56 protein-coding genes and 1 other RNA gene (2 of these 57 running past the window's edge) are annotated in these 57,671 nt (G+C 33.1%); 33 read left to right on the forward strand and 24 right to left on the reverse strand.

Features of this window, described 5'->3' with window-relative positions:
- From AC2H4K_RS16105 to AC2H4K_RS16115, 3 genes are all read right to left on the reverse strand, one after another.
- Positions 1-175 carry the beginning of a D-2-hydroxyacid dehydrogenase gene (locus AC2H4K_RS16105; protein WP_281139514.1) on the reverse strand. It extends 776 nt beyond the left edge of the window, so the window shows 175 of its 951 coding nt (coding positions 1-175); its start codon is at positions 173-175; its stop codon lies off the left edge, out of view.
- A gap of 43 nt (positions 176-218) precedes the next feature.
- On the reverse strand, positions 219-1,280 hold the full coding sequence (serC, locus tag AC2H4K_RS16110; protein WP_281139513.1) for a 3-phosphoserine/phosphohydroxythreonine transaminase: 1,062 nt from the start codon (positions 1,278-1,280) through the stop codon (positions 219-221).
- A gap of 130 nt (positions 1,281-1,410) precedes the next feature.
- Positions 1,411-2,472 carry an acyl-CoA reductase gene (locus tag AC2H4K_RS16115; RefSeq protein ID WP_281139512.1) on the reverse strand — a complete coding sequence of 354 codons (1,062 nt, stop codon included), beginning with the start codon at positions 2,470-2,472 and terminating at the stop codon, positions 1,411-1,413.
- Between the two features lie 99 nt (positions 2,473-2,571).
- On the opposite strand from AC2H4K_RS16115, the gene AC2H4K_RS16120 reads away from it, so the two are divergent.
- From AC2H4K_RS16120 to AC2H4K_RS16130, 3 genes are all read left to right on the forward strand, one after another.
- Positions 2,572-2,925: a 4Fe-4S dicluster domain-containing protein gene (locus AC2H4K_RS16120; protein ID WP_281139511.1), complete on the forward strand. Its 354-nt coding sequence runs from the start codon at positions 2,572-2,574 to the stop codon at positions 2,923-2,925.
- A 563-nt stretch (positions 2,926-3,488) separates the two neighbouring features.
- Positions 3,489-4,556, forward strand: coding sequence for a ribosome small subunit-dependent GTPase A (rsgA, locus tag AC2H4K_RS16125; RefSeq protein ID WP_281139510.1), 1,068 nt, complete (start codon positions 3,489-3,491; stop codon positions 4,554-4,556).
- Positions 4,557-4,768: 212 nt separating this feature from the next.
- Positions 4,769-5,794 (forward strand): hypothetical protein, encoded by a 1,026-nt coding sequence (locus AC2H4K_RS16130; protein WP_281139509.1) that lies wholly within the window; start codon positions 4,769-4,771, stop codon positions 5,792-5,794.
- A gap of 177 nt (positions 5,795-5,971) precedes the next feature.
- Here AC2H4K_RS16130 and AC2H4K_RS16135 read toward each other — a convergent pair whose 3' ends face one another.
- Together AC2H4K_RS16135 and AC2H4K_RS16140 are read right to left on the reverse strand one after the other, a co-directional pair.
- On the reverse strand, positions 5,972-7,156 hold the full coding sequence (locus AC2H4K_RS16135; RefSeq protein WP_281139508.1) for a hypothetical protein: 1,185 nt from the start codon (positions 7,154-7,156) through the stop codon (positions 5,972-5,974).
- A 230-nt stretch (positions 7,157-7,386) separates the two neighbouring features.
- Entirely contained in the window at positions 7,387-8,568 is a 1,182-nt protein-coding gene (locus tag AC2H4K_RS16140; protein ID WP_493742608.1) for a hypothetical protein, read from the reverse strand.
- Positions 8,569-8,731: 163 nt separating this feature from the next.
- On the opposite strand from AC2H4K_RS16140, the gene AC2H4K_RS16145 reads away from it, so the two are divergent.
- A complete protein-coding gene (locus tag AC2H4K_RS16145; RefSeq protein WP_281139506.1) occupies positions 8,732-10,414 on the forward strand; it encodes a pseudouridine synthase in 1,683 nt (560 codons plus the stop codon).
- A gap of 122 nt (positions 10,415-10,536) precedes the next feature.
- On the opposite strand, the gene fahA is transcribed toward AC2H4K_RS16145, so the two are convergent.
- Complete coding sequence (gene fahA / locus AC2H4K_RS16150; RefSeq protein WP_281139505.1) at positions 10,537-11,829, reverse strand: fumarylacetoacetase; 1,293 nt, start codon at positions 11,827-11,829, stop codon at positions 10,537-10,539.
- A gap of 110 nt (positions 11,830-11,939) precedes the next feature.
- Here fahA and glyA point away from each other — a divergent pair, with 110 nt between their 5' ends.
- The gene (glyA, locus tag AC2H4K_RS16155; RefSeq protein WP_281139504.1) at positions 11,940-13,214 is read left to right on the forward strand and encodes a serine hydroxymethyltransferase; all 1,275 of its coding nucleotides are present in this window, start codon (positions 11,940-11,942) and stop codon (positions 13,212-13,214) included.
- 119 nt (positions 13,215-13,333) lie between these two features.
- Here the strand turns inward: glyA and AC2H4K_RS16160 are convergent, their stop codons facing one another.
- From AC2H4K_RS16160 to AC2H4K_RS16180, 5 genes are all read right to left on the reverse strand, one after another.
- The gene (locus AC2H4K_RS16160; RefSeq protein WP_281139503.1) at positions 13,334-13,900 is read right to left on the reverse strand and encodes a hypothetical protein; all 567 of its coding nucleotides are present in this window, start codon (positions 13,898-13,900) and stop codon (positions 13,334-13,336) included.
- A gap of 26 nt (positions 13,901-13,926) precedes the next feature.
- A complete protein-coding gene (locus tag AC2H4K_RS16165; protein WP_281139502.1) occupies positions 13,927-15,492 on the reverse strand; it encodes a right-handed parallel beta-helix repeat-containing protein in 1,566 nt (521 codons plus the stop codon).
- Between the two features lie 84 nt (positions 15,493-15,576).
- Positions 15,577-16,338, reverse strand: coding sequence for a BamP family beta-assembly machinery protein (locus AC2H4K_RS16170; protein ID WP_493742609.1), 762 nt, complete (start codon positions 16,336-16,338; stop codon positions 15,577-15,579).
- Between the two features lie 89 nt (positions 16,339-16,427).
- A complete protein-coding gene (locus AC2H4K_RS16175; RefSeq protein ID WP_493742610.1) occupies positions 16,428-16,814 on the reverse strand; it encodes an acyl-CoA thioesterase in 387 nt (128 codons plus the stop codon).
- A gap of 8 nt (positions 16,815-16,822) precedes the next feature.
- Complete coding sequence (locus AC2H4K_RS16180) at positions 16,823-17,851, reverse strand: glutaminyl-peptide cyclotransferase (RefSeq protein WP_493742611.1); 1,029 nt, start codon at positions 17,849-17,851, stop codon at positions 16,823-16,825.
- Between the two features lie 88 nt (positions 17,852-17,939).
- On the opposite strand from AC2H4K_RS16180, the gene ffs reads away from it, so the two are divergent.
- From ffs to fsa, 4 genes are all read left to right on the forward strand, one after another.
- Positions 17,940-18,038: signal recognition particle sRNA small type (ffs, locus tag AC2H4K_RS16185), an RNA gene on the forward strand.
- 90 nt (positions 18,039-18,128) lie between these two features.
- Entirely contained in the window at positions 18,129-18,932 is an 804-nt protein-coding gene (locus AC2H4K_RS16190) for an SDR family oxidoreductase (protein ID WP_493742612.1), read from the forward strand.
- 47 nt (positions 18,933-18,979) lie between these two features.
- Positions 18,980-19,375 carry a hypothetical protein gene (locus AC2H4K_RS16195; protein WP_493742613.1) on the forward strand — a complete coding sequence of 132 codons (396 nt, stop codon included), beginning with the start codon at positions 18,980-18,982 and terminating at the stop codon, positions 19,373-19,375.
- 86 nt (positions 19,376-19,461) lie between these two features.
- Positions 19,462-20,115, forward strand: a complete 654-nt coding sequence (fsa, locus tag AC2H4K_RS16200) for a fructose-6-phosphate aldolase (protein WP_493742614.1) — start codon at positions 19,462-19,464, stop codon at positions 20,113-20,115.
- Positions 20,116-20,147: 32 nt separating this feature from the next.
- On the opposite strand, the gene AC2H4K_RS16205 is transcribed toward fsa, so the two are convergent.
- Positions 20,148-21,608: a TlpA family protein disulfide reductase gene (locus AC2H4K_RS16205; RefSeq protein WP_493742615.1), complete on the reverse strand. Its 1,461-nt coding sequence runs from the start codon at positions 21,606-21,608 to the stop codon at positions 20,148-20,150.
- A gap of 169 nt (positions 21,609-21,777) precedes the next feature.
- Here AC2H4K_RS16205 and AC2H4K_RS16210 point away from each other — a divergent pair, with 169 nt between their 5' ends.
- Positions 21,778-23,403: an ABC-F family ATP-binding cassette domain-containing protein gene (locus tag AC2H4K_RS16210; protein WP_493742616.1), complete on the forward strand. Its 1,626-nt coding sequence runs from the start codon at positions 21,778-21,780 to the stop codon at positions 23,401-23,403.
- Between the two features lie 85 nt (positions 23,404-23,488).
- On the opposite strand, the gene AC2H4K_RS16215 is transcribed toward AC2H4K_RS16210, so the two are convergent.
- A complete protein-coding gene (locus AC2H4K_RS16215; RefSeq protein ID WP_281139492.1) occupies positions 23,489-23,737 on the reverse strand; it encodes a putative signal transducing protein in 249 nt (82 codons plus the stop codon).
- Between the two features lie 209 nt (positions 23,738-23,946).
- On the opposite strand from AC2H4K_RS16215, the gene katG reads away from it, so the two are divergent.
- Entirely contained in the window at positions 23,947-26,178 is a 2,232-nt protein-coding gene (gene katG / locus AC2H4K_RS16220) for a catalase/peroxidase HPI (protein WP_493742617.1), read from the forward strand.
- Between the two features lie 72 nt (positions 26,179-26,250).
- Entirely contained in the window at positions 26,251-26,718 is a 468-nt protein-coding gene (locus AC2H4K_RS16225) for an ankyrin repeat domain-containing protein (RefSeq protein ID WP_493742618.1), read from the forward strand.
- Positions 26,719-26,779: 61 nt separating this feature from the next.
- Here AC2H4K_RS16225 and AC2H4K_RS16230 read toward each other — a convergent pair whose 3' ends face one another.
- The 5 genes from AC2H4K_RS16230 to AC2H4K_RS16250 form a co-directional block, all read right to left on the reverse strand.
- Positions 26,780-27,037 carry a DUF6952 family protein gene (locus AC2H4K_RS16230; protein WP_281139489.1) on the reverse strand — a complete coding sequence of 86 codons (258 nt, stop codon included), beginning with the start codon at positions 27,035-27,037 and terminating at the stop codon, positions 26,780-26,782.
- A gap of 3 nt (positions 27,038-27,040) precedes the next feature.
- A complete protein-coding gene (locus AC2H4K_RS16235; protein WP_281139488.1) occupies positions 27,041-27,349 on the reverse strand; it encodes a thioredoxin family protein in 309 nt (102 codons plus the stop codon).
- 6 nt (positions 27,350-27,355) lie between these two features.
- A complete protein-coding gene (locus AC2H4K_RS16240; RefSeq protein ID WP_281139487.1) occupies positions 27,356-28,000 on the reverse strand; it encodes a peroxiredoxin in 645 nt (214 codons plus the stop codon).
- 210 nt (positions 28,001-28,210) lie between these two features.
- Positions 28,211-29,674 (reverse strand): Na+/H+ antiporter NhaC, encoded by a 1,464-nt coding sequence (gene nhaC, locus AC2H4K_RS16245; RefSeq protein ID WP_281139486.1) that lies wholly within the window; start codon positions 29,672-29,674, stop codon positions 28,211-28,213.
- A 76-nt stretch (positions 29,675-29,750) separates the two neighbouring features.
- Positions 29,751-30,950, reverse strand: coding sequence for an aminotransferase class I/II-fold pyridoxal phosphate-dependent enzyme (locus AC2H4K_RS16250; RefSeq protein WP_281139485.1), 1,200 nt, complete (start codon positions 30,948-30,950; stop codon positions 29,751-29,753).
- Positions 30,951-31,110: 160 nt separating this feature from the next.
- On the opposite strand from AC2H4K_RS16250, the gene AC2H4K_RS16255 reads away from it, so the two are divergent.
- From AC2H4K_RS16255 to AC2H4K_RS16275, 5 genes are all read left to right on the forward strand, one after another.
- Positions 31,111-31,569, forward strand: coding sequence for an Lrp/AsnC family transcriptional regulator (locus tag AC2H4K_RS16255; RefSeq protein WP_281139484.1), 459 nt, complete (start codon positions 31,111-31,113; stop codon positions 31,567-31,569).
- 67 nt (positions 31,570-31,636) lie between these two features.
- Positions 31,637-32,407 (forward strand): LuxR C-terminal-related transcriptional regulator, encoded by a 771-nt coding sequence (locus AC2H4K_RS16260; RefSeq protein WP_281139483.1) that lies wholly within the window; start codon positions 31,637-31,639, stop codon positions 32,405-32,407.
- Positions 32,408-32,633: 226 nt separating this feature from the next.
- Positions 32,634-34,034, forward strand: coding sequence for a dihydrolipoyl dehydrogenase (gene lpdA, locus AC2H4K_RS16265; RefSeq protein WP_281139482.1), 1,401 nt, complete (start codon positions 32,634-32,636; stop codon positions 34,032-34,034).
- A 167-nt stretch (positions 34,035-34,201) separates the two neighbouring features.
- Positions 34,202-35,137 (forward strand): WG repeat-containing protein, encoded by a 936-nt coding sequence (locus AC2H4K_RS16270; protein WP_493742619.1) that lies wholly within the window; start codon positions 34,202-34,204, stop codon positions 35,135-35,137.
- 92 nt (positions 35,138-35,229) lie between these two features.
- Positions 35,230-35,835, forward strand: coding sequence for a hypothetical protein (locus AC2H4K_RS16275; RefSeq protein ID WP_281139480.1), 606 nt, complete (start codon positions 35,230-35,232; stop codon positions 35,833-35,835).
- Between the two features lies 1 nt (position 35,836).
- On the opposite strand, the gene AC2H4K_RS16280 is transcribed toward AC2H4K_RS16275, so the two are convergent.
- From AC2H4K_RS16280 to AC2H4K_RS16290, 3 genes are all read right to left on the reverse strand, one after another.
- Positions 35,837-36,427 carry a hypothetical protein gene (locus tag AC2H4K_RS16280; RefSeq protein WP_281139479.1) on the reverse strand — a complete coding sequence of 197 codons (591 nt, stop codon included), beginning with the start codon at positions 36,425-36,427 and terminating at the stop codon, positions 35,837-35,839.
- A gap of 68 nt (positions 36,428-36,495) precedes the next feature.
- Complete coding sequence (locus AC2H4K_RS16285; protein ID WP_281139478.1) at positions 36,496-37,209, reverse strand: LytR/AlgR family response regulator transcription factor; 714 nt, start codon at positions 37,207-37,209, stop codon at positions 36,496-36,498.
- Positions 37,202-38,272, reverse strand: coding sequence for a sensor histidine kinase (locus tag AC2H4K_RS16290; RefSeq protein ID WP_493742620.1), 1,071 nt, complete (start codon positions 38,270-38,272; stop codon positions 37,202-37,204). The genes AC2H4K_RS16285 and AC2H4K_RS16290 overlap by 8 nt, the downstream gene beginning before the upstream one ends.
- Positions 38,273-38,464: 192 nt before the next feature.
- Here AC2H4K_RS16290 and AC2H4K_RS16295 point away from each other — a divergent pair, with 192 nt between their 5' ends.
- The 5 genes from AC2H4K_RS16295 to AC2H4K_RS16315 all read left to right on the forward strand — a co-directional run bounded on the left by AC2H4K_RS16295 (position 38,465) and on the right by AC2H4K_RS16315 (position 41,188).
- The gene (locus AC2H4K_RS16295; protein ID WP_493742621.1) at positions 38,465-38,857 is read left to right on the forward strand and encodes a MotA/TolQ/ExbB proton channel family protein; all 393 of its coding nucleotides are present in this window, start codon (positions 38,465-38,467) and stop codon (positions 38,855-38,857) included.
- Between the two features lie 95 nt (positions 38,858-38,952).
- On the forward strand, positions 38,953-39,354 hold the full coding sequence (locus AC2H4K_RS16300) for a DUF2721 domain-containing protein (protein WP_281139475.1): 402 nt from the start codon (positions 38,953-38,955) through the stop codon (positions 39,352-39,354).
- Positions 39,355-39,573: 219 nt separating this feature from the next.
- Positions 39,574-40,161, forward strand: a complete 588-nt coding sequence (locus AC2H4K_RS16305; RefSeq protein ID WP_493742622.1) for an RNA polymerase sigma factor — start codon at positions 39,574-39,576, stop codon at positions 40,159-40,161.
- Positions 40,145-40,318 (forward strand): hypothetical protein, encoded by a 174-nt coding sequence (locus AC2H4K_RS16310; protein WP_493742623.1) that lies wholly within the window; start codon positions 40,145-40,147, stop codon positions 40,316-40,318. The genes AC2H4K_RS16305 and AC2H4K_RS16310 overlap by 17 nt, the downstream gene beginning before the upstream one ends.
- Positions 40,319-40,354: 36 nt before the next feature.
- Positions 40,355-41,188 (forward strand): mechanosensitive ion channel family protein, encoded by an 834-nt coding sequence (locus AC2H4K_RS16315; protein WP_493742624.1) that lies wholly within the window; start codon positions 40,355-40,357, stop codon positions 41,186-41,188.
- Positions 41,189-41,295: 107 nt separating this feature from the next.
- Here AC2H4K_RS16315 and AC2H4K_RS16320 read toward each other — a convergent pair whose 3' ends face one another.
- Entirely contained in the window at positions 41,296-42,651 is a 1,356-nt protein-coding gene (locus AC2H4K_RS16320) for a DEAD/DEAH box helicase (RefSeq protein ID WP_493742625.1), read from the reverse strand.
- Between the two features lie 37 nt (positions 42,652-42,688).
- Positions 42,689-43,579: an aldose 1-epimerase family protein gene (locus tag AC2H4K_RS16325; RefSeq protein ID WP_281139470.1), complete on the reverse strand. Its 891-nt coding sequence runs from the start codon at positions 43,577-43,579 to the stop codon at positions 42,689-42,691.
- Positions 43,580-43,660: 81 nt separating this feature from the next.
- Here AC2H4K_RS16325 and AC2H4K_RS16330 point away from each other — a divergent pair, with 81 nt between their 5' ends.
- Both AC2H4K_RS16330 and AC2H4K_RS16335 read left to right on the forward strand, forming a co-directional pair.
- Positions 43,661-44,965, forward strand: a complete 1,305-nt coding sequence (locus tag AC2H4K_RS16330) for an anthranilate synthase component I family protein (RefSeq protein ID WP_281139469.1) — start codon at positions 43,661-43,663, stop codon at positions 44,963-44,965.
- A gap of 75 nt (positions 44,966-45,040) precedes the next feature.
- Positions 45,041-45,625 carry a hypothetical protein gene (locus AC2H4K_RS16335; protein WP_281139468.1) on the forward strand — a complete coding sequence of 195 codons (585 nt, stop codon included), beginning with the start codon at positions 45,041-45,043 and terminating at the stop codon, positions 45,623-45,625.
- 7 nt (positions 45,626-45,632) lie between these two features.
- Here the strand turns inward: AC2H4K_RS16335 and AC2H4K_RS16340 are convergent, their stop codons facing one another.
- Positions 45,633-46,322, reverse strand: coding sequence for a hypothetical protein (locus AC2H4K_RS16340; RefSeq protein WP_281139467.1), 690 nt, complete (start codon positions 46,320-46,322; stop codon positions 45,633-45,635).
- Between the two features lie 113 nt (positions 46,323-46,435).
- On the opposite strand from AC2H4K_RS16340, the gene tilS reads away from it, so the two are divergent.
- The 9 genes from tilS to AC2H4K_RS16385 all read left to right on the forward strand — a co-directional run.
- On the forward strand, positions 46,436-47,770 hold the full coding sequence (tilS, locus tag AC2H4K_RS16345) for a tRNA lysidine(34) synthetase TilS (RefSeq protein WP_281139466.1): 1,335 nt from the start codon (positions 46,436-46,438) through the stop codon (positions 47,768-47,770).
- A gap of 49 nt (positions 47,771-47,819) precedes the next feature.
- Positions 47,820-49,448, forward strand: coding sequence for an adenine deaminase (gene ade / locus AC2H4K_RS16350; protein ID WP_493742626.1), 1,629 nt, complete (start codon positions 47,820-47,822; stop codon positions 49,446-49,448).
- Between the two features lie 88 nt (positions 49,449-49,536).
- On the forward strand, positions 49,537-51,420 hold the full coding sequence (locus tag AC2H4K_RS16355; protein WP_493742627.1) for a CocE/NonD family hydrolase: 1,884 nt from the start codon (positions 49,537-49,539) through the stop codon (positions 51,418-51,420).
- 47 nt (positions 51,421-51,467) lie between these two features.
- Complete coding sequence (locus AC2H4K_RS16360) at positions 51,468-52,424, forward strand: YheT family hydrolase (protein ID WP_281139463.1); 957 nt, start codon at positions 51,468-51,470, stop codon at positions 52,422-52,424.
- Between the two features lie 165 nt (positions 52,425-52,589).
- Positions 52,590-54,128: a YifB family Mg chelatase-like AAA ATPase gene (locus AC2H4K_RS16365; protein WP_281139462.1), complete on the forward strand. Its 1,539-nt coding sequence runs from the start codon at positions 52,590-52,592 to the stop codon at positions 54,126-54,128.
- 62 nt (positions 54,129-54,190) lie between these two features.
- Positions 54,191-55,462, forward strand: coding sequence for an LVIVD repeat-containing protein (locus AC2H4K_RS16370; RefSeq protein WP_281139461.1), 1,272 nt, complete (start codon positions 54,191-54,193; stop codon positions 55,460-55,462).
- A gap of 118 nt (positions 55,463-55,580) precedes the next feature.
- Positions 55,581-56,138 (forward strand): RNA polymerase sigma factor, encoded by a 558-nt coding sequence (locus AC2H4K_RS16375; protein WP_281139460.1) that lies wholly within the window; start codon positions 55,581-55,583, stop codon positions 56,136-56,138.
- On the forward strand, positions 56,135-57,550 hold the full coding sequence (locus tag AC2H4K_RS16380) for a hypothetical protein (RefSeq protein ID WP_281139459.1): 1,416 nt from the start codon (positions 56,135-56,137) through the stop codon (positions 57,548-57,550). Before AC2H4K_RS16375 ends, AC2H4K_RS16380 begins: the two co-directional genes overlap by 4 nt.
- 83 nt (positions 57,551-57,633) lie before the next feature.
- Positions 57,634-57,671 carry the 5' end (the start) of a DUF2891 domain-containing protein gene (locus tag AC2H4K_RS16385; RefSeq protein WP_281139458.1) on the forward strand. Its footprint extends 1,075 nt past the window's final position, so the window shows 38 of its 1,113 coding nt (coding positions 1-38); the start codon lies at positions 57,634-57,636; its stop codon lies beyond the right edge, outside the window.

A 57,671-nucleotide genomic window follows, 5' to 3' on the forward strand; every position in this document is an offset into this window, starting at 1 on the left:
TTATATCTTTTCTAACTTTGGTTGCACTTCTTACTAAAAGAACTACAATGTTATTTTCATTGATGTAATTCTCTAATTGCTCTTGGGCTACTGTAGTTGTAATAACTTCGTAACCTGCAGCTTCTAAAGCTGTAATACCACTTTGAGAAATACCGTCGTTTGCTAATATTTTCATTATAATTTGTTTTGTCATTCAGGAAATAAATGACGATTGATAATTATGCTTTTCTTTCTAACTCACTCATCACCTCTACAAGTGCTTTAACACTGTCTAGAGTTAAGGCATTATACATTGATGCTCTATACCCACCAACACTTCTGTGTCCGTTGATACCGTTTATACCAGCTTCAACACACATAGCATCAAAAGTCTCTTTAAGGTTTTCGTTTTCTAATGTAAAAGTAGCGTTCATATTAGAACGATCTTCCTTCACAGCAAAACCTTTAAACAAAGGGTTAAGGTCTATTTCAGAATAGATTAAACGCGCTTTCTTTTCGTTTTCTTCTTCGATACCTTTAATACCACCTTTGCCTTTTAGCCACTGTAGTGTTAACATTGATACATAGACTGCAAATACAGGAGGTGTATTGAACATACTACCTTTACTGATATGAACTTTGTAATCCATCATTGATGGAATTTTTCGAGATACCTTTCCAAGAACATCTTCTTTAACCACTACAAGTGTTGTTCCTGCAGGACCCATATTTTTTTGTGCACCAGCATAGATAATGTCGAATTGTGTAAAGTCTAACTGACGCGAGAAAATATCACTACTCATATCGCATACCATCGGAATAGGAGAGTCTGGAAAACTCTTCATTTGTGTCCCGAAAATGGTATTGTTAGAAGTGCAATGGAAATAATCATAATCTTCTGGGATGTCGTATCCTTTTGGAATGTAATTATAGTTTGCACTTTTAGAGGATGCTACTTCGTAGATATCATCGTAGATTTTAGCTTCTTTTATAGCTTTATCAGCCCAAGTACCTGTGTTAAGATAACCAGCTCTTTTTTCTAAAAGGTTTAAAGCAACCATTAAGAATTGTGTACTAGCACCACCTTGTAAGAACAATGCTTTGTAGCCTTTTCCTTCTAAGCCTAACAACTCTAACGCTAAGGCTCTTGCATTTTCCATTACATCTACAAATGGTTTGCTACGATGCGATATCTCTAACAATGATAAGCCGTCATCAAAGTTTAAAACAGCCGCAGCTGCTTGTTCCATTACTGTTTTTGGCAATACACAAGGACCAGCACTAAAATTATGTTTTTTCATGAAGTATGTTTTTTTATCTCAATAACACTACTGAGAGCGTTAACTTTATATCTGTGAGTTTTTGTATGTAATAGCTACAAAGGTGGCAATTAATTGCAAAAAAGTTGTTACTAAAATGATAATTTTTGGTTTATGTTTTTAACAAGAAATCAACAGTATCTACATTATCTGCATAATCCCAAAGTTGTGGCTGTTGTGTTTGTCCAAATTTCACTTCAGAATCTAAAAATCCATCAGCGACAACACATTGAATCTTTTCAGTATCTGTACTTAATTTGTCTTTTAAATCTTCGGTGGAATCATAGTACTCATAGAATACAGTAGCAATAGGCGAGGAGTAGCTTTGATCTTCCTTAATCATTAAGAAACCGTTTTCTAACATATTGAACTCGCTCATAAGGTAAACTGCTTTATTATAGTCGTAGTTATTAGCGTATTTAGCTTCATGAATAACATGATGCCACTTGTAAACCGCTTTAAAGAAAGCTTCAAAATCATAATCTTTTGGAACAAATAACTTAGATACGTTTCTGCATCCCAAACCATAATAACGGAAGATATCGTCTGAAAGTGCTTCGAGTTGCTCGTGGGTTTCGTTACCTGTAAGTACAGCTACTGAGTTTCTGTTTTTTCTAATAATAGAAGGTTTGTTTTTAAAGTAGTACTCAAAATAACGTGATGTGTTGTCGCTACCTGTAGCTATGACAGCATCGAAGTTGTTTAGCTGTTCTTCTGTGAAGCTTATTTTACCTTTTAAACTTGGTTCTATGTACTCTAAATATTTTGCTAAAAGCGGTAGTAGGTGTTTGTCGTTAGAGGATTGCTTTACCAATACGTTATGGCCTGTAATAATTACACTTAAGAAATCATGAAAGCCTACGAGAGGAATATTTCCTGCCATTATTATGGCTACAGTTTTAGGTTCTTCAACATTAAAGTTATACTTGCTTAACCAATGATTAATATTGTTCTTTGTCAGTATTTTACACCATGACATAAAACTGTATTCTATATTGCTATCTGTAAACCAACCGTTATGCTCTTTTGCTAATTTTATTTGGTGTTTGAATGCATCGAAGAATAAATCGTTGTGTTGAATACCATCCTGTTTTTGTGGAGGAGTTGTGGTAAACTGATTTAGGAATTTTCCTAATTCTATGAAAGCTTTGTTAATGTAATCTTTGTTACTCATTATAATTTGTATAACCGCCTTTTTGGCTTTACTTTTGCAGCCTAATCTGTGTAAAGGCAGATGCAAATTTACGCAAACCCAAAAGAAAGAAAAATTACTATGGCAATTATAATAACAGACGAATGTATAAACTGTGGAGCTTGCGAACCAGAATGCCCTAATACTGCAATATATGAAGGAGCAGATGATTGGAGGTATGCTGATGGTACAAGTCTTAGTGGTAAAGTTGTACTACCAAATGGCAAGGAAGTAGATGCAGAAGAAACCCAAGAACCTATAAGTGACGAAGTGTACTATATTGCGCCAGACAAGTGTACGGAGTGTATGGGCTTTCATGAAGAGCCACAATGTGCTGCGGTATGTCCTGTAGATTGTTGTGTGCCAGATGATGACCATGTAGAAACAGAAGAAGAACTTCTAGGGAAACAACGCTTTATGCATCCTGAAGACTAATCAACTTGCTGGTTTTTAGTGTTTGGTTGGTTTAGACTACTAAATATTTAATAATTTATAATAATCCTGAGCTTAAAGCTTGGGATTTTTTTGTTTAAAAAGTTATGTTGAATTAATTAAAATGATTTATAAAATACATAGTCAAAAATTAATTATTGTTTTGATAATAAGGATTTTAAACTAAACTATGTGTTAGTTGACAAATAGTACAGATACAGACTAATTTATGTATTGTAGTATATTTGCCTAAATCTACAAACAGAATTACTGATTGAAATAATCGCTACACAAAAAACTCCCTCAATTTCAGATTTTTAAGGGATATTTTATAATTTTGTATTCTAATTACAATTTATGCCTATTACATCTGTAATATTATATTCGGATATTGTAAAATAGATAGTCAATTTTCTTTGACTATCACCATTCTTAACTTTAGGTAATACACTGAAGCATTTCTACTTATATACATTTTACAAATAAACACATTGATTGTGAATGCTGTTGTATTTATCGATTTATAAATACCGCAAGTGTTTACGGCAATTTAAAACATACTGAATATGACATTAGAACATTTCGGATATAACGACAACATAGAAAAATTAAGAATTCAACATCATCTTATGGACTTTGAAATAGGAAGAATTATTTCAGAGCACAAGGAAAGATATATAGTTGCAACTGAAAACGGGGATTTTGAAGCTGAAATTACAGGTAACTTAAGATATACGGCAAATACTCGTGAAGATTTTCCTGCTGTAGGAGACTGGGTTGCCATTTCTGAATATGATGACAATAAGGTGCTTATACATTCTATTATTCCCAGAAAAACTATTATTCAACGACAGGCAGTTGGTAAGCAAGGAGAGCGGCAAATTATAGCCACAAATATTGACTTTGCTTTTATAGTGCAAGCGGTTGACGGGGATTTTAATATCAATCGCATAGAACGTTACCTCACAATTTGCAATACATCTCATATACAGCCAATTATTCTTCTTAATAAGATTGATTTGATAAGCGCAACAATGTTAGATGATCTACTCTTAAAAGTTAAAGAAAGAGTAGCTAAAGTACCAATAATTGCTATAAGTAATACGTCGCAAAAAGGAATTGAGAACGTGACAACCTATATAGAAAAAGGCAAAACTTACTGCTTGTTGGGTTCCTCAGGAGTGGGAAAATCGAGTCTTTTAAACAATCTATCGGGTAAACAACAGATGAAAACAAATGCTGTTAGTACAAGTACGAATAAAGGACGACATATTACTACACACAGAGCATTAATAGCTCTTGAAAATGGAGGTGTTATTATTGATAACCCAGGAATGAGAGAAGTGGGTATTACAGATGCCGTTGAAGGATTAGAAAAGACGTTTGAAAAAATAGTCGCGCTATCCCAAAACTGCAGGTTTAAAAATTGTACCCATACCATAGAAATTGATTGTGCTGTTATGGAAGCCGTTGAAAGTGGAAAAGTAGATAAACTGTACTATGAGAATTATCTCAAAATGAAACGGGAAAACGAGCATTTTGAATTGACCGTTGCTGAAAAACGCAAAAAGGAAAAAGATTTTGGAAAAATGTATAAGCAATTTAAAAATTTTAAAAAATCTAATAAGTACTAAACAGTGCAAAATTTATAGCTAATTGTAATGATTCTTGGTAAGACATTGCTTTGCCAATTAGCGCATTGTGCTGGTGTTATTGCAATTAGCTTATATTTGGTTTAAAATATACGTGACTTTACGTATTGACTTATAGTTTATTAAAAGTTAAATTCGCCTTTTAACAGATATAGTTCATTGAAACGGGACTGTGTCTTGACGTTGGGCAACATATGAAAAAAACATTCATAACTTTATCGATAATTTGTATTTCAATTATTAGTTGCGCTGTATCAACAAACTCATCGGACAAGAAAAATGATTTATACAAATACGGATTTAATGGAAAAGTAAAATCTGTAAAATCCGAACTATTTAATCTGATTCCAGAAAAAGATACTTTTAAAATTGGAAACAAAGAAAATGGAATTGGAATTGACAAAAATTTGGTTTTGGAATTTAATCAGCTTGGAAACCTTACTTTATCTAAAGAGTTTCTAGCAAATGGAGATATTCGGAAAGAGACATCATACACTTATGATAAAAGAGACCGATTACTTAATTTAAGAGAAGTTGACCATTATGGAAAAGGTTCAGTTTTAGAATATGATTACAGTTACAATTCACGGGACAGTATAACCCAACTCGTAATAAAGGAAAATGACTTTAGGCGAACATATAAAATTGAACGTGACGAAGATAACCGACCTATTAAAAGAGAAATTATTCAAAATGACACAATTCAATCGACTTATAGCGCAAGATATGATAGTAACAATAACTTGATTTCCGAGAGCGAATTCGATTATGAAAATAAACCCATCAGGTTAGTCGAGAGAAGTTTTAATTCTCAAAACCTCAAAGAAAGAGAAATGATTACCGAATACAGTGATTGGGACACGATTGAAGAAGAAAACAAATACTTTTATAATAAAAACAATAAAAAAATTGTCGAACAATTTAATATCGAAAATGACTCGACCTTCGACGAAGCAAAATACAAATACCATAATAACGGAGAACTAATGGAGTCTACCACTGTAATTGGAGATGATGAATTCAATCTTGTCGAAAAAAATCAATATAATGAAAATGGGGATTTGACTGAAAAAATGGTTAAAACATCTGATGGCGAAACAAAAGATGTTTGGAGTTATGATTTTAAATACGATTCAGAAAATAATTGGATTGAGAAAATTGAATTTAAAAATGATAAACCCCTAAGGATTTTAAAACGTAAAATTGATTATTATAAATAAAATACGCTGCTTAACAATGACTATAAGTAATTGCTTGTTCTCGCCTACTTCTGAAAATCCTCGCGGATTTTCAGGTTGGTGTGTACTTGCTTGCTTAACCGTTAAACCACGTAACTACTCATAGCCGAGACCGATAAGCGTAATTAAAAAACCTCTCAATTCTGAGAGGTTTTTTATTTATTCTATAACATAAGAATTCATAATATTTTTGAGCTGTAGTTTTAGGTCTTCACCTGTGTCGTAAATCATCTGTTCTTCCGTTGGGAATGGTACCGCACGGTTGTTTAGAAAAGGCAGTAAATCGTTATCTAAAGCTCTACGGTCTCCCTGTGCATTGGCATAGATATGCTCAAAAATAAACTCGCTACTTACAGGGAAAGCATCTGCCAACTGCTTGGTGTTAAGATTGTAGTATTCTACATTACCAACTACTTGTGAGGTTTTTAATTGTCTAAACTCATAGAATTGGCATCTTACGGTTTTTAGATTATCAACTTCTATGGCATTACCAAGGCTGTCTTTAACCACATTACCACGATCGTCTAACAATTTCTTTTTACCATCTACAATTTGCTTTTCTTTAATGATTTGACGCTCTTTAACCTGTTCTGGAGACACGTTTATTTCTCTTAGGTTAACGCGCATATTGTAATCGTACCTTACAGCTCTGTCGGCATTATTGTGATATACCGTCCAAAGGTTATCGAGTCCATATGTACTAAAGTTTAGCAAGTCGTTTTCCAAGCGTTGCGGAATAACTTTTTGGGTGTCGTTTATCATTTCAACCAAAACAAAATCAGTGCCCTTTTGGTGTGCAACATCTATAAGTTGTCTTACATCTTTGTAATTAGGGTTGATTTCTTCAATTTGCTGTAACTGGTCGTAAGCAAAACGGTAATCAGATTTGTTGTTGGTATTTGTGTTTAATAAACCTACGGCATTGCTGTACAGTTGCTCAGAAGCATTGTCTTTAGCCGAAATTATAGCACTAGAATAATCCTTAAAGTTAAAGGCAACTTCTCTGTCATCTACATAAAGTGGTAATAGTGGTTTAATACGTTGTTGTCTGTTATCTAAAGCCACATATAGATCATATATTTTGATATGGTTTTCTGGGTTGTTGTCTTTTTGCAGAAAGCTTATGTTTTCTAAATCGCGTTGGTTGGCTTTCTTATACGCATCTTGAAGCATAACGATATATTCGGCTTTTCGCTTTTTGTTTTTGTTGGTGCGCAGTTTGCTAACAGCATCGTTAATGGCTTTATCATAATTACCAACACTTACAGCTTTTTCAATTTGTTTGCTGGTACTACAGGAAAGGACAAATAAAAGTGACAATGTAAAAAGTAATAGTCTCTTCATGGGTAAGCGGTTTAGTTTAGTGGTTTTTAGAAATTTAATGCAAAGTAGATATTTTGCTGATAAAACGCTAATAAATGCGGTGAAAGGCATTTATTATTTAGTGGTACTAGGATTTTATTGTTCTTATTTGTTGAATATAAGTGGAAATTTAAAATAAAAAACCTCTTTACTTAAGAACGTGTAAAGAGGTTTTTAACACTAACTAACTAACTAACTAACTAACTAACTAACTAACCATTCAATCTATAAGATTTTAAAATGTTTTTTAACTGCAACTTTAAATCTTCACCAGAATCGTAAACCATTTGTTCATCGGTAGGGAATCTTAATTGTTGCTGTCTTAAAAGGCGCTTATCATTATTGGTCAACGCTCTTGCATCTCCTCTGTAGCGTCCAAAGATATTTTCGAAAGTGAAACCACTATCTAATGTAAAGGTATCTACGATTTGGTTGTATTTAAGATCGGTATAAACCACATCAGCAACTACTTGTGCAGACTTGGTTTGTATTACTTCAAAGAAACGTGCTTTTACATTCACAATCTTATCCACTTTAATGTCATTACCAAGGCTATCTTTCATAACGTTACCTCTTCTGTCAGTAACATATTCCCAGCCATCAACAATATCTCTTTCTCTAAGTTGCTGTCTTTCATTTATACGCTCAGGCGACACATTAATTTGTTTGAGTTGTAATTCCATGGCGAAATCGTAAACCATAGAAGGCTCTATATTTGCGTGGTATTCTGTCCAGAATTGGTTTAAACCATAGGTGTTAAAATCTATCAATTCAGCTTCTAATTGTTGTGTTAACAACTGATTAGTGTGATTTACAATAGCAACGCTAACGTAATCGGTACCTTTTTGATGCGCTTCTTCAAGTAAGCTTCTCGTTTCCTCAAAATTAGGATTAATGCTTTCTATGTAATTGAAAATGTCATAAGCTTTTCTAGCATTGTATTTGTCATCAGAATCTAATAGTGTAATGCCTTGTCCGATTAAATAATCAGATGTTTTATATCTGTAATCAACAATTTGAGAACTATAATCGTTAAACTGAAACTCCAGATTTTTACCGTTGATTTGTAAAGGCAATACACGTTTTATAGCATTTTGTCTAGCTTCTAAATCCAAATAAAGATTATAGATTGTTTTATATTGCTCAGGGTTACCATCTTTTTCTAGATGCGTAATATCTTGCAAATCTTCCTCTAAAACTTTGTAGTAAGCATCTTGAAGCATTACAACATAATCTTGCTTACGCTTTTTATCCTTGTTGTTTTCAAGTTTTCTTAAAGCTTCAGAAATTGCCTCATCATAGTTACCATGACTTATGGCTTCTTCAATTTGTTTTTTTGCACTACACGATACAAGTACCGAAAACAGGACTGTAAATAGTAATAGTTTTTTCATGATTCTTAAGTTTAGAGGGTTACTATGAAATAGTATAACCAACTATAATGCCAAAAAATAAAACTATTTGATATTCAGTATTTTAATATGTATTAATTGAAAAGGGTTGAAATTAGATACATATGTTTGAAGATTTTGTTTCTTTGTAAACCCAAAAATTACAATGTTTAAGAAAGCGTCTCTTTTTCATCCCTTACAAGTAGAAACTTCGGTAGAGCTGCCAAAGCAATTTACCTTTCCGTTTTATTACGAACCACATGAACTTTCGGTAAAAGCTGCTGAAGAGGTTAAGTCTTATTTGAATTCTCAAACAGATTTTGAACACAATTTTGGCTTGGATACATCTAAAACAGGACTGAAAATTGGGAAGATGTTTGGTGTAATGATTGTAAAAAATGAAAAAGAAGAACTAGGTTACATCGTTGCTTTTTCCGGAAAATTGGCGGAAAGCAATTATTTAGATGGTTTTGTGCCACCAATTTATGATACCCTTAAAGCAGATGGGTTTTATAAAAAAGGGGAAGCCTATTTAAATGAACTCAACGCTAAAATTGAAGCACTAGAGCAGAGTGAAGCTTTTATAAAAGCAAAATTGAGATTAGAAGAGCTTAAACTACATTCTGAAAAGACCTTAGAGGATTTTAAACAAAAAGCCAAAAAAGAAAAGCAATTACGAAAGCAAAAACGTGTAGAGGCAGAGGCTAACTTATCAAAAGTAGAACAATCAGAATTGCTAGAAACGCTTAAAGAAGAAAGTATTCAAAGTAATTTAAAGTTGAAGTATTTAAAGCGTGATATACAATTAGCTATTGCAGATGCAGAAAATACGCTATCAAAACTTCAAGAACCTATTGAAGCTCTAAAAAAAGAACGCAAAACACTTTCAGCAAAGCTACAGCGACAAATACATGAAGAGTATCGCTTTTTAAATGCTTTGGGTGAAACAAAGGATTTAATAGATATTTTTAAAACTACCGATTTAGGACATCCGCCAGCTGCGGCAGGTGAGTGTGCTGCACCAAAGTTATTTCAGTTTGCTTTTGAAAATAGCTTAACACCAATTGCAATGGCTGAGTTTTGGTGGGGAAGTTCGCCAAAATCAGAAGTTAGAAAGCATGGACAGTTTTATCCGTCTTGTCGTGGGAAATGTGAACCCATTTTGGGTCATATGATGCAAGGCTTAGATGTGGAAGCAAATCCAATAGAACAAGCGCACACTTTTGAAGGAGAAATGGATATTGTTTATGAAGATGCGTATTTACTATTGGTAAATAAGCCACATGAATTTTTATCTGTACCAGGAAAAACAATTAAAGATTCTGTGCTTACAAGAATGCAAGACTATTTACCAAATGCTTCAGGAGCTTTGTTGGTGCATCGTTTAGACATGTCAACGTCAGGATTGCTATTAGTAGCTAAGAATGAAAAGACGTATAAAAAACTTCAAAGACAGTTCATTAACCGTACCATTAAAAAGCGATATGTGGCGCTCCTTGATGGCGAACTAAATACATTAACCGGAACTATAGATTTACCACTTCGTGTAGATCTGGATAATAGACCAAGACAGTTAGTGTGTTATGAGTATGGCAAACCAGCTAAAACCAGCTATGAAGTTTTAGACGTAAAAGACGGTAAAACTAGAATCCATTTTTATCCTATTACCGGAAGAACACATCAATTGAGAGTTCATGCCGCACATCATAAAGGGTTAAATCTATCTATTGTGGGAGATGATCTTTATGGACAATCTGCCGACAGACTTCATTTACATGCCGAAATGTTAAGCTTTGAACATCCCATTAAAAAAGAATGGGTAAGCTTTACGTGTAAGGCGCCTTTTTAGTTAAATAAATATAACAGATATGTCATTCTGAATTTATTTCAGAATCTAACATACTTATAGCTATAGATTAATCAGAATCTAAAAAATTCAGCTTGACAAAATGTAAAAGAAAGTGATTAGGTTTACTTCTTTTTCTTCGGGTTAAAAACAGGTAGTAATTGCGTTTTTACAGAACCAAAACCAATTCTAATATCGTCTTTTTCACAATGACCTCTCATGATTACCGTATCGTAATCATTGATGAACTTACGTTCTGAGCCATCTTTCATTTTTAAAGGTTTAGCACCTCTCCAAGACAGTTCTAACATAGAACCATAAGAATCTTCCGTTGGTCCAGAAATAGTTCCGCTACCCATCATATCACCAGAGTTTACAGGACAACCATTGACTGTATGATGCGCTAATTGTTGTGCCATATTCCAATACATATATTTGAAATTAGACTTACAAACTGTGGTTTCTTTAGAACCTTTTGGTTGAATACCAACTTCTAGGTTAATATCAAAACTCTTTTTTCCTTTAGATTGTAAGTAAGGTAACGGTTTTGGATCTTGCTTAGGACTTTCAGTTCTAAACGGTTCTAAAGCATCTAAAGTTACAATCCATGGTGACATAGAAGACGCAAAGTTTTTCCCAAGGAAAGGCCCAAGTGGCACATATTCCCACTTTTGAATATCTCTAGCCGACCAATCATTAAATAAAACAAGTCCAAAGATGTATTCTTCAGCTTCTTCAACAGGAATTGGTTCCCCTAAATCATTAGCATCAGTAGTAATAAAAGCCATTTCCAATTCAAAATCTACCAATTTTGATGGACCGAACACAGGAGTTTCAGCACCTTCAGGCATAGTTTGTCCTTGAGGACGATGTACAGGTATTCCAGAAGGAATGATAGAAGAACTTCTTCCATGATAGCCTACAGGTAAATGCAACCAATTTGGCATTAATGCATTGTCAGCACCTCTGAACATTGTACCTACATTTGTAGCGTGTTCTTTACTGGCGTAAAAATCCGTGTAATCACCAACTTGTATAGGTAATTGCATTTCAATTTCATCTAAACGGAATAGAATACGTTCTTTGTGAGGAATGTTATTTTTTAAGGTTTCGTTGGTTTCATCAAAAATCTGAGCGATTCTATTTCGAACCAATCTCCAAGTTTTTCTACCATCAGCAATAAAATCATTCAAAGTGTCTTGTAAGAAAATATCATCAGTAAGCGGAATACCTTCAAAATATCCAAGCTGATGTAAAGCACCAAGGTCTATAGCAGTATCGCCAATTCGGGTTCCGATGGTAATGATGTCATCTCTCGTTAAAAAAACACCGAAAGGTATGTTCTGTATAGGGAAATCTGAGTTTTTACCGACGTGTAACCAAGAGGTTCTATCTGGATTATTGGCTGATAATGGCATATAGTATTGTTGATTAAATGTTCATTAATTTATATTCAAACCTACATAAATTTTGATATTTAAACTAATGTATTCATTATTTTTGTATCGATTTAACAAAGACCTTATTTATGCAACGCGACGAACAAATTTTTGAACTTATACAAGCAGAGAAAGAACGCCAAACTGATGGCATAGAACTTATAGCTTCAGAGAATTTTGTCAGTAACCAAGTAATGGAAGCTGCAGGTTCTGTACTAACCAACAAATATGCTGAGGGTTATCCTGGTAAACGTTATTATGGAGGTTGTGAAGTAGTAGATGAGGTTGAGCAAATCGCAATAGACAGAGCTAAGACGCTTTTTGGTGCCGCTTATGCCAACGTACAACCACATTCTGGGAGTCAAGCTAACACAGCTGTTTTTCATGCTTGTTTAACACCAGGCGATACCATTTTAGGTTTCGATTTATCTCATGGTGGTCACCTTACACATGGTTCTCCTGTGAATTTTTCAGGTAAATTATACCGTCCTACATTTTATGGTGTAAAAAAAGACACAGGTTATATTGATTATGATATGTTGGCTGACCAAGCACAAAAAGAAAAACCAAAATTAATAATCGCTGGAGCTTCGGCATATTCTAGAGATATTGATTTTGCTAAATTTAGAGAAGTAGCCGATAGTGTAGGAGCTGTACTTTTAGCAGATATTTCGCATCCAGCAGGTTTAATTGCTAAGGGTATTTTAAACGACCCGATGCCACATTGCCACGTCGTAACTACAACTACACATAAAACGTTACGTGGACCAAGAGGTGGAATGATTATGATGGGTGAAAATATTGATAATCCATTCGGAATAAAATTAAAGAATGGTAACCTTCGTAAAATGTCAGGTCTTTTAGATTCTGGTGTGTTTCCAGGAAATCAGGGTGGTCCATTAGAGCATATCATTGCAGCTAAAGCTATAGCATTTGGTGAGGCATTGTCTGATGAGTTTTTGCATTATATGCTACAAGTGAAGAAAAATGCTGATGCTATGGCAAAGGCGTTTGTGGCAAAAGATTACAACCTTATTTCAGGAGGCACGGATAACCACATGATGCTTATAGATCTTAGAAATAAAAATATTACAGGTAAAGATGCTGAACAAGCTCTAGTAAAAGCAGATATTACGGTTAATAAGAATATGGTGCCGTTTGATACGGAATCTCCTTTTGTAACGTCAGGAATTAGAGTTGGTACACCAGCAATTACCACTCGTGGATTGAAAGAAGATGATATGGCTTATGTTGTAGATTTAATTGATGAAGTTATTAAAAACTACGAAAACGAGACTATATTAGAAGGTGTAGCTGAAAAGGTGAATGAATTAATGGGAGGAAAGCCATTGTTTAATGCGTAATAGTTTACTATCATTCTGAACTTGATTCAGAATCTAATAATGTAATGAGATGCTGAAACGGGTTCAGCATGACAAATAGGATAAAAAAAAGCCTTTCAAAATTATTGAAAGGCTTTTTACTATTTATCTTTTAATGGAATGGTAATACCAAGAGCAAAGGCACCAACTACTTGTTCAACTTGTGGTTGAATATAATAAGTAAAACCAATATCTACATTTGTTTCTTTTCCTAATTCTAATCCAAAAGCTACAGGTATATGATATTGTAAGCCACTTTTGTTTTTGGATATAAATGCCGTTTGTGTTTCGAATTTACCAATAGATAAACCAAAACCTGTCTCAATATAAGGTGCCACCCAGGGTATTGGTGCTCTTAGTCTGAATTTACCACCTAGAAGCCCTGCCTTTGTTATAGCAAACTCATCAGTTGGATTGCCATTTAAGTCTTCTCCCTTAGGGTTTGTTAGAATGAGGCCTACATAAGGCTTTAATTCAAACCATGATTTTATAGTAAGTACATACTCTCCTTGTAGAAAAAAACCAGAGTCTGCGGTATCATCAACACTTTCATAAGGAATACTCAAGCCATAACCAATTTGAGCGTTTATAGCTCTCTTTTTAACGAATTGAGCATTACATAATAGGGAAGAGGATAGGATAATTAGAAGAAGTAAAGTTTTTTTCATTTATAGATAATTGATTATTTTTAATTCTATTCTTCAAAATTTACGCTTTTGTAGGCTCCAGCATCAGGAGGTGAAACTCTTGTTTCTCCTAAAATATCTTCTGTAATTAAAAAAGCAGGACTACCAATACCATTAGCATCAGAATCAGCTCCAATGCGCATTAAATTTTCAAAAGGATCTTCAAAATCTGGATCTAGATTAAACCAGTTTCCTTCGTAATTAGTTATATCATCAAAGTCATAATTGCCTGAACCATCAAGATTACTATTATTAAAGCTAAGTAAGCAATTATTAAACTTGAAGGTAAACTCAGCACCTTCATTTTCTAATAAAAATTCAGGATTGTCATTGCCATACACAATACAATTATTGATGTTTGCTACAGTTGTATTGGTGTAAATGGTATTGTTTTCATCTACTGTGAAATCATTAATCAATAGTGCTGGGTATTGTCTAAAACTGTTATTCCAATAGTTCGCTATGGTGCAATGCGTTAAGTTATATACTCCACCAAAAGTGCCAGCAAAAGAGGATTGTCCACTGTTATTAATCACTACATTTTCTGCTGTAATAGAAGTCGCATTACCAAGAATACCAAAGCTACTTGTATTATAAACTTGAGAATTAGTAATGGTGAGTTTAGCATTAGGATCATTTTGTCCAAATTCAGAAAGCACACCTATAGTCGCATTTTTAATGGTCGCATGATTTATGGTATTGTTAATGCTACCATCAAAAAGCCATATCGTTCCCCATTGTCCTGGAATATCTTCATAAAGTGGCTCTAAACGATCACCTTCTAAAATCACTTCATTTTCAAGAAGGTCTTGATCTGTGCTTAAATCACCATTGATGTTTAAAGTTCCACCTTGCGTCACAATAATACCAGATTCCGCATGAAAATGTACACGTGCACCAGATTCCATCGTTAATGTTTGTCCATTGCCAACACCTGCATAACCATAAATAACATAAGGCTTTTCATTGGTAAAGGTGAGTTCTTCATCCTCGAGAAAACGTCCTTGCAAAGTGGTTTCATCAGGATTTCCATCTCCGTCTACATCAAAAGTTAAGGTCTCAATAATGTTTGTTTCCTCATCTTTGTTAGGATAAATAAAAACCGCATCTTTTACCAAAGTCACCAAATCTACATCTTGTTGGTTATTTCCAGAGTCGAATAAAATTCTATCTGTATATAAAAACTGAATATCCGAATTGGATAAAGCCTCAATATCTATTGTAGTTTCTATAAAAATATAAAGACTGTCATTGGCCAAAAGTTCTACATCTTCAAAAAACTTACCTTCTTGATCATCAGCTAAACCTGTTGTACCATCAATATTCATTCGATAATAAGAGCTAACTCCATTTTCTAATTGAATGGTCGGAATTACAATATCTTCATCGCTACGGTTGTATACTTTTAGGTTGTATGTGCTAGAACCAATATTGGTAAAAACCGTATCGAGATATACCGTATCTCTAGCAAATTCTAGGTTTCCTGTGCTTGGTGAAAATTCGAAATCATTTCTACATGAGCTCCAGAATATTAAAACTGAAAAGCAGATAAGAAAGGTAAGCAGTCGCTTCATAAAGTAAAACTATAATTAAGGCTTAAAAATATAACTTTTGAAGTTATGATTTATTATGAAGATCGATTAATTGTTTTTGGCTATTTAGTCTTTAATAACATTTTCTTCTCCGTATTGATCAAGAAGAATTAAAAACAATTGACTATTGAGCACCAACTGATCTAGAAGTTGCATTTTTTTGTTTTCGGCAAGTAACTCTGTACTTATTTGTTTTGCAGCACAAAAGTCGAGAAACAATTTTGTTTGGTTTTTTGGGATTTGAAGATTTTCTGTTAGTAAACGTTCATTAAAAAACGAACTTTTAGTGAATAAGGAATCCATTTGCTCATAAGAAATGGGCTGATATTCGGGCATTTTAGACTTTTTTCCTTTGAATAGTTTAGCTACTTGGCCAATTAGGTAAATAAAATCTACACCATAACTAGCACCAGCAGGTTGATATTTTTCAGGATGATTCTTTATATCTTCAGCAATTAGGTTTTTGAGCTCTATATTATAAGTTTCCTCTTCAAAAATGGGTTGCTCAGGTTCGGCTTTAATTTCAACTTCATCTAATTCACTCACAATTTTTTTTAATTCAAAAACGGCTACACCTTCAAAATGTATTGATTGAAGCACAACGATTTTTGGGTGATAAAACAAGGATTGAAATCTAATAGTATCATTTTCTTTGGCAATGATGGTAAAGTCTCCATCATCATCAGTAAGCGTAACACTTTTCTGAGAGAGATTATGGACTTTGATGTTTTTTACCGTAGAAACAGAGTCATAAACTTTTCCTCTTAATATTTGTCCATAAAGTGAAAATGATAGAATTGTAAAGCAGAAAAATAGAGTTAAGCGCATTTGTGATGGTTGATTGATACGCTAAAGAAACTACTTTAAAGTGTAACTAATTCACGGATTAATTAAACTTTAACCTAAATATTTGTTAATTAGAATAGTGAGATAACTTCTTCTGGAATTCTTGCAGGTCGTTTTGTGTTAGCGTTCATAAAGCACCATTTAGTTTCTGAAGCTGCGGCTAATTTATTTGTTGAAAGATTAAAAATTTCTACTTTTCTAATAGAAATTAAACCTTCAGACTTAATAACGAACGTCTTTAAGTTGATGTCATCTCCTAAAACAGCCTGACTTTTATAGTCAATATGATGGCTCATCATTACCCAAAAATAATTATCTGTAATATCTTTTGGTGCATTGTTAAGCCAATGAAGTTCTGCAATATCTTGAACCCACTGCACATAACATACGTTGTTGACATGGTTGAGTTGATCTAAATCGTCTTTGGTAACTTTTATGATTTTTTCAAAAACTTTCATTAAGACTTTTACTTTTTCTTAATGGTAACTTCGAATAGTTTATCCCAATTTTTTCCGGTGACAAAAATAGTTTTACGTTCAGGATGGTAAGCAATTCCATTAAGAACATCCAATTCAGGATGCTGAGTTACTAATTTTCTTAAAGGCTTAAAATCAATTACGCCTTCAACACCACCAGTTTTAGGGTTAATGATAACCACACCGTTACGTTGATAGATGTTGGCAAAGATTTTCCCGTCAATCCATTCTAATTCGTTTAAAGCAGGGATTTTACCCTTTTCAGTATAAACTTCGATATGGCTTTGCTCCGTCAGGTTTTCAGGGTTTATAATCCATATTTTTTCGGTGCCATCAGATTTAAAAAGTTGAGAACCATCATTACAGATTCCCCAGCCTTCTTCACTTTTACCATAGTTGAAAGTACTTAGCTTTTCAAATGAGTTAACATCATAGACAAAGCCTCGTTTTTCGCGCCATGTGAGTTGATAGATTTTATCATCTAAAACGGTAAGGCCTTCGGCAAAATATTCATCATCTAAATTGATGTTTTTGAGAACTTCACCTGTTTCAAAATTTACTTTTCTAAGTTTGGATTCTTTATATTGACCAGTACTTTCGTATAATTCACCATTATGAAATTCCAAACCTTGAGTGTACGATGTAATATCGTGAGGGTAGGTGTTTACAATTTCATAACTGTAATAATTAGGAATAATGTTGTTATAGATTTTAAACGATTGTGTTAGCGTTTGTGTATTGTCATCATATTTTACAACAGCTGAAATGGTTTTTTCACCAAGAGTTACATCATTCAGAATTTTATTATCTGAAATGGTTTTGTTATCTAATTTAAAGGTTACACCTGTAATATTTAGCTTTTTAGGATTATCAATCGATAATTTTAAAGTATCACCAAACATTGCAAATTCTCGGTTTGTTTTGATGGATAATCCTGTGTCTTTAGAAGAATTATTCTCGCCACAATTGATTATTGTAAGGCTTAAACATATGACAATGATATAATTAGATAAACGCATAAGCTGTCTTTAATTTTTGAGCAAGTTATTAAATAAAATTCAGTTTAAAAATCATTGCAGAAGTATTAAAAGGTTGTATCTTTGCAGCCGGCAAGTCCTACACAACCAGCTCCTGCTCAATCCTCCAGGACGGGAACGTAGCAAAGGTACGCGGTCGTAGCGGTGTGATGTAGGTAGCTTGCCTTTTTTTGTACCCTAAATTCAAATCTTTGTAAGTGCAAAACATAACAATTTCTTTAAACTTTGTACTTTTAACTTCAAATTTTACATCAAGAAAATGTCTAAAGTTGTTTTAATAACAGGAGGTTCTTCGGGAATTGGAAAATCTATAGGTGAATTTTTAAAGGATAAAGGGTATAACGTATTTGGTACAAGCCGTAATCCTGAAAAATACCCTGAAAGTAAATTTCCTATTGTAGCATTAGACGTTACAAAAATTGAAACCATTCAAAGTTGTATAGCAGAAGTTTTAAAAACCGCTGGGCAAATTGATGTACTTGTAAATAATGCAGGAGCAGGTATTACCGGGCCAATGGAGGAAATTCCAGATGCCGAAATTAAACGCAATTTTGAAACTAATTTCTTTGGTCCAATTAACGTTATTAAAGCTGTTTTACCAGCAATGAGAGCGCAAAATAGTGGATTGATTATAAATATAACTTCAATAGCAGGATATATGGGTTTACCATTTAGAGGAGCTTACAGTGCTAGCAAAGGAGCTTTAGAGATTGTAACGGAAGCCTTTAGAATGGAGTTGAAAGACTTTAATATTGAAATGACCAATGTTGCTCCTGGAGATTTTGCCACTAATATTGCCGCAGGTCGTTATCATGCACCTGTTTTAGATAATTCGCCTTACAAGGAAAAGTATGGACATTCATTAAAAACGATGGATGAACATGTTGATGAAGGAGGTGATCCAACGCAAATGGCTGAAGCTATATTTAAAATCATAAATACAGATAAACCGAAAATTCATTACAAAGTAGGGGCTTTTATGCAGAAGTTTTCAGTTGTGTTAAAACGTGTGCTTCCCGACAAGGTTTATGAGCGTATGTTAATGAAGCATTACGAGTTATAGGCTTTTTTTGGTACGCTATTTGATAAGTTATTTTCAAATCAGCTATCATGAAAAAAACGTTACTCCTTTCTTTTTTACTATCCATTTTATTTTTTAGTTGCAGAGAACCTTTATGTATATTTCCTAGGGAGCCAGAGTTGGCCAATAGAGAATTTCCTATAGGCTCTACTGAGAGTTATTATTATGTTGATATCACGGCGGAAATCAATAATGAGCCTCGAGATGATGATTACGATTATTATTTTGATGTGGTTGGTTTACCTGAAGGAGTGAACTATTACGTGAATTACAGAACCATAAGTTTAGAAGGAACTCCAATAGAATCAGGAACATTCGACATCACTATCTACCTTGATGTTGATGGACCATTTAGAGATTTTGATGATGATTCAGATCTTTGTAATTACAGCACCTCAAAAACCTATATTTTAATTATTGAATAGGCTCTTATTAAAGATTTAATTAATATGTTGTGTTATACCAGCTGATTAATGTAAATTCGCAACAATTATAACACAACAATTTTCTTATGAAATTTTTTATTGACACAGCGAATTTAGAGCAGATAAAAGAGGCTCAAGACATGGGAATTCTAGATGGTGTAACAACAAACCCATCTTTAATGGCTAAAGAAGGCATCACAGGTCATGATAATATTATGAAGCATTATGTAGATATCTGCAATATTGTAGATGGTGATGTTTCAGCAGAAGTTATTGCAACCGATTTTGATGGTATGGTTAGAGAAGGTGAGGCTTTAGCTGAATTACATGATCAGATTGTGGTAAAATTACCGATGATAAAGGATGGTGTAAAAGCATGTAAATATTTCTCAGATAGAGGCATTAAAACCAATGTAACGTTGGTGTTTTCACCAGGTCAAGCTTTATTAGCTGCAAAAGCAGGAGCAACGTATGTGTCTCCTTTTATCGGACGTTTAGATGATATTTCTACAGATGGATTAAACCTTATTGCAGAAATCCGTCACATCTTTGATAACTATGCTTTTGAAACAGAAATTTTAGCGGCTTCTGTTCGTCATACAATGCATGTTATTGATTGTGCTAAATTAGGTGCAGATGTAATGACAGGTCCTCTAAGTTCAATTACTGGATTGTTAAACCACCCTTTAACTGATATGGGATTAGAAAAATTCTTAGCAGATTACAAGAAAGGAAACTAAAAAATAATCGATTTTATATTAAGAAAAGCGCTCTATTTAATAGAGTGCTTTTTTTGTTCCTCTAATAATTCTGAAAGTAAAATATTAAATTCAGAATTATAAATATTAGCATTAGGATGAAGGATATGCCCTGTTTCATCAACAATAATAGCTTTGTTCAAGTAGTTTAAAGCTAAAGTCTGCTGAGCTTTTTTAGAATTTTTAAATTTGTATTCGCAAGTTGTAGGAAAATCATATTGTTTAATGATGTTTTTCCAGAATTCATCATCATTGTCATTAATGTTTACGGAGATAAAGTCCATATTATCGAACTTTAATTTCAGTTCCTTAACCTTATAATGACTATTTCTGTATTGCGATTTTCTGTTAGACGTCCAGAAATAAATGATTGTTGGTTTTGTTATGATTGAAGATAATGCAGTTTCTTTATCGTCATAGTTAACAACAGTAAGATCTGGTAGTGGGTTTCCTTTTCTAAGTAATCTTAAGGAAGCCATTAAATCATTCATGTATGTTTTGTGCTCGTCATCAGTACTTTTTTCAAGATAGTAATCTAACATTTCCTGAGCTTCAACTTCGCTATGATTGTAGCTAATATAATCTCTTGCCTTATATTTTAGTAGATTGTTTTTAATAGTTTCGTCTTCAACTAAACTATCAATAATATCTAGTTTTGCTTTGTTGTATTCAGCGGAATGTCTATCGAATTTACTATGAAAAGGATTCTTATCATAAAACGCCTTTAGCGCTAAATTATCAATGTGAAAAAACAAGAATCTATTATAAGAGAAAAAATTACTTAGGTGATTAGCGTTATAATCAACCGTAGTTCTGTAATTATAAAAGTTTTCAGGTAAATCCTTGATATGAACCAATTTGTTATTTCCAAAATATGCGAAAGGATAAATCTCTTTATCAGCATAAGCATTATAATTGATATTGGCTTCAATTATTGATTGAAAGAATGGTGTTTCATCGTTATTCTCTAAAAAAGTTTCAAATTCATTTAAACGACTTAATCTTCTTTTTTCTATAAAATTATCAAAGTCTTCAGGCTCTCGTTGTGCGTATGTGTTTAGTTTTTTAGCCTCTTTTTCGTTTGTTAAATATGTTTTTATAAGGTAGTTGTTCTTCTTAGCACCTTTTCCTGTAAAAACTAAAGAGCCATCAAAATCGTAGGTATTAAGCCTAAACATAATACTATCATTAGGCTCTAAAAGTACCATTTGATATTCACCACCATGTCTTATAGAATAGAGTCCAGGTTGAAGATTTTCTATTTTGTGAAGAAATCTATTGTTAGTATCTAACGTAAATGTATCGGCAACTTTTCCTTTGGTATTGTAAAGTGTAATTTTCTTATTCTTAGGATTAATAATCTCACCTCCTATATAAGCAATATCAGAATTATTACCTTTAGAATTGCATCCAATGGTAAATGAGGCTAGAAAAAAACTACAGAGTAAATATTTATAAATCAAAAAGTCTTTCATTATCGTCAACCTCACAAAAATATACTTTGGAGTATTTAGTTCTTGTTAATACCTCGTTAAATCTTGTTATAGTGTATATTTATTTCGTCTAATGGCTTTTATTTTCTAATTTTGCACTCTCAAAAAATCGCCTTTCTTTATGAAAGGTCTAATCCATTAAAAATTAAGTATGTTATCAGTTTCAAATCTTTCAGTGCAATTTGGAAAACGTATACTTTTCGATGAAGTAAACACAACGTTCAATAATGGAAATTGCTATGGAATTATTGGTGCCAATGGTGCAGGAAAATCTACTTTTTTAAAGATTTTGGCAGGAAAAATGGACCCAACTTCAGGAAGTGTGCATTTAGAGCCAGGAAAACGTATGTCGGTTTTAGAACAAAACCACAACAAGCATGATGAAGATACGGTTTTAGAAACTGTACTAAAAGGGAATAAGCCTTTATATAATCTTAAAAACCAAATAGACGCTCTTTACGCAGACTATACAGATGAGAATGCTGAAAAAATAGGAGAATTACAAGTTCAGTTCGAAGAAATGAACGGTTGGAATGCCGATAGTGATGCTGCAGCAATGTTATCTAACTTAGGTATTAAGGAAGATTTACATTATTCATTAATGGGAGATTTGGATGGTAAGCAAAAAGTACGTGTGTTATTAGCACAGGCTTTATTTGGAAATCCGGATGTGTTAATTATGGATGAGCCTACCAACGATTTGGATTATGAAACCATCTCATGGCTTGAAAACTTCTTAGCTAACTATGACAACTGTGTTATTGTAGTATCTCACGACCGTCACTTTTTAGATGCGGTATGTACGCACATTTCTGATATAGATTTTGGTAAAATCAATCATTACTCAGGTAACTATACATTCTGGTACGAATCTTCTCAGTTAGCAGCAAAACAACGTGCACAGCAGAACAAAAAAGCTGAAGAGAAAAAGAAAGAATTAGAAGAATTTATCCGTCGTTTCTCTGCTAACGTAGCAAAATCTAAACAAGCAACAAGTAGAAAGAAGATGATTGATAAGCTTAATATCTCAGATATAAAACCATCTAGCCGTCGTTATCCTGCAATTATTTTTGAACGCGAACGTGAAGCAGGAGACCAGATATTAAATATAGAAGGTTTATCAGCAAGTTTAGATGGAGATATTTTGTTTAAAGATATTGATATCAACTTGGCAAAAGGAGATAAAGTTGTTGTGTTTTCTAGAGATTCTAGAGCTACAACAGCTTTTTATCAAATCATAAACGGAAAAGAAGAGGCAGATTCTGGCAAATATGCTTGGGGAGTTACAACCACGCAATCGTATTTACCTTTAGATAACTCAGAATATTTTAATAACAAGCTTTCATTAGTAGATTGGTTACGTCAGTGGGCTACTACAGAAGAAGAGCGTGAAGAAGTTTACATTCGTGGATTCCTTGGTAAGATGATTTTTAGTGGTGAAGAAGCTTTAAAGAAGTCAGATGTATTATCAGGAGGTGAAAAAGTACGTTGTATGCTTAGCCGCATGATGATGATAAGAGCTAACGTATTAATACTAGATGAACCAACAAACCACTTAGATTTAGAAAGTATTACTGCCTTTAATAATTCACTTAAAAACTTTAAGGGCACAGTGATGTTAACTACTCACGATCATGAGTTTGCACAAACAGTGGGTAATAGAATAATAGAATTAACACCAAATGGAGTTATCGATCGCTACATGAGCTTTGATGAATACATGAGCGATAAAAAGATTAAGGAACAGCGTGATAAAATGTATGGCGTAACGGCTTAATCAAAATTATTTTAAAGAATAGTAATAAAAAAAAGCTGGTTCAAATTAAGAACCAGCTTTTTCTGTTTTAATAGTTAAATTAGTTTTACTCAGAGGATGTAGTTTCCATATTCACTTTAACTTGTTCAACAATAGCAATAGCGTTATCTAATTCATCATTGTGAACAAAAACTTCTTGAAATCCTTGATTCATTGAAGCATAGCCAGCAAGTCGTTGCGACTCACCTTCGTCTTTTATAATAGGAATAATTCCTCTAGCTTCTAATTCGTCCTTAACTCTTGTAACTAAAATAAAATTACCAGAGTAAACCTTTGTATATTCTGTTGTGCTCATATGTTTAGGTGTTAAATTACAACATTAAGTTACGATATTTTTGCGTAATAATCTACAAGTTTTTTGTAAAAATAATTTTTAATTATTCTAAATGCTTAAACGATAACTAAAAGCTATGTTAAAATAATTTTAAAAAATAATCACTCTCTTTATTGAATCCATAATTTCTTAACTTTAAACTGTCAAAATTTTAATCAAAAACTAAAATAATGGAAAATAAGAACACCGACACTTTTGAAATTAATAATAATGATGCTAGTAAATGTCCTTTTTTAAGTGGAAAGCAAAATACCGTTGGTGGAGGCGGTGTAAAAAATAGAGATTGGTGGCCGAACGAACTAAAATTGAATATTTTAAGACAACATGCTACAAAATCGAATCCATTAGGTGAAGATTTTAATTATGCAGATGCGTTTAATAGTTTAGATTATACTGAACTAAAACAAGACGTTCTTAATCTTATGACAGATTCTCAAGATTGGTGGCCTGCAGATTATGGTCATTATGGAGGATTTATGATTCGTATGGCATGGCATAGTGCAGGAACTTACAGGGTTGGTGATGGTAGAGGTGGAGCTGGTACAGGAAACCAAAGATTTGCTCCTATAAATAGTTGGCCAGATAATGGCAACTTAGATAAGGCTCGTTTATTACTTTGGCCAGTAAAAAAGAAATATGGAAATAAAATTTCTTGGGCAGATTTAATGATTTTGGCTGGTAACTGTGCCTTAGAGTCTATGGGATTCCCAACATTTGGTTATGCAGGTGGACGAGAAGATATTTGGGAACCAGAACAAGATGTATATTGGGGAAGTGAAACCGAATGGGGAGCAAATGAAGACCGTTACGGTAATAGTGATAATTACGAAGAACGTGACTTAGAAGATCCTTTAGCAGCAGTAATGATGGGTTGGATTTATGTAAACCCTGAAGGTCCAGACGGAAAACCAGATCCTGTTGGTTCTGCAAAAGATGTTAGAGAGACTTTTGGTCGTATGGCCATGAATGATGAAGAAACTGTGGCATTAGTTGCTGGTGGTCACACCTTCGGAAAAGCTCACGGAGCGGCAGATCCAGGTCAGTATGTAGGTGCAGAGCCACATGGTGCACCAATAGAACAAATGAGTACAGGTTGGAAAAATACTTATAAAAGTGGTGTGTTGGATGATACAATCACCAGTGGAATAGAAGGAGCATGGACACCAAACCCAACACAATGGGATGCAGATTATTTTGATGTACTATTAAATTATGAATGGGAGTTGACAAAAAGTCCTGCAGGTGCACACCAATGGACGCCAACAGCAGCATCTCAAGCACGCATGGCTCCAAAAGCAGGAGATCCAAATGGAAAACAGGCTTTAATGATGACTACAGCTGATATAGCCTTAAAAACAGACCCTGAGTATTTAAAGATTTCTCAACGTTTTCATAAAGACCACAAAGCTTTTGAAGATGCATTTGCAAGAGCGTGGTATAAGTTAACTCACAGAGATATGGGGCCAATTGATCGTTACCTAGGGCCAGAAGTACCTAGTGAACAGTTAATTTGGCAAGATCCAGTACCTAAAGTAGACTATAAATTAAGTGATGCAGATATTTCATCTTTAAAGAAAATGATTTTAGCTTCTGGTTTGTCTGTATCAGAATTGGTAAAAACTGCTTGGGCTTCCGCTTCAACATATAGAGATTCTGATAAACGTGGAGGCGCAAATGGTGCACGCTTACAATTAGAACCACAACGCAGTTGGAAAGTAAATAATCCTGAAGAATTAAATAAGGTCTTAGGTGTTTATGAAGGTGTTCAAAATGAGTTTAGCGGAACAGTATCTATGGCAGATTTAATTGTTCTAGGTGGTGTTGCTGGTGTTGAAGAAGCCGCAAGCAAAGCTGGTTATGATATTTCTGTACCGTTTTCTCAAGGTAGAGGTGATGCAACTCAAGAGCAAACTGATATTGAACAATTCAATTACTTAAAACCATTAGGTGATGGATTTAGAAATTATGTGAATCCAAATCTAGATGTTAAAGCAGAAGATTTATTGGTAGATAAAGCCAACTTATTAAGCTTGTCTATCCCAGAAATGACAGTTTTAGTTGGTGGTTTAAGAGTTTTAGGAGCTAATCACGATGGTTCTAAACATGGTGTGTTTACAGATAATGTTGGCCATCTAACAAATGATTTCTTTAAGAATTTAGTAGATATGACTTACACTTGGAGTTCAACTTCAGATGACGATAAATTATTTGAAGGTAGAGATCGTAGAACAGGTGAAGTCAAATTTACAGGAACACGTGCGGATTTAATTTTTGGGTCTAACACCGAATTAAGAGCAGTTGCTGAAGTTTATGCTGCAGATGATGCAAAAGAAAAATTTGTTAAGGATTTTGTAGCTGCTTGGGCAAAAGTGATGGATTTAGATAGATACGATTTAAAATAGTAGATTAATAGCAAATTGATAAAGGAACACATGTAGCTAGTATGTGTTCCTTTTTTTATTGAATATATAAATATGAACGAAAACGAATTATTTTTCAGGACGATACAATCTGGCAATGCAGAAAATATAAAACTGCAATTAGAAAGAAATCCTGATTTAGTTAATATAACTGATGCAAGAGGTTTTACACCTTTAATTTTTGCGAGTTATTTTGATAAAGAAGAGCTTGTGAGAATATTACTAGGGTATAAAGCAGATATCGACGGAAAAGATGCCTCAGGAAATACAGCATTAATAGGTGTAAGTTTTAAAGGTAACTTAGCATTGGTTAATTTATTACTAAAACACCATGCCGATATTAATGCGCAAAATAATAATGGAACAACAGCCTTAATCTATGCTGTGCAATACAATCAGCAAGTAGTTGTTAATGTGCTTTTAGACAACCATGCCGATAAAACATTAAAGGATTCAGATGGCAAAACAGCTCTAGATTATGCTAAAGAAAAAGAATTAGAAGCATTGCTGAATAGATTATAAAAATAAAAAACCACTTCAATTTTGAAGTGGTTTTTTTCTCTCTTTCTTTTTCAATTATTCTTTACTTATCGATAGATCCAAGAACGCGAGACATAAAAGTATTTAAAGCTTCCTTTTTTGGCGTGCCGTCTTTTACCATTTTATGTACTTCAATCGCACCATACATGTTAGAAATTAATTCGCCTATTACATCTAATTCTTCATCTTTTAAAGATGGAACTTCGGTTAAATTCTCTAAGGTTTCAATGGTTTCTACGACGTAGTCTTCATCGTTCTCTTCGATAAATTGGGTTAATTGTTTTATAACCGGTAATTTCATTTTTTAAATAGCTTCTTCAACAAGTTCCTTTAATACTTCAAACTTGTTTGTTTGTACTTGATTTTTGAATTCACCATTTTTAAAAGTAGCAAATGTTGGTAAGTTGTCTACCGTTGCTAGCTTTCTACTTTCAGGAAATTTTTCAGCATCAGCAATTACGAATGTTACATTTTCGTTTTCTGTTGCTAATTTCTTGAATTTAGGTTTCATTATACGACAGTTTCCACACCAAGTTGCTGAATATTGAACAACAACAGTGTCATTCTCAGAAACTATGCTTTGTAAATTGTCTTGATCTAATTCTTGAATCATAAATTTTTAGTTTAATTGAGCTGATAAATACTCTTTAGTACCTTGAGCGTTAGCTTGCATTGCTTCTTTACCTTCTTCCCAGTTAGCAGGACAAACTTCACCATTCTTTTGTACGTGAGTTAAAGCATCAATAAGTCTTAGGTACTCATTTACATTTCTACCTAGTGGCATGTTGTTAATACTTTCGTGTTGTACTGTACCTTCTTCATCAATGATGTATGTAGCTCTGTAAGTTACATTGTCACCTTCAACTTGAACAGTTCCTGTTTCTTCATCAAAAGTTTCGTTAGTGATGTCTAAAATACCTAAGATGCTTGAAAGGTTTCTGTTGCTATCAGCAAGGATAGGGTAGGTTACGCCTTCAATTCCGCCATTATCTTTAGAAGTACTTAACCATGCAAAGTGAACTTCTGGTGTATCGCAAGAAGCACCAATAACAATTGTGTTTCTTTTTTCGAATTCACCTATTGCTTTTTGAAATGCATGAAGCTCAGTAGGACAAACAAAAGTAAAGTCTTTTGGGTACCAAAATAAAACTACTTTTTTGTTGTTGTTTTTTGCTTCTTCTAATACATTTAACTTGAATGTATCTCCCATTTCATTCATTGCGTCTACACTAATGTTTGGGAATTTTTTTCCTACGAATGCCATATTTATTTTGTTTAATTTATTACTAATTTGATACAAAAATACCCATTAGAATAGTGTGTGGAAATAGTAATTTGCTATTATAAATCTATAGAATAATAGTGTAAGTATATGGCCTCAAAAATACACCTCAAATTTTATTAGAATGGCAAAATTGAGTCGTTAAAAATGTGAACCTGATAAAATAGACTCGTATTGTTTGAAAAATAAATTTTACTTTTTTAATAAATATTTAATCTTGATTCTTAATGCGGCAAAGATTAAAGTTGTAATAGGACTCAACCAATTAAAAATAGCATAGATGAAGTATTCACCAACTCCAACACCTAATACACCACTTTGATAAGCACCACAAGTGTTCCAAGGGATTAGTACAGAAGTTACTGTACCAGAGTCTTCTAAAGTTCTACTAAGGTTTTCAGGAGCTAGGCCTTTGTCGTCATAGGCTTTTTTAAACATTTTACCAGGAATTACAATAGCTAAATATTGATCTGAAGCAATTGTATTTAATCCTAAACAACTTAAAACGGTACTTGCAAAAAGTCCAAATACGGTTGTAGCAACAGATAGGAGAGCTTTAGTAATTCTTGCCAATGCTCCAATGCCATCCATAATGCCACCAAAAACCATAGCACAAATAATCAGAAAGATTGTCCATAACATCCCTTTCATGCCACCTGCTGAGAATAATTCATTTAATTTTTCATTGTCTGTAGCAACTGAAGTATCTGTGAAAATGGCATCTGTAATAGCAGTTACACTTGAGTCTGACAAACTACTTAAAACTTCTGATTGAAAAACAACTGCAAAAACTGCAGCCAATACAACTCCAGAAGCAAGTGATACTAGAGGTTTTGTCTTAAGTAAAATTAAAGCTATAACTACAACAGGAACTAAAAATAGCCAAGGTGTGATATTAAAAGCTTTATCTATTGATAACAATAAATTACTTACGTCGGCACTTCCTGTTGGTTCAATTGAAGCACTAATAATTCCGAAAACAACCAGTGTTACTAATATAGTAGGTACGGTTGTAATGGTCATATATTTAATATGTGTAAATAAATCTGTTCCAGCCATAGCAGGAGCTAAATTTGTAGTATCGCTAAGGGGTGACATTTTATCTCCGAAGTATGCACCTGAGATTACAGCACCAGCAATCATTCCAGGATTAATGCCTAAAGCTGTTCCGATACCAACTAAAGCAATACCTACGGTTGCCGATGTAGTCCAAGAGCTTCCAGTAGCAATAGATATGATAGCTGCTATAATAACTGAAGCAGGTAGAAATATCTCAGGACTTAAGACTTGTAACCCATAATATACCATTGCAGGAATTACACCACTTATAAGCCAAGTTCCTGCAAGCGCACCAACTAAAAGTAAAATTAATATGGGAACGAAAACACTTTTTAAATTTTCCCAAACTTCTTTTATCATTAAAGAAATAGGTACTTTATTATAAAGACCATCTATTAAAGCTACACCACCACCAATTAAAAGAATAATCTGGTTTGAATAATCTCCAAACATTGCACCATCAGCAAAGAAAATATTGTAGGCTAATAAGCCCATCAATATGATAACTGGTATTAGAGCTTCAAAGAAATTAAGTTCTTTGTTCTCAACTATTCTTTGATCGTTTATATCAATTTTAGATAAGTCGTCTTCCTGCATACATTATTGGTTTAGTTCCGTAATGTTACGATTTTGTTAAGCCATATGCAAATAGATTTCTTTAAGCCATTTCAGTTTATAGTATGTTTAGTTTTTCCATACAGGTTCTCATCATATTGTATGTACGCTCAATATCAGCATCTAAACCAATTGAAAAGCGGATAAGTCCATCGCTTAATCCCATTTCTTGTTGTTCCTCTTCTGGTATTTCAGATGATGTAGAACTTCCTGGTGCGCTAAATAAAGTCTTGTAAAATCCTAGACTAACCGCTAAATAGCCTAAATTTTGTTCTTGCATAAGTTCCATTAAAGCATTGGCTTTATCTAACGAGCCAACATCAATAGTCATCATGCCTCCAAAACCGTATTTATCATTCATCATAGATTTGAATAATGCGTGAGAAGGATGTGATTGTAAACCAGGATAGACGGTTTTTAAACCATCATTTTCAAATTTTTCGGCAAGATATTTGGCGTTATAACTGTGCTGTTGCATTCTTATATGAAGTGTTCTTAGGTTTTTTAGAACAGAAGCAGAGCGTAGGCTATCCATCGTAGAACCTAGTAACATTGCAGCTCCATCATTTACATTTCTAAGTTGATCTATTAATTCTTGAGTACCACAAACGACACCACCAACAGTATCTGAAGATCCATTAATAAATTTTGTTAGACTATGAATTACAACATCAGCTCCTAATTTTGCTGGTGAAATTGATAATGGAGAAAAAGTGTTATCCACAACTAATTTTAAATTGTATTTTTTAGCTAGTTGAGCTAAACCTTTAATATCAGCAACTTCTAATAACGGATTACTAACGGACTCACAATACAAAACTTTTGTTTTTGGAGTTATGGCTGCTTCAACAACATCTAATTTGGTAATATCTACAAATGAAGTTTGTATGCCTAATCTTGGAGCAAAATTCTTTAAGAAAGCGTAAGTACCTCCATAAATAGTTCTACTGCTTACTACATGCTCACCAGATCCACAAAGCTGTAACAATACAGGAGTTATAGCACCCATTCCTGAAGCTGTAACTGTAGCAGTTTCCGTGCCTTCCATAGCAGCAAGCGCTTCACCTAAATATAAGTTAGAAGGTGATGAATGACGAGAATATAAATAACAGCCTTCAGCATTACCTTCAAAAGTATCGAACATTGTTTTTGCTGATAAGAATGTGTAGGTTGATGAATCTGAAATAGAAGGATTTACACCTCCGAATTCACCAAAGTATTGTAAATCTTGAATATTGTTAGCTGGTTTAAAATCCATAATCAAAAGTTTTTATTAGTTACTCAAAGATCATGTGTTTTAGAAATATTATCAATAGTAAAATGATTATTTAGAAAATAAAACTGTTATTTTGTATTTTAAAAGAAAATAAAACTAAAATACAGTCAGCTTCAGATTTTAATAAGAAAAAAAATTAAGCATGGTATTAGATGATTTAGACAAGAAACTATTAAAGCTATTGCAAGAAGATAGTAAGCAAACTAACAAGGCACTATCAAATGCTTTAGGCTTATCTGTCACAGCAGTGTATGAGCGTATAAGAAAACTTGAAAACAATAAAGTAATAAGTAAGTATGTAGCTTTGTTGAATAAAAAGCAAATAAATAAAGATTTTGTTGCTTTTTGTCACGTAAAACTCACGCAGCATACACAAGACTATGTTGTGAAATTTGAGAAAGAAATACGTAAGTTAGAGGAGGTTTTAGAATGTTACCATCTCAGTGGAGACTATGATTATCTGTTAAAGGTACTAGTAAAAGACATGTCTGAATTCAGAGAGTTTATTGTAAAAAAGCTCACAACCTTAGAGCATATAGGTAGTACACACAGTATGTTTATGATTAATGAAGTTAAACATACCACAGCTGTAGTTCTTTAATAATCTTTAAATTTTTTATAATAACTTTAGACTAAATAAGTTCTCCTTAAAACTATACTTTTGTTATATGAATCATCACCAAATCAAAGAACTTTACAAAACTATTTTTGAGTCGTACGACAAACCCTCTCTACAAAAACACATCGAAAAAATTATTGAGATGGATAGTTTTTTACCGTATAGCTCTACATTTTTTTGTATTACCAATACTCAAGATTTAACCTTTGAATATATAAGTAAAAATTATGCATCCTGTACAGGTTTAGATCCTAATGAGCTTAAAAATAAAGGAATGCGCCACCTATGGAGCAGAATTCATCCAGATGATGTAGAAGCTTGGCTAAAAGCTCTTAATAATCTAATGGAATATACAATGGGTGAAATTTCTGAAAGCAAAAGACAAGACGCTAATTACACATGGAACTTTAGATTTAAAATTGCTAATGGAGACTATGTGAATATTGTACAGAATACAACACCTTTAGTATTTGATGCTAGTGGAAAACCTATAATAGGATTGGCACATTATACAGTTTTACATCCTGATATTAAGATGGAAATTACCGCATCTGCAAAATTACTTAATGACAATAAGGAGTACGAAACGGTATATTTCAATAATTTCTCTCAAAAATTACTTGATGAAGGAATAAGTAATAGAGAGCGTGATGTTATTAGATTATTAGTATTAAATAATACTAGTAAAGAAATATCAGATAAACTAAATATTAGTCCGCATACAGTTGATACTCACCGCAGAAACATTCTTAAAAAGCTAAATATATCCTCAACAGGTGAACTTGTTGGGATGCTAAAAGTCAATCAGCACTGGCTTTAATCAACATAAATACTCATATTGAGTATTGTGTTACTACGTATTTATTCGCAATTTTGAATAGCTATTAATTCTTAGGGAATATGTCCATTTGTTTAGACTTTGTAAAGTCTTAAACTTATGGACTATTTTTTTACAGAAACTTCCTAAATTTAGTAAAAGTCTTTCGGTAATCATTAATCAAAATTGTATTTTTGTCTAAGACAAAATTAACATCAAAAAAACACTTATGAATTCATACGATGTAGCAGTGATTGGATCAGGTCCTGGTGGTTATGTAGCAGCAATCCGTTGTGCACAACTAGGCATGAAAACTGCAATTATAGAAAAATATTCCACTCTAGGAGGTACATGTTTAAATGTAGGCTGTATACCAAGTAAAGCACTTTTAGATTCATCACATCATTACGAAGATGCTGTAAAACATTTTGAAGAGCATGGTATTGAAATTCCTGGAGATGTAAAAGTCAACTTAGAAAAGATGATTGCTCGTAAGCAAGCTGTTGTAGACCAAACTACTGGTGGAATTGATTTCTTGATGAAAAAGAATAATATTGATGTTTACCAAGGTTTAGGAAGCTTTAAAGATGCAACTCACATTAGTATTGATGGTGAAGAAAAAACAGAGATTGAAGCCAAAAATACCATTATTGCTACTGGTAGTAAACCTTCAAACTTACCGTTTATTGAACTGGATAAAGAGCGTATCATTACTTCAACAGAAGCTTTAAAACTAAAAGAAATTCCGAAGCATTTAATAGTTATTGGTGGTGGAGTTATTGGTTTAGAGCTTGGACAAGTATACAAGCGTTTAGGTGCTGAAGTTACTGTAGTTGAGTATATGGATAGAATTATTCCAACCATGGATGGAGGTTTATCTAAAGAGTTGAATAAGGTTTTAAAGAAAGCTAAATTCAGCATGAATCCTTCTCACAAAGTGAAGTCTGTTGAGCGTAAAGGTGATGAAGTAATTGTAAAAGCAGATAACAAAAAAGGTGAAGAGGTAGAGTTCAAAGGAGATTATTGTTTGGTTTCAGTTGGTCGTCGTCCTTATACAGATGGCTTAAATGCTGAAGCAGCAGGTGTAAAACTTAATGATAGAGGACAAGTTGAAGTTAATAATCACTTACAAACAAGTGCTTCAAATATTTATGCTATTGGTGATGTTGTAAAAGGTGCAATGTTGGCGCATAAAGCTGAAGAAGAAGGTGTTTTTGTAGCAGAAACATTAGCAGGACAAAAACCTCATATTGATTATAATTTAATTCCAGGTGTGGTGTATACATGGCCAGAAGTTGCTGCTGTTGGTAAAACGGAAGAGCAATTAAAAGATGCTGGTGTAGACTACAAAGTTGGTCAGTTTCCAATGCGTGCTTTAGGTAGAGCAAGAGCAAGTATGGATATTGATGGTTTCGTAAAAGTTCTTGCAGATAAGAGTACAGACGAAATATTAGGTGTTCATATGATTGGAGCAAGAGCGGCAGATATGATTGCAGAAGCTGTTGTAGCAATGGAGTACAGAGCATCTGCAGAAGATATTTCTCGTATGTCTCACGCACATCCAACATTTACAGAAGCAATTAAGGAAGCAGCATTAGCAGCTACCGATGATAGAGCTTTACACGTTTAAATATATAATATTGATATTGTCGTTCTGAACTTGTTTCAGAATCTAAAAAAGCGAACCAAAATGGTTCGCTTTTTTTGTTTTAAAATAGACGTAAAAAAAAATAAAGAAAAAGAAACGGTACAATTTTTGAAATCAAAGCCAAATATCAAAAGAATATAGTGTAGGTTATGAGAAACAGTTATATTGTCTTAATAATTTTATTGAATTTTGCTCTTAATATCAAAGCTCAGCAAGTCTCGGACAAAAAAATCTTAAAAAAAATAAAAGGAAAAGATATTGAATGGATTACTGGTTCATCCAACTTAGCAAAAGTAAAAATGAAATCCACCAAAAAATGGGGAGTTTATAATATAGATGCTTATTATGATTTAGGTGAAGTAGTCATCACTTTTAATGAAGTAATTGCGCCAAAGTTCGATTCTATCAGCTGGTTTAAAGATATGGAGCCTTTTATCATTGTAAAGATCAAAAAGAAATACGGTATTCTTTTAAATCCATATGAAATACATGATGCTACAGAAAGCGTAAGATGTGTCTATGATGCTGTAAAACTAAAGGAGGTTGATGGTAGATATTATGCGCTTATAAAAGACAATGGAAAATGGGGATTAGTAGATTGGTTTGAAGATGTTATATTAGTTGATCCTACTTTTGAAAACCCTGATGATGTGCCTTTGATACAGATAGAAGGTTGGGCAAAAGATATCTTTGTAGCATCTAAAAAAGCATTAAAAGCAGATGTCCTTATTTTTGATGACGGTAATGGCGATGGAGTATTTAAGGCAAGAAACAAAGTCACTAAAAAATGGGGAATGTATCAGTCCTTGAGTGAAAATGATATAAGAACACTTATTCCTGCAAAGTACGACAGTATTTCTAATTTTGGGTTCAATGCAAAGTACACAGCAGTATACAACAAAGATAAAGTAGGTATGTATTTGTCTTATTGGAGTTATCACGATAAAGCAAAGCAATCAGTGCCATGTGAATATGAAGATTATAAAAAATACGATGTAGATGGTGTGTCAAAATTAGCCGTTAAAAAAAAATGGAAAATGGGGCTGGGTAAATTGGTTAACAGGAGAAGAAAAGTATACATTTAAGTACGAAACCACAGATGATTTACCTTATCCGTATTATAAGCAAGCTATTTGGTTTGAAGACTAAATAAAGCTGACTTTAATAATTTAAAAAAATGAATCTTCAATCCTTAAAAATACCAGCAGGCTGGTCTGTAGAGTGGAACTTGTTAACGGAAACAGACCCTACAGAGAAAACTATCCATGAATTTTCTGGAAGTTTACTGCTTATAAATTCGCCAACACGTCTCAAAGCTATTGATGTCTGTTGGAAACCTGAATGTGATATAAAAGGAGCTTATCAACTACAAGTAATTCATCTATTACCAAATTTTGTTTCAAAAACTAATGAGATGGAGTATGAGGGTTTATGGGATTCTCCGGAAGTAGAATTTAAGACTAAAAATAGACTGGAATTAGTTGATAAGATTAATGATTTGCTATTTCACTTAAAGCCTTATGTTGATAAGCGAATTTTACTAGAACCAGGTATTGTAGACTTACCAAATGAAGCCATTAGACAGCAATTAATGGATCAAGGACCAACAGAAAATATAATACGTGATATTATAAATTCTAATCACAAGAAGTTACAGGATTTGCTATTGGATTATACTGAAATTCAAAAATATACTGTACAAGAATTAGAAAAAAATGGTGCAAGTAAAGGTGTTAAAAATAAAGCTAAACAGATGTTGTTGAGCAAGCGTTTTAGGGAATAAACTATAATTCCTTTATTAAATCTTGTATGCGTAAGCGTTTACTATAATCATCCTCGTTAACATCTCTAACAAAGCAGTAGACACTTATTTCATCTTTCTTAACTTTTTCAGCAAGCTCTTCAACAGTAAAAGGGCCGTATTCTTTAGACTGTTCTATGTAGTAGAACTCATGTTTGTGAATTAACTTGCTCACTTTTTGTTTGTATTTTTCTCTTAAGAAAACCTGAACATCATCTACCGAATTAAGTTCGTTTTCATAATTGGTAGTATTTATAAAAAGTGCAAATTCTTCTTTATCCTGATGATTTAAAACTAAAACATCATCATCTTTAAAATAAGCTTTAACGGTAATAAGTCCATCTTCGGTCTCTATTGAGAAAATGTTTAGAAGGCTGAGATTCCATGACGTTTTTATAACATCATCTTTTCGTTCTATTTCTAAAATATTGTCTTCTCTAAAAGTGTAGGTCGATTTCTTTTTTGAAATACCATTCACCAAAACCCATTGTTGATTGATTAAATGCGATTCAAAATGACGCGAATAATCAAAGGGTTTGAGATTAGGAATTGTTTCGTGTAGGTATTCTTTCATTAAAACGGTAATTTCAAAAATAGCAACTGCTATAAAAACGTAAAAATGGGGTAATTATTAGACTAAAGTTAATATTTTTCTAGCGTTTTCAAAACATCTTTCTTATAACTTCGACTAATTGGCAAAGCTTTACGATTAATGGTAATATGCTCATTGGTAAATGATTGTATTTTTTCAAGACAAATAATAAAAGAGCGGTGAATTCTTAAAAAGCTGTTATTCGGTAATTTTGCTTCTATGGCACTAATGGTTTCTCTGGTAACAATAGTGTCTTGGTTGTCTAAGTGAATCTTAATATAATCGCTATAACTTTCAATATATAGAATAGAATCAAAATCTATTTTTATCATTTTTCTGTCCGCTCTTACAAAAATAAAAGTGTTTGTTTCATCCGGTAAAACATCGGTTTGTTTAAGAGTATTATGGACTTCAAAATATCTATTTGCCGCTTTTACCAATCGCTCAAATGAAATGGGTTTTAAAAGATAGTCTACCGCTTGCAAATCGAAACCTTCTACAGCATAATCTCGATAGGCTGTGGTGAAAATGATTTTAACGTCCTTGTTGATGGATTTAGCAAAAGCTATACCCGAAATCTCAGGCATATTTATATCCAAGAATATTAAATCGACTGTTTTAGAGCTTAGAATATTAAAAGCTTCAATAGCATTTTTGCATGTAGCCACAACTTCAATAGAATCAATTTTTGATAGATGCGACACAATAATGTCTCTAGCAATAGATTCGTCATCAACAATAATGCAAGAGATTTTATTAAGCATTTGGTAAGCTAGATTTTAGCTGTAAAACTAATACAACGTTAAATTGATCATTATCATAAGATATATCTAAATCGTATTGATTTGGGTATAACATCTCTAAGCGTTTTTTAATATTTTCTAAACCAATACCTTCATTGTAATTTTGAAAATCTGCACATGTATTAGTTATATTGAACTTGATATACTTCATTGTAGCTTGTATATCGATGTTCACATCCAATTTACCATTTTTTATTCTTCCGTGTTTAAAACTGTTTTCAACAAAAGGGATAAAAAGCATAGGAGCAATTTCAATGTTATTAGACTCTATTTTCTTAGTCACCGTAACGTTCAGGGTTTCATTAAAGCGCATTTCTTCCAAAGCAATATAATCTTCAATATGGTTTATTTCATCAATAAGGTTTACAAATGGTTTGTCCGCTTGATATAGCAAATAATCTAAAAGGTTAGAAAGTTTTAAGATCATTTCAGGTGTTTCATTAGCTTTTTTTAAAGCGAACCCATACATGGTATTTAGTGTATTAAACAAGAAGTGAGGGTGAATTTGCATTTTCAAATAATTCAACTCTTGTTCTTTAAGCTTTAGTTGCGTTTCTAAAATTTTAGTTTCTAGCTTTTTGGTTTTGCTAGATGCAATTATGTTAAGTTTCATTAATTTAAAAGCACTAACAACAAAGGTTACCAGATATATTCCTGTCATAACAAAGAGAATATTTCCGGTGAGAGGATTCATTTCTCCATACTCAAAGTTTGATATGTAAATCAGACTAAAAAATATAGAAACCATAACCAAATAAGCTGAAATGATAAGCGTATAAATGCTGTAAATCACAAATCTAAAATAACGTTTCGTAATTAAGTAATCGGGAATTAGCTTATATATGGAAACATAGGTTAGCGCAATAGTAATAGGCATTAAGAAAATAGAGTAGAGTAGTGTGTCTGAAAAGTTATTGCTACTAACACCAAAAAAATAGGTAAAGAATAGAAGTACAACACACCAAAACAAAATGTGAAGTACAAATTGCCCAACTTTTTTTAATATAAATTTCTTACTAAGCACTTAATTCAACTTATATTACAATAATACCATATTTTTATACAGAAAGATGAGTTTGTAGACGAATGACAGATTTAGCAATGGTTTTAGCATTTTGCAAAATCGAGTATAAAATCAGTCGTCTGTCTCATTTAAAAAAATTGACTTCAGATTAACTTTAAGTTTGAACCAAGTTTAACTAAAACATCATCAATTATGAACGAACTAATGATTATAAACCCCTTTGTGGATCGCTTTAGAGAAGGAGGTCCATTTTTTATGAGCTTAATATTAATCTGTTTTCTTTTATCCATTACGCTCTTGGTTATAGGATTCATAAGCTTTAAAAAGAATCCGCAAAAAACTCAAAAAATGCTATGCTTAGTAGTAGATAGCAGTTTATTGGGTTTGGTTTTGGGCTTTTTAGGATCGGTTATAGGCTTGATTATGGCTTTTGATTCTGTTGAAGCTATGGGAAGTCCAGAACCAGCAATGTTTGCAGGAGGTTTAAAAGTGTCCCTATTAACCGCAACATTTGGGTTGTTTAGTTTTGTTATTTCTAGGTTTGGTATTTTAATTTTGAGATGGATATCAGCACCAGAAAAGTAAATTTTAAAAGCATATAATTTAATCAAAAGCGAACTTTTAAAGTTCGCTTTTTTTATAGTTAAGTATCATTTCTGTAATTTTGTAAAAAGTTTCTTATGGAAGAATTAACCCTAACAACTCCGGCACTTTTATTCTCGGCTATATCTTTGATAATGTTAGCTTATACCAATCGTTTTTTGGCTTATGCTGCTGTAATAAGAAACTTGAGCGAACGCTACAAAGAAAAACCTCAAAAGTCTATAATTCGCCAGATTAACAATTTGAAAAAACGGTTAGATTTAACGCGTTATATGCAAATATTTGGTATAACAAGTTTGTTACTTTGTGTACTCACAATGTTCTTAATTTATATTCACCAGCACGTAATTGCCATCTGGATTTTTGGAGTGGCTTTACTGCTTTTAATTGTTTCACTTGCTCTACTAATAAGAGAAATTCAAATTTCTGCACAAGCACTTCAGCATCACCTTCAAGATATCGAGGACGATTTAGGATAAAATATTACTTCAATTTTAACGCTTTCAAATTTCATTATAAAAAAGAATACAATTTTTTCAAAAAAAATTATATTGTAAATATTTGATGATAAGATGCTTACTAATAAAATGAATTTTATTTCATGAATTGTAAGAATTTTTCTCAAAAGAAATGTGACTTCAATTTATTAGAGGTGTCTTAAAACCAAACAACTAATTAAAAATAGACTTTTTAAATCATTGACACAAGATGCTGCTCATAACCTAACTGATGAGGCTCTCGTAGAAGCTATCGTGAAAACTAACGACACATTGTTGTTTGAAGTTCTCTACGATAGATTTGCTAAGATGGTTTATAACAAGTGTTATGGGTTTGCCAATAGTGAAGACGAAGCGGAAGATTTAACTCAAGATGTATTTTTAAGAGTGTTTGTAAAGCTGGGTAGTTTTAAAGGACGTTCAAAATTTTCAACATGGTTATATGCTTTTACGTATAACCATTGCGTTAATTATGTAACACGAAACACAGCAAAAAAGATTGAAAAACAATCTGTAAGCTCTGAAATTATTGAAAATATTGGTGATGCTGTGGATTCTACACACGAGTTCGAATCAATGAAAGTAGAACAACTAAAGCGTGTTATGGAATTAATAGATCCTGAAGAAAAAATGATCTTATTGCTAAAGTACCAAGACAATCTTTCTATAAAAGAATTGTCTGAAGCTTTAGATATTGGTGAAAGCGCTGTGAAAATGCGTTTAAAAAGAGCAAAAGATAAACTTGTACTTAAGTACAACAATTTTATGAAAAATGGAGAATCCGTTTAAGCAAATAAACCAACCTATAAAAGAGGTGCCAAAAGAGCTTAAGGCTAAGGTAATGCACGACATTGCCATGGCAAAGTTGCTTATGGAAATAGCGGAATTATTTTCATATAATTTAGGACATATTATAGAAACTGTAAGTAAAAAAAGAAAACAATAATATTTAAAAAACTACAATCAATCAACATATATAGGCATGGAAAAAGTGACAGAGTTTAATGATATAGCGATACAATCTTTAAAAAATATGTGGTTGGAAATTACTAAAGTATTTCCAACATTAATTTATGCACTAATAGCACTAATTGTAGGTTGGTTAGTCACAAAGATTTTAGTGAAGCTTTTAAAGAAATTATTGAGGTTAGCCAAAGCCAATAAACTAGATGATAAACTCAATGATATAGAAATTATAGAAAACAAAACATTAAAATTTGATACTATAAAAATCGTTTCAAATTTTGTGAAGTGGTTGTTGTATATCGTAATATTCATAACGGTTTCAGATATTTTAGGTTTAGAAATTATATCTAACCAAATAAGTGAATTATTATCCTATTCACCTAAGTTATTTGCGGCTTTAGTAATCTTTATTGTTGGGATGCTATTGGCAAATTTCGTAAAGAAAGGATTGAAGTCTCTTTTTGATTCTATGGACATGTCAGGTGGGAAAATCATCAGTCAAGTTGTTTTCTTCATGTTATTGACTTTTATTTCTATAACAGCTTTAAATCAAGCAGGAATAAATACGCAAATCATCACGGACAATGTTAATATGATTATAGCTGCTTTTTTGTTGGCTTTTGCGTTAGCGTTTGGTTTGGGAGCAAGACAGATTATCAGTAAGCTATTAAGTACATTTTATGCACGTAAAATGTATGAAGTTGGACAAAAAATCGTTTTTAATAATGAAAACTATGAAGTTGTGGAGGTGAAAAGTATTTCGGTTATACTTAAAAATGCCAAAGGAAAACTTATAGTTCCAATAAATGATATTATAGAAAGTCAGGTACAAGTGCAGGATCAACTATAAGGTTAGGGTTATAGATTTTATTTTTCCTTGAAATAAAATAAGGTCCTGCAGTACTTGATATTCTAAATAAAAAAACCTCTTCTATTCTGAAGAGGTTTTTTTATTTATTAGCGTCGTTTCTTTTTCTTTTTGTTGAAGGTTTTATCTCCACGTGTTTTGGGTTTTTTATACTTTTTAGTGATTTCTCTTCTATAAGAACCGCCAAGGTTTACCTTTTTGTTTTTTTCTTTCTTTTCATGGAAAGCAGGACCAGGTATATCCTCAGCACTTCGCTTAGTTGGGTTATTGCGCTCACGAATTTGGGGACGTTCTTCCTCTATAAGTTCAGTAGAGATTGTCACGTCTTCAGGAAGTTCCATGACATCAATTTTCATTTGCATCAAAGCTTCAATACCTTCTCTAGCTTCCTGTTCTGTTTCGGTAGAAAATAATAGAGCATGGCCTTGTTTCTCTGCACGACCAGTTCTACCAATTCTATGCATGTAGTTTTCAGGATAATCAGGTGTATCAAAATTAATAACATGGGTAACATCATCAATATCCAAACCTCTCGCCATAACGTCTGTAGCAACGAGTAAACGATGTTCACCATTACTAAATTGCTCTATGCTTCGCAATCTGTAGTTTTGAGTTTTATTGGAATGGATAACGCAAGAATCACCTGGAAAAATCTCTTCAAGCTGATCAAATAAACGGTCAGCCATTTTCTTGTAAGCCACAAAAATCAGAACTCTAGAATAGTCATCTTTGTCACTAAGTAATGATTCAAGTAAATTGACTTTGGTATAAAAATTAGGAACGTTATAGCGTTCTTGCTTTATATTTTCTAAAGGTGTACCAGAAACGGCAATAGATATCTTTGTTGGATTGATGAAAAAATCCGTAATCAATTCGTCAACATCAGCAGTCATTGTTGCAGAAAACATAATGTTTTGTCTGCGCTCTGGTAAGATGTCAAAGATATTCATCAGTTGATGTCTAAAACCTAAATCTAGCATTACATCAACCTCATCTATTACTAGTTTTTGAATAGACTTTAATTGTAAAACTCTACTAACTGCAAGGTCGTATAAGCGTCCTGGTGTAGCCACAATAATATCTAAACCTTGCGCAACAGCTTGTTTTTGTGTATTGATATTTGTACCACCATAAACACCTAAAACACGATTGTTTATGTATTTAGACATTTTTTCAATCTCCTCAACAACTTGTACCACTAACTCTCGAGTTGGCACCAAAACCAAAACTCTCGGGTTTTCTTGTCTAGAATATTTAAGATGACGTAAAATAGGTAGCATGTAGGCAAAGGTTTTACCTGTACCCGTTTGTGCAATACCAACTACATCTTTACCAGAGGCAACAACGTTAAACGCTTCGGCTTGAATTGGTGTTGGCTGTTCAAAACCAAGGTCTTCAATAGCGTTATAAAGTGGTGTGTTTAGATTTAAGTCTTGAAATGTCAAAATATCGTATTTGTTGGCAAAGCTACTACAATTGTAATTAATCGAGATGTGTTGGGTTTATTATTATTGAATAGCTAGCTTTAAAAGTGTCATTTTTTGGTAAACTAAGAATTCCTTCTTTCTCTTCAATCTTCTGATTGGTGTCTTCTGCATCTGCAACACCAAGCCAAGGTTCTATACAAACATATGGTGCGTTTGGTTTTGCCCAAATACCTAAATAAGGGAAATCTTCAAAAGCTACAGAAAGTACTTCGCCTTTGGTTTTATGCTTTAAAGCTACTTTTCTAGATTTTAAATCTTTAAAGATAAGCGCATCTTTATTGAACAAATCGCCACGTAAATTGATTGTATTTGAACTTTCAAAAGCTGGCTTAGTTTTATTGGTAACAAGTCCAGTTTCCATATTTAGTAAATAAGATTCGCTTGTTTCTTCTTTCTCAAATTCTAAAATATAATCTGAGTAAGCTTCATCATCATATAAAGGACAAGTAAAAGCAGGATGTCCGCCAAGAGAGAAATACATGGTTTTATCGTCAATATTTCTGATGGTGTGATGGACTATAATTGTGTTGTCTTTCAATTCATAATTAATTTCAAATTCAAATAGAAAAGGAAACATTTCATATAGGTCTTCATTAGAATTTAGAAAGAAAGTTATGCTAGTTTCAGATTGTTGTTTTACAATCATTTTATCGTTATGCCTTACAAAACCATGCTTTATCATATTGTAAAGCTTGTCGTTATAAGTATAGCTGTCATCTTTCATGCTTCCAATAATAGGAAATAGGTTAGGTGCATGGCTTCCCCACACTTTAGGGTCTGCGTGCCATAAAAATTGATTGTTATTTTTTACAGCCGAAATCTTACTAAGTTCAGCACCAACAGTTTTTATATCTATGGATAAGAGGTCGTTTTGTATTGTAGGCATAGTGTTTGTTTTGTAGAAAGATACAATTCTTATTGCTTTATAACTATTCTCGTTATTTTTGCAAAATATTTAAAAATTCTATTGAGAACAACAACCTTTCATAAGCCAAAAGATATTGAAGTTTTTAAACAAAATATTTTGTTTTGGAGCCAGCAGTTTGATGATATTGTTTGGTTAGATTCTAACCAACATAAAGACCAATACAGTTCCTATGATGCTGTTTTGGCAGTTGATGCTTTTACAGCTTTAAAAACGGATTATTTTGATGCTTTTGAAAATTTAAAAGATTATTATTCTTCCACTAAGGATTGGATTTTTGGTTACCTCACTTATGATTTAAAAAATACAGTTGAAAAATTAAGTTCAAATAATTTCGACGGATTGAATTTTCCCGACCTCTACTTTTTTCAGCCTAAGAAACTCTTTTTGTTTAAAGGAGACACAGTGGAAATTCAATATTTAAGAATGGTTGATGATGAAATTGATGATGATTTAGAGGCTATAAACTCTATTGTTACTTCTAGTGTAAATGAAAAATCGTATAGTTCTGAACCTGTAAAAATCAAGCTAAGAATTCATAAAGATGAATATTTTGAGAAAGTCAATACAATGTTGGCTCATATTCATAGAGGTGATATTTATGAAGCTAATTTTTGTCAAGAATTTTATGCTGAAAATAGCATCATAAATCCATTGGAAGTATACAATAAACTAAATGCAATATCCCAACCACCTTTTGCAACGTTTTTAAAGTTTAATAATAACTATTTATTATCTGCGTCACCAGAACGCTACATTAAAAAAGAAGCTCAGAAAGTAATTTCGCAACCTATAAAAGGAACAGCAAAACGTTCTAAAAATACAGAAGAAGATGAGTTGTTAAAAAACACACTTTCTAAAGACAATAAAGAGCGTAGCGAAAACATAATGATTGTGGATTTAGTACGGAACGATTTGTCTAAAACGGCCGAAAAAGGTAGTGTAAAGGTCGAAGAGCTTTGTAAGGTGTATTCTTTTATGCAGGTGCATCAAATGATCTCTACAGTAACGTCTATGGTTTCAGAAGAAGTTCACCCAGTAGATATTATTAAAACTACGTTTCCTATGGGAAGTATGACTGGCGCACCAAAAATTTCGGCAATGAAAATTATTGAAGACTTAGAGGAAATCAAACGAGGTTTGTATTCGGGTTCTGTGGGTTATTTTACTCCAAACGGTGATTTTGATTTTAATGTCATCATTAGAAGTATTCTTTATAATGCTAGTAACAAATACCTTTCATATTCTGTTGGTGGTGCCATTACGGCTCAAAGTGACCCATTAAAAGAATATGAAGAATGCCTGATTAAGGCTAAAGCTATGCGAGAAGTCTTAGAAATGAAATAATTTTTTTAGTTTTTTTTAGTGCAACCTTTTTTAGTTTTTTCATCTTATAAGTAAATACTAAAAAAATCAATTACTATGAAAACGAAAATTTACATCATTTTACTTTCTTTATTTGCGATGTCTTGTTCAGAAGATTCTGAAACGACAAACAACAATGATCCTCAACAAAACAAAGTATTAATGCTTCAAGTTGATTTTACTACCAACACTTTTGAAGGTGGTAAAGAGTATACTTACGATACTTCAACTACAGATTTTACCATTTCATCAGAGTATCATGCACCAGGCGATTTTGGAAATATAGCCTTGTACTATGACGAATTAGATGAAATGCTTTTTGACGGCTCAATAATTTGGATGGGTTTAGGTGGCAGATCTTATCCTCAGGATTTAACCGAACCTTCAGCATTTGCATATAATTCAACCCCAGAGGCATTACCTTCATTGGATGAATTCGAGAAAATAATGTACAATGAATTTGCCTACTATCCAGAAACCATAGATTATGACTTAATCTGGAATGCGATTGATGATTTGCAAATCGTTTCAGACTTCAGAAATAGTAACCCAAACAGCGACATACAATTATTATTATATACGCCTAGTGTAGGTGGAGGTAATCCAGAAGAATGGGACTGGATAGTGTTTTTAAAAAACTAACAAATCCTTATTCCAAATGTGTTCTGAAACTTTTCTTTACACGATCAAAAATTAACTCTATCCTAGATGTTGTAATGTTCTTTATTTTTGAGATATCCTCAAATTCCAAATTACCGAATATATACAAATCAATAATATTAGAAATATTTATAGGAAGCCAACTGTAAAAACGACCAAAGACTTTCTTTGGTTGTTTTACAGATAGGTCATTAACCTCAAAAGCTCTTAAAATAGAGGTTTCCTTATCTTCATACAAATACAATTCATTATCCATATCTTGTCTGTAAGAAATGTCATTTAGTTCAGTGTTTAAGATTAAATCTAAGTCAGCATCTATAGTGTATTCTTCGCCAAGTTTAGCAATTTCATGCCGTCTTATATCATCTGTGCTAATGGTGTTTTTATGAAAAACTTCTTTCTTAAAAAGTTCGTTCATATAGTTATCCACAAGTTTAAAAAGCTCGAGTCTTACCGCTGCGTATTCAGCTTCAATATTAAAGCCATTACTATAAAGTGTAATAATGCATTCATCAATTATACCGTTAGATGAATACATGTTTTTTGGCAAAATGCCTGTAGATTCTGCTATGTAAATTCTGTGTTTTACGTAAGGATGCAAGTGTTGTACTGCGGTTAGCACTTTTTTATCAAATGTAGATTGTGCAGATTTTGCCGAAAGTTCTTTTATTGTGCTCATAACCATAGTTTTTAAATTACTTCTTTAAAGTTACCAATAAAGAAGGTATTCCAATATGATTTTTATCATTTTAACGTAATTGTAAGAGTACTACATTATCGTATCTTTACGCTATGCTAAATGCTTTTAAAAACCATATTGAGGAACAATTTTCCTTTCTAAAAAAATCTCGTCTGGTCATTGCTATTTCTGGCGGGATAGACAGTGTTGCATTGGCGCATCTATGTCATAAACTCAATTTTGATTTTGCTTTAGCACATTGTAATTTTAATTTAAGGGGAAAGGAAAGTGATGCAGATGAAGACTTTGTTTTAGACTTAGGAGAGCAGTTAGATGTTGAAGTTTTTGTTCAGAATTTTGATACTGAAGCCTATGCTGAAGAAAACAAATGTTCTATTCAAATGGCTGCTCGCGAATTACGATATGATTGGTTTTCTGAATTAGCACTACAACTAAACTTCGATTACATTTTAACAGCGCATCATGCAGATGATAATCTTGAAACATTTTTAATCAACTTCACTAGAGGTACAGGACTTAATGGTTTAACAGGAATTCCGGAACTGAATGGAAATATTGCTAGACCCTTATTGCCATTTTCTAGAGAAACAATAGAAGCATACGCAAAAAGTGAAAACATAGCCTGGAGAGAAGATAGTAGTAATTCATCAAGAAAATACCTTCGAAATAAATTAAGGCATGACGTGATTCCAATTCTAAAGGAAATTAATCCTAATGTTTTGGATAGCTTTCAGAATACTTTATCAAACCTAAAGGAAACAGAAGCAATAGTTAATCAAAGTATAAAGGGTTTTCTAAGTAAAGCAATATTAAAAGAAGAAGGAAATACGATAAGCTATGCGGTTTCAGAATTTAAAAAGCAAAATAACCCTAAAGCCTTTTTGTTTGAAGCTTTTAAAGATTGTGGTTTTGCCGAATGGAATGATATTGAAGGTTTACTAGATGCCGAAACAGGAAAATTTATAGCTTCAAGCACGCATAAGCTCACCAAGCATCGTGAATTTTTGATTCTTTCAGATTATCATTCTGAACTTGTTTCAGAATCTCAAAGTGGATTGTTTTTCACAAAGCCAGATGTCGAGATAGGTAAAATTAAAACACCCATCGGTATTTTGTTTTTTGATGAAGCAGAGGCTCTAATGGACAATTCTAAAACCACAATTTACGTAGATGCAGAAAAGCTAAACTATCCTTTAGAACTTAGACTATGGCAAACCGGAGATGTTTTTCATCCTATTGGTATGAAAGGAAAGAAGAAAGTAAGTAAATACCTAAAAGATGAAAAGTTAACACCAAGTGAAAAAGAGAGTACTTGGGTTTTAACTTCAGAAAATAAAATAGTTTGGGTTGTTGGGAGAAGAGCTGATGACCGTTTTAAGGTTACATACCAAACCAAAGAAATTTTAAAAATAGCTTTAACTAAATAATATTGACTCTGATTGTCCCCTTGAGGGGACTTAAGGGGTGTTTTTTGAAATGAGTTTAAATATAAAAGGAAACATAGTAGACATACAAAACCGAAGAATCTATAAAGGAGAAATCACCATAAAAAATGGTAAGATTAAATCAATTATAGAAAAAGACTGCGAAGAAAACCACTACATCTTACCAGGTTTTATAGATGCACATATTCACATAGAAAGCAGTATGTTAGTGCCAAACGAGTTTGCAAAAGTAGCTGTAAAACATGGTACAGTGGCTACAGTTTCCGATCCACACGAAATCGCCAATGTCCTTGGTGTAAAAGGTGTGGAATTTATGATAGAAAACGGAAAACAAACCCCTTTTAAATTCAATTTTGGTGCTCCCTCTTGTGTGCCAGCTACAAGTTTTGAATCGGCTGGAGCTGTTATTGATTCCGAAGACATAAAAACCTTAATGGCAAATCCAGATATTAAGTATTTGGCAGAACTAATGAATTATCCAGGAGTCATTCATGACGATGCTGAAGTGCTTAAGAAAATAGAATGGGCAAAATATTACAACAAGCCAATCGATGGACATGCGCCAGGTTTAATAGGTGAGGATTTAACCAAATATATCTCTGCGGGAATTTCCACCGATCATGAGTGTTTTACCTATGATGAAAGCTTAGAAAAACTTCAAAAGGGTATGAAAGTTATCATCAGAGAAGGTAGTGCTGCTAAAAATTTTGAAGCCTTGATTGGTTTATTAGATGAGCATTACCAAAACATGATGTTCTGTAGTGATGATAAGCATCCAGATGATTTGTTGGTAGGACACATCAATCAACTTTGTGCAAGAGCAGTTGCAAAAGGTAATGATGTTTTTAAGATCCTTCAGGCGGCTTGCGTTAATCCTGTTAAGCATTACAATTTAGATGTTGGTTTGTTGCGAGTTGGAGATACAGCAGATTGTATTATAGTTGAAGATTTAACCGACTTTAAAACCCTTCAAACCTACATTAATGGTGAATTGGTTTATGATAATGGCGAATCTAAAATACAACATGTCAATTTTGAAAATCTAAATAACTTCAATACCAGCAAAAAAAGAGTTGAAGATTTTAGAGTTGAAGCTAATACAACCAAAATAAGAGTTATTGAATGTCTAGACGGAGAATTGGTCACCAATCAAATTATTGAAGACGCTACTGTTGTAGATGATAATCTAGTCTCAAACACAGAAAACGACATCTTAAAAATGACTGTTGTTAACCGTTATCAAAACGAAAAACCTGCTATGGCATTTATAAAGAATTTTGGACTTAAAGAAGGGGCAATTGCAAGTTCTGTTGGTCACGATTCGCATAATATTATTGCAGTTGGGGTATCTGACGAAGCTATTTGCAAAGCAGTTAATCTTATTATTGAAAATGAAGGAGGAATTTGTGCGGTGAGTAATACAGAACAAAAAGTAGTTGCACTGCCTGTTGCTGGTATCATGAGCGATAAAGATGCTGAGACCATCGGAAAACAGTATTCAGAATTAGATAAAATGGCGAAACAGTTAGGCTCTAAACTTCACGCACCTTACATGAGTTTGTCGTTTATGGCTTTGTTGGTGATTCCAGCTTTAAAACTCAGTGATAAAGGACTGTTTGATGGAGGAAAGTTTGAGTTTACGGATTTGAGTGTTAATTAAATCATAAACATCTTCGTCTAAGATTTCTAACCATCCAAAAGTCTAACAATCTCATTATCTTTAGAACTTTCAAAAAACCAACCCTAATATGATTAAGAATTTTACGCTCATTTTACTACTATGTCTCGCTTTAGTTAATTGCAAAGACGAAAAACATCAAGCTCTCGAAAATCCTGAAACAGCTAAAGTTGAAGACGCGTTTGTTAAGGATAATTACACTAAAAAAGAGGTCATGATTACCATGCGAGATGGTATTAAGCTACATACAACCATCTATTCTCCAAAAGACACCACTAAAACGTATCCTATGTTAATGATGCGTACACCATACAGTTGTAGACCTTATGGAAAAGATGAATACAGAAGTAAAATAGGACCAAATAAATACCTTATGGAAGAAGGTAACATTATGGTGTATCAAGATGTTCGCGGTCGTTGGAATAGTGAAGGAGTTTATGATAATATGCGAGCTTATATTCCAAATAAAACAGGAAACGAAACTGATGAAGCCAGTGATACTTACGATACCATTGAATGGTTAGTCAATAATGTTGAAAATAACAATGGCAAGGTTGGTACATATGGTATTTCGTATCCAGGATTTTACACGACGTATTCGCTGTTAGATGCACATCCAGCTTTAAAAGCAGCATCTCCACAAGCGTGTATTGGAGATTTCTTTTTCGATGATTTTATTCATAATGGAGCATTTTTATTGAGCTATTGGAGGGCAACTTCTGTTTTTGGATATATGAAAGATACACCAACAACAGAATCTTGGTATGAATTCCCAGATATAGGTACAGAAGATCAGCATCAGTTTTTCTTAAATAACATGCCATTGAGCAAATTGAATAAGTTTTACGACAGTACCAATGTGTTTATGGGACAGATAAAAACACATGTCACGTATGATGATTTCTGGAAACCTAGAGGTATCATTCAGCATTTAAAAGATATAAAACCAGCAACGATGGTTGTTGGCGGTTTCTTTGATGCCGAAGATTTATATGGCCCTTTCAATACCTACAAAAACATTGAAAAGAATAGTGATAATTACAACACCGTAGTTTTTGGCCCTTGGAGTCATGGTGATTGGGCAAGAAGTTCTGAAAGACAGGTTGTGGGTAATATTCACTTTGGAGATAGTATTTCAGACTATTTTCAAAAGGAAATTGAAACTAAATTCTTTAATCATTTCTTAAAAGGTGAAGGTGATGGCAAAACAGGATTACCAGAAGCACAAATGTTTAATACAGGTACAAAATCATGGCAATCTTTTGAAAGTTGGCCACCAAAAAACACAGCTAAAGAAAGTTACTTTTTACAACCTTACGAGCGTTTAACGCAACGTGCTACAAGAAATATAGCGACGTCAGATTTTATAAGTGATCCAAAGAAACCAGTGCCATACACTGAAGATATTAAAGTTGGATTCACACCACGAAAATTCATGACAGACGATCAGCGTTTTGCATCGAGACGCCCAGATGTACTAACCTTTGAAACTGAAGTTTTAGAAAATGATATTACACTTGCAGGTGATATTTTAGCGAAACTAAACGTATCAACTACAGGAACTGCAGCTGACTGGATTGTAAAAGTAATAGATGTATATCCTTCAGATACAGAGAACACAGACGATGTTCAAGATCATCTAAAATTGAGTAATTACCACATGATGGTACGTAGCGAAGTGTTGCGTGGTCGTTTTAGAAATAGTATGGAAAAACCTGAACCTTTTGTGCCAAATCAAAAAACGGCAGTAAACATTAAGTTGCAAGATGTGTTTCATACGTTCAAAAAAGGACATAAAATTCAGGTACAAGTACAAAGTACATTCTTCCCTTATATAGATGCAAATCCGCAGACGTATGTAGATAACATTTTTGAAGCTAAAGAGGAAGATTTTAAAACGCAAACGCATAAAGTGTTCAACGATTCGTTTATTGAGTTTACAGTTTTGAGATAAACAGTCTTTGAGCTAACTGCCAAAAACTAATAGCCAATAGCTAGAACATGCCAATAATACAATCCACATACAAACCACCATTTTGGGCAAAGAAAAGCTTTGTGTCTACAGTATTTTCAGGATTGGCCAGAACAGTAAATGGAGTAGTGCAAACAAGAGAACGTATTGAGTTAGACGATGGTGATTTTATAGATGTAGATTGGAGTTATGCAGAAAGTCCTTCGGAAAAAGTGATTATCTTACTTCATGGTTTAGAAGGCAATGCGCAACGACCATACATTACAGGAACCGCTAAATTATTCAATAAAAATGGAGTAGATGCTTGCGCTGTAAACTTTAGAGGTTGTAGTGGCGAGCCTAACCGTTTATTTAGAAGTTACCATTCTGGTGCAACGGAAGATTTAGAAGCAGTTATTAACCATATTTTAGAGAAAAATAAATACAGCGACATTTATATAAAAGGTATTAGTTTGGGAGCTAATATGGTTCTAAAATATGCTGGTGAACGTGAGCAATTGCCAACTCAACTCAAAGCAATAATTGCTGTTTCAGTACCCTGTTATTTAAAAGGGTCTTGTGATGCTTTATTAAGCTTAAAGAATAAACACTACGCTATTAATTTTTTAAATCATTTAAAAGGAAAAATAAAACCAAAACTACAGCAATTCCCTCAAAATATATCGATTACGGATTTTAATGAAATTAAAACTTTAATAGACTTTGATCATGTTTATACGTCTAAAGCACATGGTTTTAAAGATGCTTATGATTATTACGAGCAAGCCAGCTGTTTGCAATTTTTACCAAATATTAAGATTCCTACACTTGTCATAAATGCGCTTAATGACTCCTTTTTATCTCCAGAATGCTATCCTGTAAAAGACGCTAAAAATAATCCAAATATCTATTTAGAAATGCCAAAGTATGGAGGGCATGTTGGGTTTATTGATAAACGAAATTTATACTATAATGAGAAGAGGGCTTTGGATTTTATAAAAAACTAAACACGATCTTGCTCTGCTATTCTTAACTGTCACACTGAGCCTGTCGAAGTGCTGTTTCAGAATTTCATATATTACATTATGTTACACACTGAAACAAGTCCAGTGTGACAAGTCATGTTTTTTTATTCTGCTCAATTTTCCTACATTTAAGCAAATCAATTATTTATGCTCAAAAAAGTTTTTGGAAGCGCCGTTTTTGGTGTCGAAGCTACAACGATTACCGTAGAGGTTAATGTAGATAAAGGTGTAGGTTACCATTTGGTCGGACTTCCAGATAATGCCATAAAAGAGAGCAATTACCGTATTGCAGCAGCGTTGCAAAATAACGGTTATAGAATTCCTGGAAAGAAGATTACTATAAACATGGCTCCGGCTGATTTACGTAAAGAAGGCTCGGCTTACGATTTAACTTTGGCCGTTGGAATTTTAACAGCATCTAATCAAATTAAGGCAGAAAATTTAGACGAGTATCTCATTATGGGCGAATTGTCATTAGATGGTAGTTTACAACCTATAAAAGGCGCCTTGCCTATTGCAGTAAAAGCTAGAGAAGAAGGTTTTAAAGGTTTTATTCTGCCAAGTCAGAATGCCAAAGAAGCAGCAATAGTCAACGACTTAAAAGTTTATGGAGTTGATAATATAGAACAGGTTATTAATCATTTCGATAAGGGTGAAACCTTAGAGCAAACCATCATCAATACACGAGAGGAATTCTATAAAAACCTCGATTTCCCTGAGTTTGATTTTGCAGATGTCAAAGGTCAAGAAAGTATAAAGCGTTGTATGGAAATTGCAGCTGCAGGTGGTCATAATATTATTCTTATCGGCCCACCAGGCTCTGGTAAAACCATGTTAGCAAAGCGTTTGCCAAGTATTTTACCACCAATGACACTCCATGAAGCTTTGGAAACGACCAAGATTCATTCGGTGGTGGGGCGTGTAAAAGATCATACAGGTTTAATGGCGCAACGACCATTCAGAAGTCCACATCATACAATTTCAAACGTCGCCTTGGTCGGAGGTGGAAGTTATCCGCAACCTGGTGAAATTTCACTATCGCATAACGGAGTTTTATTTTTAGACGAGTTACCAGAGTTTAAGCGTGAAGTTTTAGAAGTTATGCGTCAACCGTTGGAAGATAGAGAAGTGACCATTTCTAGGGCAAAGTTTACTGTTACTTATCCAAGTTCGTTTATGTTGGTTGCAAGTATGAATCCAAGTCCAGGTGGATATTTTAATGATCCTGATGCACCTGTAACGTCTAGTCCTGCGGAAATGCAACGCTATATGAGCAAAATTTCGGGACCTTTATTAGATCGTATCGATATTCATATTGAAGTGACTCCAGTACCATTTGAAAAACTTTCTGATGACCGAAAAGGCGAATCATCCGTAGATATTAGAAAACGTGTTACATCAGCTCGAGAATTGCAAACCAAACGCTTTGAAGATTTGGAAAATGTGCATTACAATGCTCAAATGAACACCAAACAGATTCGTGAGTTTTGCAAACTAGACGAAGGTTCTCTAGAATTATTAAAATCGGCTATGGAACGCTTAAATCTTTCGGCAAGAGCTTATGACAGAATCTTAAAAGTATCAAGGACTATCGCTGATTTAGAAGGTTCAAATGATGTTACTGGGACACATATAAGCGAGGCTATACAATACCGTAGTTTGGATAGAGATGGCTGGTTAGGTTAATTTTTTTTTAAAATTTACTGCAACCTTTTGTGCTTTTTTCATCTTTTAAGAAAACCAATATTATGAAGCATAAAATTTTACCTCTAGTTCTTTTTGTTGCAGTGTGTTTGCCTTTCACTAGTTGTGATAAAGGTGATGATGGATTGTCAGATCCAGTTTCAGTTACAGTACCTATCATTAAGTCAAAATCTGAGTTCAGAAATTCAATAGCAATCAGTAGTGCTCAACCTACTAATTCAGATGGAAAAATCTATGTTTATGGTGATTTACTATTTTATATAGCGCAAAATTCAGGTATACATATTTTTGATAATCAAAATCCTGCCTCACCGCAAAATCTTTCATTTATTCAACTAGAAGGAGTCAATGATATTTCTGTAAAAAATGATATTCTTTATGCTGATAACTATATGGATTTGGTAGTTTTTGATATTAGCGATATTTCTAATATACAAATGGTTAATGTAGAGGAAGATATGTTGCCTTATTATGCCACATATCCAAATGATGTATCTTTTTTTCAGGATAATATTTATCCAACATCAGAAGACGAATTTATAGCAAGTTTTACTACAATACAGATGGAAAGAAGCGATGCTGAAAATAATCCTCACATATACCAGTGGGAGACGAGTATTTTTCTTGGGAATTTTGATGGAGCAGTCTCAGGAAATGAAGTTGGTGTTGGAGGTTCATATGCTAAATTTCAAATTCTTAATAATGCTCTATATACTATAAATGACTATTCGTTATTGACGTTTGATATCACGAATTATAATGCCATTACGCAGGTTTCCGAAACTTGGATGAATGCTTGGTTTGGTGGCGAATTAGAAACGACCTTTATTAGAAAAAACTTTATGTTCATTGGTGCTACAAATGGTATGCATATCGTAAGTTTGGAGGATGTGTTTAATCCGGTTTACACTTCTTCATTTTTGCATGCTACGGGTTGTGATCCTGTTGTGGTAGAAGAAAACACTGCCTATATCACAGTGAGAGGCGGAAATAGTTGTGGTGCAATAGAAGACCAAGTTAATGTTATAGATGTTACCGATATTTCATCACCAATAGAATATTCTACTTATTTTTTATCAAGTCCCTACGGATTGGGAGTTAAAAGTGATATTCTCTATGTATGCAATGATGATGGTATTAATGTTTTTAATGCTGAAAACCCTAATCAGATAGTTTTAGAAAACACTTATGATGTAAACGCAAAAGATGTTATTCCGTTGTCATCTCACCTTATAGCTGTAGGTGAAAATGTGATTCATCAATTCAATTATACAGATAATTTCGGACTAGAATTAATAGGTAGTGTTCAATTTTAAATCAAAATTTTAGCGAAATAACCTGAATTAAAAATCTCAATATGAAATAGTTGTTGATGTTTCAACTGTAAATATTAATACATTTATAATATCGATAAACCTGTAGACTAAGACCAACTTGGATAACAAATTAAACCCACTCATACGAAAATGTATAGAGAACGATAGTGAAGCGCAGCGAGAGTTGTACCAGCTGCTTTCACCTGTCCTGTATGGGATTTGTCTAAAATATATGAAAAATAAAACTGAAGCTGATGATGTTTTTCAAGATGCATTTATAACGCTTTTTCAAAAAATAAATCAGTATCAATTTAAAGGAAGTTTTGAAGGTTGGGCAAAACGCATATTTGTAAACGAAGCTTTAGAAGTATTGCGTAAAAAACAGCGTCGACTGCATGTAGCGGTTGATACTGAGATTCAGATTGAAGATACCTGCGAAAAAAGTAATGAAAACAGAAAGTTTTCTATATCGCAAAATGAATTGTTAGAGCATATTCAGCAATTACCAGATAATTATAGAGTGATTTTTAATCTTTTTGTTTTTGAAGGTTTTAGTCACAAAGCAATTGCTGAAAAATTGAATATGGCAGAGGGAACATCAAAGTCATTACTAAGCAGAGCAAAAAGCCTGTTAAGATCAAAAATTAATGAAAAAACAAGTAAAAAAGTATCATGAAGAAAGATGATATTGAAGACATATACAGTGAATTAAAGTCCTTTACCAAAGAGCCGCCTGAAGAGCTATGGGACAATATAGAGGCACGTCTACATCCTAAGAAGAAGCGTAGAGTAGCTTTTTGGTTTTGGGGTTCGGCTGCTGCAGTTTTGGTATTAATGTTCGGATATGTGTTTTATGATTCCGTAAACCCGAATATTGTTATACCGATAAAGGATTCTGAGAATCAGATTTCAAACATACAGCAACCTAATGTAGAGTCAAATGAAGTTAAATCTGAGACAGATAAAATAAAGGAAGACAGTGTTAGCGAAATAGATAAAGATTCATTGCAAATAAGAAACAAAGAAGCTAATGAAGCGTTACAACGAAAAATAAATGAAAGTCAATTAGCTTCTAAAGATAATTCTGCTAAGCAGATTAATAATCAAGAAAAAAATAAGCGCAATGAGAAATTATTGAATGAAGGTTTAAAAGGTGTAAGTAAAGTAGCTAATATTACTGATGATGATAATCTGAATGGTAAAGAAGGAGAACAACTAAAAAGTAAAGAAAGTATTCTTGATTTGTCAATAGTACATAAAAAGTTGCTTGATGAAACTAAAATAACTGTTATCGCAGAAGTAGATTCATTAGTAACAGAGAAAAAAGAAGGAAAATTAGATTTGTATAAAGAATTAATGGCAGAAAACAATCATGAAAAAGATTCGTTACTCACTAAAATTGCAGATAATTCAAAATGGTCCATGGAGGTTTTGGGAGGTCTATCTAATACTGCTTCTGATGCATCGTTGCAAGGTACATCAGTAAATACTGAAGCAATAAACAGCTTTGTGTATACCTTTAAAGTAGGTTATGCTATTTCGGATAAGCTTTTAGTAAAAACAGGTGTCGGGAAAAATAGTTTAGGTCAAGAGATTAATAATATTGTTTATGGGACATCAGATAGTTCGTTTAGTCCTTCTAATGGTGCTCAATCTATAGTAAGTGATCAGTCCTTTGTTTTTTATGCGTCTCCAGATTTAATTACTGATTTTACGTCATCCGTAGAGTATAATGAAAATGGTAGATTACAGCAACAGCTCGATTATATTCAAGTGCCTTTGGAAATTTTCTATAAATTATTTTCGAAGGAAACGTATGATATTTCTCTAGGCCTTGGTGGAAATGTGAATTTTATAACGAATAATATAGCTTATTTAAACAATGAAGAAATAGGTGAAAATATAGGTGTTAATAATACAGTGCTAGGCGCTACTATAAATTCAAACTTTTCATATAATCTAACCAAAAAAACTATTCTATTTTTTGAACCAAGTTATAACTACTTTCAAAAACCTATAGATAATACAGCGCAAGATTTTAAAAACACGCAATTGAGGCTTCTTTTTGGTTTGAGATTTCAGCTTTAAACATAGTATTATACATATTTAAAACCTGGTTTTGATGTAGAATTACATTTTAACGTATTTTTACTAACATCTTATTTAGTCCTATGAAATACGTTTACTACATTCTCATTTTATCAACATT

The organism is Winogradskyella sp. 266wxhm, from assembly GCF_058964685.1.

Bases quoted from the DNA above. Each gene is read 5' to 3' on its own strand.
- AC2H4K_RS16235 (WP_281139488.1), bottom strand. From the start codon at position 27,349: ATGATTCAAGAATTAGATCAAGACAATTTACAAAGCATAGTTTCTGAG.
- AC2H4K_RS16225 (WP_493742618.1), top strand. From the start codon at position 26,251: ATGAACGAAAACGAATTATTTTTCAGGACGATACAATCTGGCAATGCA.
- AC2H4K_RS16280 (WP_281139479.1), bottom strand. From the start codon at position 36,427: ATGAAAGAATACCTACACGAAACAATTCCTAATCTCAAACCCTTTGAT.
- AC2H4K_RS16160 (WP_281139503.1), bottom strand. From the start codon at position 13,900: ATGAAAAAAACTTTACTTCTTCTAATTATCCTATCCTCTTCCCTATTA.
- AC2H4K_RS16120 (WP_281139511.1), top strand. From the start codon at position 2,572: ATGGCAATTATAATAACAGACGAATGTATAAACTGTGGAGCTTGCGAA.
- AC2H4K_RS16195 (WP_493742613.1), top strand. From the start codon at position 18,980: ATGAAAAAAACGTTACTCCTTTCTTTTTTACTATCCATTTTATTTTTT.
- AC2H4K_RS16130 (WP_281139509.1), top strand. From the start codon at position 4,769: ATGAAAAAAACATTCATAACTTTATCGATAATTTGTATTTCAATTATT.
- AC2H4K_RS16170 (WP_493742609.1), bottom strand. From the start codon at position 16,338: ATGCGCTTAACTCTATTTTTCTGCTTTACAATTCTATCATTTTCACTT.
- AC2H4K_RS16230 (WP_281139489.1), bottom strand. From the start codon at position 27,037: ATGAAATTACCGGTTATAAAACAATTAACCCAATTTATCGAAGAGAAC.
- fsa (WP_493742614.1), top strand. From the start codon at position 19,462: ATGAAATTTTTTATTGACACAGCGAATTTAGAGCAGATAAAAGAGGCT.
- rsgA (WP_281139510.1), top strand. From the start codon at position 3,489: ATGACATTAGAACATTTCGGATATAACGACAACATAGAAAAATTAAGA.
- AC2H4K_RS16255 (WP_281139484.1), top strand. From the start codon at position 31,111: ATGGTATTAGATGATTTAGACAAGAAACTATTAAAGCTATTGCAAGAA.
- AC2H4K_RS16355 (WP_493742627.1), top strand. From the start codon at position 49,537: ATGATTAAGAATTTTACGCTCATTTTACTACTATGTCTCGCTTTAGTT.
- AC2H4K_RS16180 (WP_493742611.1), bottom strand. From the start codon at position 17,851: ATGCGTTTATCTAATTATATCATTGTCATATGTTTAAGCCTTACAATA.
- fahA (WP_281139505.1), bottom strand. From the start codon at position 11,829: ATGCCATTATCAGCCAATAATCCAGATAGAACCTCTTGGTTACACGTC.
- AC2H4K_RS16365 (WP_281139462.1), top strand. From the start codon at position 52,590: ATGCTCAAAAAAGTTTTTGGAAGCGCCGTTTTTGGTGTCGAAGCTACA.
- AC2H4K_RS16135 (WP_281139508.1), bottom strand. From the start codon at position 7,156: ATGAAGAGACTATTACTTTTTACATTGTCACTTTTATTTGTCCTTTCC.
- AC2H4K_RS16140 (WP_493742608.1), bottom strand. From the start codon at position 8,568: ATGAAAAAACTATTACTATTTACAGTCCTGTTTTCGGTACTTGTATCG.
- AC2H4K_RS16380 (WP_281139459.1), top strand. From the start codon at position 56,135: ATGAAGAAAGATGATATTGAAGACATATACAGTGAATTAAAGTCCTTT.
- AC2H4K_RS16310 (WP_493742623.1), top strand. From the start codon at position 40,145: ATGGAGAATCCGTTTAAGCAAATAAACCAACCTATAAAAGAGGTGCCA.
- ade (WP_493742626.1), top strand. From the start codon at position 47,820: ATGAGTTTAAATATAAAAGGAAACATAGTAGACATACAAAACCGAAGA.
- glyA (WP_281139504.1), top strand. From the start codon at position 11,940: ATGCAACGCGACGAACAAATTTTTGAACTTATACAAGCAGAGAAAGAA.
- AC2H4K_RS16325 (WP_281139470.1), bottom strand. From the start codon at position 43,579: ATGCCTACAATACAAAACGACCTCTTATCCATAGATATAAAAACTGTT.
- AC2H4K_RS16295 (WP_493742621.1), top strand. From the start codon at position 38,465: ATGAACGAACTAATGATTATAAACCCCTTTGTGGATCGCTTTAGAGAA.
- AC2H4K_RS16260 (WP_281139483.1), top strand. From the start codon at position 31,637: ATGAATCATCACCAAATCAAAGAACTTTACAAAACTATTTTTGAGTCG.
- AC2H4K_RS16165 (WP_281139502.1), bottom strand. From the start codon at position 15,492: ATGAAGCGACTGCTTACCTTTCTTATCTGCTTTTCAGTTTTAATATTC.
- AC2H4K_RS16215 (WP_281139492.1), bottom strand. From the start codon at position 23,737: ATGAGCACAACAGAATATACAAAGGTTTACTCTGGTAATTTTATTTTA.
- tilS (WP_281139466.1), top strand. From the start codon at position 46,436: ATGCTAAATGCTTTTAAAAACCATATTGAGGAACAATTTTCCTTTCTA.
- AC2H4K_RS16115 (WP_281139512.1), bottom strand. From the start codon at position 2,472: ATGAGTAACAAAGATTACATTAACAAAGCTTTCATAGAATTAGGAAAA.
- AC2H4K_RS16205 (WP_493742615.1), bottom strand. From the start codon at position 21,608: ATGAAAGACTTTTTGATTTATAAATATTTACTCTGTAGTTTTTTTCTA.
- AC2H4K_RS16210 (WP_493742616.1), top strand. From the start codon at position 21,778: ATGTTATCAGTTTCAAATCTTTCAGTGCAATTTGGAAAACGTATACTT.
- AC2H4K_RS16285 (WP_281139478.1), bottom strand. From the start codon at position 37,209: ATGCTTAATAAAATCTCTTGCATTATTGTTGATGACGAATCTATTGCT.
- AC2H4K_RS16175 (WP_493742610.1), bottom strand. From the start codon at position 16,814: ATGAAAGTTTTTGAAAAAATCATAAAAGTTACCAAAGACGATTTAGAT.
- AC2H4K_RS16335 (WP_281139468.1), top strand. From the start codon at position 45,041: ATGAAAACGAAAATTTACATCATTTTACTTTCTTTATTTGCGATGTCT.
- katG (WP_493742617.1), top strand. From the start codon at position 23,947: ATGGAAAATAAGAACACCGACACTTTTGAAATTAATAATAATGATGCT.
- AC2H4K_RS16250 (WP_281139485.1), bottom strand. From the start codon at position 30,950: ATGGATTTTAAACCAGCTAACAATATTCAAGATTTACAATACTTTGGT.
- AC2H4K_RS16190 (WP_493742612.1), top strand. From the start codon at position 18,129: ATGTCTAAAGTTGTTTTAATAACAGGAGGTTCTTCGGGAATTGGAAAA.
- AC2H4K_RS16315 (WP_493742624.1), top strand. From the start codon at position 40,355: ATGGAAAAAGTGACAGAGTTTAATGATATAGCGATACAATCTTTAAAA.
- lpdA (WP_281139482.1), top strand. From the start codon at position 32,634: ATGAATTCATACGATGTAGCAGTGATTGGATCAGGTCCTGGTGGTTAT.
- AC2H4K_RS16300 (WP_281139475.1), top strand. From the start codon at position 38,953: ATGGAAGAATTAACCCTAACAACTCCGGCACTTTTATTCTCGGCTATA.
- serC (WP_281139513.1), bottom strand. From the start codon at position 1,280: ATGAAAAAACATAATTTTAGTGCTGGTCCTTGTGTATTGCCAAAAACA.
- AC2H4K_RS16340 (WP_281139467.1), bottom strand. From the start codon at position 46,322: ATGAGCACAATAAAAGAACTTTCGGCAAAATCTGCACAATCTACATTT.
- AC2H4K_RS16275 (WP_281139480.1), top strand. From the start codon at position 35,230: ATGAATCTTCAATCCTTAAAAATACCAGCAGGCTGGTCTGTAGAGTGG.
- AC2H4K_RS16360 (WP_281139463.1), top strand. From the start codon at position 51,468: ATGCCAATAATACAATCCACATACAAACCACCATTTTGGGCAAAGAAA.
- AC2H4K_RS16270 (WP_493742619.1), top strand. From the start codon at position 34,202: ATGAGAAACAGTTATATTGTCTTAATAATTTTATTGAATTTTGCTCTT.
- nhaC (WP_281139486.1), bottom strand. From the start codon at position 29,674: ATGCAGGAAGACGACTTATCTAAAATTGATATAAACGATCAAAGAATA.
- AC2H4K_RS16370 (WP_281139461.1), top strand. From the start codon at position 54,191: ATGAAGCATAAAATTTTACCTCTAGTTCTTTTTGTTGCAGTGTGTTTG.
- AC2H4K_RS16240 (WP_281139487.1), bottom strand. From the start codon at position 28,000: ATGGCATTCGTAGGAAAAAAATTCCCAAACATTAGTGTAGACGCAATG.
- AC2H4K_RS16145 (WP_281139506.1), top strand. From the start codon at position 8,732: ATGTTTAAGAAAGCGTCTCTTTTTCATCCCTTACAAGTAGAAACTTCG.